The 43,589-nt window shown below is 70.0% G+C and carries 34 protein-coding genes; 14 read left to right on the top strand and 20 right to left on the bottom strand.

The genetic code is table 11. The features are described from left to right. The coding region (locus JCR33_RS23090) for a sterol desaturase family protein (RefSeq protein ID WP_198884509.1) at nt 1-678 on the bottom strand (678 nt) is incomplete at its 3' end. Nucleotides 679-943: 265 nt separating this feature from the next. Here JCR33_RS23090 and JCR33_RS23085 point away from each other — a divergent pair. The 6 genes from JCR33_RS23085 to JCR33_RS23060 all read left to right on the top strand — a co-directional run bounded on the left by JCR33_RS23085 (nt 944) and on the right by JCR33_RS23060 (nt 11,973). Next, nucleotides 944-2,812 carry an autotransporter assembly complex protein TamA gene (locus tag JCR33_RS23085; protein WP_198884508.1) on the top strand — a complete coding sequence of 623 codons (1,869 nt, stop codon included), beginning with the start codon at nt 944-946 and terminating at the stop codon, nt 2,810-2,812. Nucleotides 2,813-2,825: 13 nt separating this feature from the next. Further along, complete coding sequence (locus JCR33_RS23080) at nt 2,826-8,030, top strand: translocation/assembly module TamB domain-containing protein (protein WP_198884507.1); 5,205 nt, start codon at nt 2,826-2,828, stop codon at nt 8,028-8,030. A 144-nt stretch (nt 8,031-8,174) separates the two neighbouring features. Beyond that, entirely contained in the window at nt 8,175-9,185 is a 1,011-nt protein-coding gene (locus JCR33_RS23075; RefSeq protein WP_198884506.1) for an extracellular solute-binding protein, read from the top strand. Between the two features lie 172 nt (nt 9,186-9,357). Next, nucleotides 9,358-9,963, top strand: coding sequence for a GbsR/MarR family transcriptional regulator (locus JCR33_RS23070; protein ID WP_332461255.1), 606 nt, complete (start codon nt 9,358-9,360; stop codon nt 9,961-9,963). Nucleotides 9,964-10,033: 70 nt separating this feature from the next. Further along, nucleotides 10,034-11,032: an MDR family oxidoreductase gene (locus JCR33_RS23065; protein ID WP_198884505.1), complete on the top strand. Its 999-nt coding sequence runs from the start codon at nt 10,034-10,036 to the stop codon at nt 11,030-11,032. A 143-nt stretch (nt 11,033-11,175) separates the two neighbouring features. Continuing rightward, nucleotides 11,176-11,973 (top strand): ion transporter, encoded by a 798-nt coding sequence (locus tag JCR33_RS23060; RefSeq protein WP_198884504.1) that lies wholly within the window; start codon nt 11,176-11,178, stop codon nt 11,971-11,973. A 36-nt stretch (nt 11,974-12,009) separates the two neighbouring features. Here JCR33_RS23060 and purD read toward each other — a convergent pair whose 3' ends face one another. Further along, nucleotides 12,010-13,269, bottom strand: a complete 1,260-nt coding sequence (purD, locus tag JCR33_RS23055) for a phosphoribosylamine--glycine ligase (protein ID WP_198884503.1) — start codon at nt 13,267-13,269, stop codon at nt 12,010-12,012. Between the two features lie 222 nt (nt 13,270-13,491). Here purD and ubiA point away from each other — a divergent pair, with 222 nt between their 5' ends. Continuing rightward, the gene (gene ubiA / locus JCR33_RS23050; RefSeq protein WP_198884502.1) at nt 13,492-14,430 is read left to right on the top strand and encodes a 4-hydroxybenzoate octaprenyltransferase; all 939 of its coding nucleotides are present in this window, start codon (nt 13,492-13,494) and stop codon (nt 14,428-14,430) included. Between the two features lie 7 nt (nt 14,431-14,437). Here ubiA and JCR33_RS23045 read toward each other — a convergent pair whose 3' ends face one another. From JCR33_RS23045 to JCR33_RS23025, 5 genes are read right to left on the bottom strand one after another with little or no spacing between them, the layout of a single operon-like run. After that, on the bottom strand, nt 14,438-15,394 hold the full coding sequence (locus JCR33_RS23045) for a dienelactone hydrolase family protein (protein WP_198884501.1): 957 nt from the start codon (nt 15,392-15,394) through the stop codon (nt 14,438-14,440). A 44-nt stretch (nt 15,395-15,438) separates the two neighbouring features. Next, complete coding sequence (locus JCR33_RS23040) at nt 15,439-16,965, bottom strand: GH3 family domain-containing protein (RefSeq protein WP_198884500.1); 1,527 nt, start codon at nt 16,963-16,965, stop codon at nt 15,439-15,441. Then, a complete protein-coding gene (locus tag JCR33_RS23035) occupies nt 16,962-19,208 on the bottom strand; it encodes a penicillin acylase family protein (RefSeq protein ID WP_198884499.1) in 2,247 nt (748 codons plus the stop codon). The genes JCR33_RS23040 and JCR33_RS23035 overlap by 4 nt, the downstream gene beginning before the upstream one ends. 55 nt (nt 19,209-19,263) lie before the next feature. After that, a complete protein-coding gene (locus JCR33_RS23030; protein ID WP_198884498.1) occupies nt 19,264-21,309 on the bottom strand; it encodes a GumC family protein in 2,046 nt (681 codons plus the stop codon). 13 nt (nt 21,310-21,322) lie between these two features. Next, nucleotides 21,323-22,567, bottom strand: coding sequence for a polysaccharide biosynthesis protein (locus JCR33_RS23025; RefSeq protein WP_198884497.1), 1,245 nt, complete (start codon nt 22,565-22,567; stop codon nt 21,323-21,325). Nucleotides 22,568-22,957: 390 nt separating this feature from the next. Here JCR33_RS23025 and JCR33_RS23020 point away from each other — a divergent pair, with 390 nt between their 5' ends. The 4 genes from JCR33_RS23020 (at nt 22,958) to JCR33_RS23005 (ending at nt 28,262) form a co-directional block, all read left to right on the top strand. Next, entirely contained in the window at nt 22,958-24,574 is a 1,617-nt protein-coding gene (locus JCR33_RS23020) for an undecaprenyl-phosphate glucose phosphotransferase (protein ID WP_198884496.1), read from the top strand. 140 nt (nt 24,575-24,714) lie between these two features. After that, complete coding sequence (locus JCR33_RS23015) at nt 24,715-25,524, top strand: polysaccharide biosynthesis/export family protein (protein WP_198884495.1); 810 nt, start codon at nt 24,715-24,717, stop codon at nt 25,522-25,524. Nucleotides 25,525-25,572: 48 nt separating this feature from the next. Then, on the top strand, nt 25,573-26,499 hold the full coding sequence (locus JCR33_RS23010) for a glycosyltransferase (RefSeq protein ID WP_198884494.1): 927 nt from the start codon (nt 25,573-25,575) through the stop codon (nt 26,497-26,499). A 68-nt stretch (nt 26,500-26,567) separates the two neighbouring features. Next, nucleotides 26,568-28,262, top strand: a complete 1,695-nt coding sequence (locus JCR33_RS23005) for a PilZ domain-containing protein (protein WP_198884493.1) — start codon at nt 26,568-26,570, stop codon at nt 28,260-28,262. Nucleotides 28,263-28,265: 3 nt separating this feature from the next. On the opposite strand, the gene JCR33_RS23000 is transcribed toward JCR33_RS23005, so the two are convergent. Both JCR33_RS23000 and JCR33_RS22995 read right to left on the bottom strand, forming a co-directional pair. Further along, nucleotides 28,266-29,348 carry a GSCFA domain-containing protein gene (locus JCR33_RS23000; protein WP_198884492.1) on the bottom strand — a complete coding sequence of 361 codons (1,083 nt, stop codon included), beginning with the start codon at nt 29,346-29,348 and terminating at the stop codon, nt 28,266-28,268. After that, entirely contained in the window at nt 29,345-30,457 is a 1,113-nt protein-coding gene (locus JCR33_RS22995; protein WP_232372788.1) for a hypothetical protein, read from the bottom strand. The genes JCR33_RS23000 and JCR33_RS22995 overlap by 4 nt, the downstream gene beginning before the upstream one ends. Between JCR33_RS22995 and JCR33_RS22990 the strand changes: the two genes are divergently transcribed. Continuing rightward, complete coding sequence (locus JCR33_RS22990; protein WP_332461256.1) at nt 30,357-31,013, top strand: sulfite exporter TauE/SafE family protein; 657 nt, start codon at nt 30,357-30,359, stop codon at nt 31,011-31,013. The genes JCR33_RS22995 and JCR33_RS22990 overlap by 101 nt on opposite strands. Before the next feature lie 93 nt (nt 31,014-31,106). Continuing rightward, nucleotides 31,107-32,069 (top strand): D-erythronate dehydrogenase, encoded by a 963-nt coding sequence (gene denD / locus JCR33_RS22985; protein WP_198884489.1) that lies wholly within the window; start codon nt 31,107-31,109, stop codon nt 32,067-32,069. Nucleotides 32,070-32,157: 88 nt separating this feature from the next. On the opposite strand, the gene JCR33_RS22980 is transcribed toward denD, so the two are convergent. The 11 genes from JCR33_RS22980 to JCR33_RS22930 all read right to left on the bottom strand — a co-directional run bounded on the left by JCR33_RS22980 (nt 32,158) and on the right by JCR33_RS22930 (nt 41,893). Then, nucleotides 32,158-32,559: a hypothetical protein gene (locus JCR33_RS22980; RefSeq protein ID WP_198884488.1), complete on the bottom strand. Its 402-nt coding sequence runs from the start codon at nt 32,557-32,559 to the stop codon at nt 32,158-32,160. 218 nt (nt 32,560-32,777) lie between these two features. After that, nucleotides 32,778-33,713, bottom strand: coding sequence for a 2-hydroxyacid dehydrogenase (locus JCR33_RS22975; protein ID WP_198884487.1), 936 nt, complete (start codon nt 33,711-33,713; stop codon nt 32,778-32,780). A gap of 29 nt (nt 33,714-33,742) precedes the next feature. After that, nucleotides 33,743-34,585, bottom strand: a complete 843-nt coding sequence (locus JCR33_RS22970; protein ID WP_198884486.1) for a fumarylacetoacetate hydrolase family protein — start codon at nt 34,583-34,585, stop codon at nt 33,743-33,745. Nucleotides 34,586-34,616: 31 nt separating this feature from the next. Then, nucleotides 34,617-35,345, bottom strand: coding sequence for an SDR family oxidoreductase (locus JCR33_RS22965; protein WP_198884485.1), 729 nt, complete (start codon nt 35,343-35,345; stop codon nt 34,617-34,619). After that, nucleotides 35,345-36,238, bottom strand: a complete 894-nt coding sequence (locus JCR33_RS22960) for an NAD(P)-dependent oxidoreductase (protein WP_198884484.1) — start codon at nt 36,236-36,238, stop codon at nt 35,345-35,347. The genes JCR33_RS22965 and JCR33_RS22960 overlap by 1 nt, the downstream gene beginning before the upstream one ends. A gap of 163 nt (nt 36,239-36,401) precedes the next feature. Then, entirely contained in the window at nt 36,402-36,725 is a 324-nt protein-coding gene (gene sorU / locus JCR33_RS22955) for a SorU family sulfite dehydrogenase c-type cytochrome subunit (protein WP_198884483.1), read from the bottom strand. Continuing rightward, nucleotides 36,722-37,912, bottom strand: coding sequence for a SorT family sulfite dehydrogenase catalytic subunit (gene sorT, locus JCR33_RS22950; protein WP_198884482.1), 1,191 nt, complete (start codon nt 37,910-37,912; stop codon nt 36,722-36,724). Before sorT ends, sorU begins: the two co-directional genes overlap by 4 nt. Before the next feature lie 103 nt (nt 37,913-38,015). Further along, nucleotides 38,016-38,657 carry a glutathione S-transferase family protein gene (locus tag JCR33_RS22945; protein WP_198884481.1) on the bottom strand — a complete coding sequence of 214 codons (642 nt, stop codon included), beginning with the start codon at nt 38,655-38,657 and terminating at the stop codon, nt 38,016-38,018. Between the two features lie 7 nt (nt 38,658-38,664). Beyond that, nucleotides 38,665-39,306, bottom strand: a complete 642-nt coding sequence (locus JCR33_RS22940) for a glutathione S-transferase family protein (RefSeq protein WP_198884480.1) — start codon at nt 39,304-39,306, stop codon at nt 38,665-38,667. 23 nt (nt 39,307-39,329) lie between these two features. Further along, entirely contained in the window at nt 39,330-40,241 is a 912-nt protein-coding gene (locus JCR33_RS22935) for a phytanoyl-CoA dioxygenase family protein (RefSeq protein ID WP_198884479.1), read from the bottom strand. A gap of 50 nt (nt 40,242-40,291) precedes the next feature. Then, nucleotides 40,292-41,893 carry an EAL domain-containing protein gene (locus JCR33_RS22930; protein ID WP_198884478.1) on the bottom strand — a complete coding sequence of 534 codons (1,602 nt, stop codon included), beginning with the start codon at nt 41,891-41,893 and terminating at the stop codon, nt 40,292-40,294. Nucleotides 41,894-42,137: 244 nt separating this feature from the next. Between JCR33_RS22930 and JCR33_RS22925 the strand changes: the two genes are divergently transcribed. Beyond that, the gene (locus tag JCR33_RS22925; protein ID WP_198884477.1) at nt 42,138-43,472 is read left to right on the top strand and encodes a DUF2254 domain-containing protein; all 1,335 of its coding nucleotides are present in this window, start codon (nt 42,138-42,140) and stop codon (nt 43,470-43,472) included. Nucleotides 43,473-43,589 lie beyond the last annotated feature (117 nt).

The raw sequence follows: 43,589 nt of genomic DNA, 5'->3' as shown, positions 1-43,589 counted from the left end.
GAACGAGAAGTGGTTGGCGTAATTGTAGTTGTAGGTGGAGTGATGCATGTCGTGGAAGGTCACGCACACCACCGGCGAGGGGTAGCGGGACGACTTGCCGGCGGCGAACTCGAAGCCCGAGTGGCCGATCATGCCGTTGAAGTGGTCGAAGATGCGGTGGGCGATGAAGATCATCGGCGGGAACGGCAGGATCAGCGGCGCCACCAGGAAATAGCTCTGCTGCGACAGGGCGTCGAACATCGTGTCGGAGTAGTTGCTCCAGACCGTGGGCGCCACCGACTGATGGTGCAGCACGTGCCACTTCTTGAACGGGCCCGAATGGTTGAGGCGGTGGGCCCAGTAGAACCAGGTGTCGAAGCCGAACACCGAAACGATGAACATCAGCGGCGCGGACCACCAGGTGAGCGCGAACGGGTCGAACAGCGTCACCCCGCAGAGCTGCAGATAGAGGCCGCCGGCGAAGCAGCCGCAGGTGGCGATCAGCGATCGCGCGCTGGCGCGGATTTCCTTGTTGCGGCGCTTCTGGCCGTCCCGTCCCGGCTGGATCTTGCGTTCCGGATAGCGGGACGCCCAGGCGGTGAAGCCCCAACCGAACAGGAGATAAGACCCGAACACCGCCACATAGGTCGCCGCGAAGACCCCGAGGAATCCTAGGATGTGGCCGATCACAACACTCATGAGACGCTCTCCGTCAGCCGCTTTCGAGGTCAAGCCATCTCATATCGCAACGCAACATGCAAACTAGACCGAATGGGTCATGTTGTCACGACATCGCCGGGGCGACTGTTGCGCGATTGCCTCAACCCGCTTCGCGAATGCCCATAACGCTTTCTGCCGGCTTGTGAATTGATCTGTATCTGGGCCTAGTGGGAACAGTGTTGTGAGTTCCGAAAATATGCTCTTGCGTCGTTCGAATCGAATCTTGTCGGTCGTGAGCGCTGCGATGATCGCTGCGCTCGTCCCGCTCGATTCGGCGAGCGCTTTCGAGATCTTTGGATTTCACCTGTTCGGCGGAGGCGACAAGACCCCGCCGCCGCCCGATGCCGTGACCTATAGTGTCGACCTCGAGGTGATCGGCGACGATTCGATCCGCAAGACGCTGCTGAACGCCTCCACCCTCGAGGAGGAGAAGGGCGAGCCGAGCCCCGGCTCCGCCGCTCTCCTCTCCCGCGCCCGGGCCGACTATCAGCACCTTCTCGCCGCCCTCTACACGACCGGGCACTATGGCGGCACCATCTCGATCACCGTCGACGGGCGCGAGGCTGCCAACACCCCCATCGACGCGGAGCTCGGCGACAGCGCCGAGGTGAAGATCACCGTCGCGTCCGGCCCGCAATATCATTTCGACGACGTGACCATCGTGAACCGGCCCGGCCCGATTCCCGACGACCACACGGTGCCGCAGACGCCGGAGGAGCTCGGCCTCGTGGACGGCGCGCCGGCGCTCTCCGGGGTGATCCTCGCGAGCGAATCCTCCCTCGTCGGGCGCTGGCGGGAGAAGGGCCACCCGAAGGCCGCCATCGAGCAGCGCACGGTGACGGCCTACAACGATCGCGACCGGGTGGGCGTCGATATCGTCGTCGCGCCGGGACGGTCGGCGGTGTTTGGCGGCACCACGGTCACCGGCACGAGCCGCATGGATCCGGGCTTCGTCGCCTGGTACGCCGGCATCGTTCCCGGCGAGCCGTTCGATCCCGACGATCTGGAGCGCGCCCGCGACCAGTTGCGCCGGCTCGACGTGTTCCAGGCCTCGCGCATCATCGAGGGCGAGGAGATCCTGCCCGACGGCTCGCTGCCCATCGAGATCAGCGTCGCCGAGCGCAAGCGCCGAGTGTTCGGCTTCGGCGCCAAATATTCGACCATCGACGGCGTCGGCCTCGAGGGCTACTGGCGCCATCGCAACCTGTTCGGCCGGGCCGAGAAGCTCGGCGTCGAGGCCCGTGTCGGCGGCATCGATGCGGAGGATCCGGACCAGTACAACTATCGCCTCGCGGTCAACTTCCTGAAGCCGGGCGTATTCACGCCCTATACCGACTTCGCCTCGACCCTCTACGCCGAGCAGGAGCGGCCCGACACCTACCGCTCGCGCGCCGTGGGTCTCAAGGCGGGCTTATCCCACCGCATCGGCCGGCGGCTGACGCTCGAGGGCTACGGCCTCATCGAGGCCTCGACCATCGACGAGACGACGGTGGGCGACGGCGACTTCCTGTGGTTCGGCCTGCCCGCGGCGGTGCGCTATGACGGGTCCGACAACGCGCTCAACCCGACGCGCGGCTTCCGCGTCAACTGGCAGGAGCAGCCCTTCTACGAGGCCGGGCACGGCAACTTCGGCTTCGTCAGCGAGGTGGAAGGCACCGTCTATCGCGGCTTCGGCGGCGTGCGGAACGATCGCGTAGTGCTCGCCGGCCGCGTCGCCCTCGGCTCCATCTACGGCCCGCCCCTCGACGACGTGCCGGCCAATCGGCTGTTCTTCGCCGGCGGCGGCGGCTCGATCCGCGGCTATCCCTATCGGGGCGTCGGCCCCATCAACAAGAAGGGCGACGTCATCGGCGGCCGCAGCTACTTCGTCGGCTCCGTCGAGGCGCGCGTCAACGTGACCCAGTCCATCGGCGTCGTGCCCTTCATGGACTTCGGCAACGCCTTCCGCAGCGAGTTCCCGGACTTCTCCGAGCGCCTGCGCTTCGCCGTCGGCGCGGGGCTGCGCTACAACACGGGTCTCGGACCGCTGCGCTTCGACGTCGCCGTGCCGCTCGATCCGATCGATGGCGACCCCAGCGTCGCCTTCTATATCGGCATCGGCCAGGCCTTCTGAGGGGAGACGCTCGATGCGCAAGCTCTTGATCGGCCTCGTTCTCGCCATCGTCGCCTCCGCCACCTTCGCCGTGGCGCAGGACGACGAGCGCTCCCGCTTCGTCCGCTTCGTCGAGCGGCAGATCTCGACGCCCGACCGTCAGATCCGGCTCGGCCGCATCCAGGGCGCCCTGTCGTCGGACGTGCGCATCTCGTCCATCTCCATCGCCGACAGCGAGGGGACGTGGCTGACCATCGAGGACGTCCACCTCGTGTGGTCGCGCTGGGCGCTGCTGCGCGGCCGGCTCGACGTCGACCTGCTCGAGGCCTCGGCGATCCGCATCGACCGCACGCCGGTGCCCGGCGAGAACGACGAGCCGCTCGAAGAGGGCGCCGAGTTCTCCGTGCCCGAGCTGCCGGTGTCGATCCTCATCGACAGCCTCAAGGTGCCCGAAGTCGCCATCGCGGAGGGTGTCATCGGCCCCGCCGCCTCGATCGGCGTCGACGGCTCGATCACGCTCGACGGCGGCACGCTCGACGCCAAGCTCGACATCGAGCGCAAGGACCGCCCCGGCCAGCTCACCATCGCCGCCAACTTCTCCAACTCCAGCCGCCAGCTCGGCATCGACGTGGTGCTTGAGGAGCCGGAAGACGGCGTGATCGCCAACGCGCTCAACATCGACGGCAAGCCGCCGATCCGCTTCGCGATCAAGGGGGAGGGACCGCTCGCCAACTTCGAGGCCGATCTCGACCTCACCGCGAGCGGCGACACGCTCCTCTCCGGCACCACGCGCCTCGCCGAGGCCAACGGCGGCATGCGCATCCTCGCCAATCTCGACGGCAACCTCACCTCGCTGGTGGCCGACCTCTACGACCCCTTCGTCGCCGGCGGCACGCGTCTCGACGTCGATGCCACGCGACGCGCCGACGGCAGCATCCTCTTGCAGAAGGTGGACATGGAGAGCGGCGCGGCGAGGCTGCAGATCGCCGGCGAGATGGCCGCCGACGGCGTGCCGACGCGGCTCTCGGTGAACGGCGATCTCGGCCGCTCCGACGGCGAGGCGCTGGTGCTGCCGGGCGGCGGTGGCGACGCGACTATCGGCTCGGCGACCATCGACGTCTCGCTCGGCAGCGCCGCCGACGGCAGCTTCACCGCCGACATCGTGATGAAGGACCTCGACACCCCCTTCATCAGCTCCCCCAACGCCTCGCTGAAGGCGGCGGGCACCGCGCGCAATCTGGCCGACGCCGCCACCCGCAGCATCGACTTCACGGTGACCGGCCGGGCCGACGGCGTGGTCTCCGACGACGGCGGCGTCGCCGATGCGGTGGGCTCCGCCCTCGCCCTCGACATCGCCGGCGACTGGAAAGCGGGCTCGCCGGTGAACGTCGCCAACGCCTCGCTCGCGACGGACGTGCTGAACGCCTCGTTCCAGGGCACCATTCTCGACGCTCTCGACGGCACCTATCGACTGTCGGCCGACAGCCTCGCCGCCTTCTCCGCCCTCGCCGGGCGCGAGCTCGGCGGCTCGATCGATCTCGGCGCCCGCGGCCACGTCGGCTTCGACGGTCTCTTCGACCTCACCGTGGACGCCTCGTCCAACAACCTCGCGGTCGGGGTGCCGGCGGCCGACGGCCTCCTCGATGGCGAGACCACCATCGCCGGCCGTGCGGCGCGCAGCGCCGAGGGCGTCACCTTCGACACCTTCAAGATCGACAACCCGCAGCTCTCCGTCGCGGTCGACGGCACCGTCGACGCCGACGAGGCGAACCTTCTCGCCGAAGCCGACCTCCACAGCCTCGCCGCCGTCGACAAGCGGCTCGGCGGTGCGCTCTCCGCCCGCCTCAGCGTGAGCGGTCAACCGGCGAAGCCCACCCTGTCGGCCCGCCTCACGAGCGACGCCGTCCGCCTCGACAAGCAGAATCTCACCGGCCTCACCGTCGCCTTCGACGGCACCCTGGCGCAGAACACCGAGATCCCCTTCGATCTCGACGGCACCCTCAGCGTCGACGGGCGGCTCGAGAGCGAGACCATCCGCCTCTCCACCCGCATCGACACCGGCGACGGCCTGCGCGAGCTGCGCGCCCTCACCGCGGAGATCGCCGGGGCGCGGCTCAACGGCGATCTGGAGCTGCGCGACACCGGGCTGATGGTCGGCGATCTCGCCTTCGACGTGCCCTCGCTCGCCCGTCTCGCCCCGCTCGCCCTCACCGAGGCGTCGGGTAGCCTCTCCGGCAAGGTCACCCTCGGGGTGCGCGAGGTGGACGAGGATGTGAGCGTCCAGACCGCGACCATCGATGCCGAAGCGCGGCAGGTGGCGGCCGCCGGGCTGGAGCTCGGCTACGCCAACATCGCGATGGCCGTCGACGACGTGTTCAACATCCCCGCCCTCGACGGCACGGCGGACGTGCGCACGCTCAAGGTGGCGGGCTTCGACGTGCGCACCGCGAGCCTGCGCGCCCGGCGCGACAACGACACCACCAATCTCACCGTCAGCGCCGATCTCGGCAGCGGCACGCTCGATGCCGCCGGCAGCCTCGCCCGCGCCGAGAATGGCTTCACCGCCCGCCTCGACACGTTCAACCTCGCCCGCGACGGCTTCGCCGCCCGCCTCACCGCGCCCACCACGGTGGCGGTGGAGGGCGTGCGCGTGACGATCGGCGACACCACCCTTCGCGTCGCCGACGGCACGGTGAAGGTCGCCGGCAGCGTCGGCGACTCGCTGGATCTCAAGGCCACCATCGACCGTCTGCCGCTCTCGATCGCCAACCTCGTGCGGCCCGACCTCGGCCTCGGCGGCACCGTGTCGGCCGACCTCACCCTGTCGGGCACGCGGGACGAGCCGGCGGTGGACGCCCGCCTCTCGGCCGAGGGCGTGACGGCGGCGATGCTCGCAAGGAGCGGCATCCGCCCCCTGAGCCTCACCGCGGCCGGCCAGTATGCGGACGGCTCCGGCACGCTGCAGCGCTTCGAAACCAACCTTTCCGGCGGCCGCATCACCGCCGCGGGCACCATCGGCGAGACGCTCGACGTCAACATCACCGTGGACGGGCTGCCGCTCGCCCTCGCGAACGTCGCCGACCCCTCGCTGGGCCTCGGCGGCGCGGCGTCGGGCCGGGCCACCGTGACCGGCTCGTTCGACGATCCCGCGGCCGACTTCTCGCTCAATGTCGACGGCGCCACCGCGGCGATGCTGCGGCAGGCGAACATCGCCCCGCTGCGCGCCAACGTCTCCGGCCGCTACGCCGACGAGGAGGCGACGATCGCGACCGCTCAGGTGGTGATCGGCGAGGGCACGGTGACGGCCTCCGGCACCGTCGGCCGCCGCCTCGACGTGCGCGCCCGGCTCGACCGTCTGCCGCTCGCCGTCGCCAACGCCTTCGTGCCCGATCTCGGCGTGACGGGCACGCTGTCGGGCGACGTGACGGCGACCGGGCCGCTCGCCCGCCCCAGCGTGACCTTCCGTCTCGACGCGCCGGCGGTGTCGGCCAACGCCATCCGCGACGCGGGCTTCGCGCCGGCCTCCCTCACCGCCTCCGGCACCTTCGACCGCGGCACCGTCGATCTCACCGAGGCCGTGGTGCGGCTCGGCGGCGGCTCGGTGCGTGCGGCCGGCCGGGTCGGCCAGCGGATGCGGGTGACGGTGGACATCACCTCCTTCCCCCTCGCCGTCGCCAACGGCTTCAGCCCCGGCCTCGGCCTCTCGGGCACGCTGGCGGGGCGCGCGGCGGCCCAGGGATCGATCGACAACCCGGCGGCGACCTTCGAGCTCGACGTTGCCGGCCTCTCCGCCAGCGCGCTGTCGGACGCCGGCATCAGCGGCCTCAGGGCGAACGCGTCGGGCCGGCTCGCCAACAACACGGTGCGGCTCGAGGCCGCCTCCGTCACCGGCGCCGGGCTCGACGTGGCGGCGAGCGGCGTGGTGCCGCTCTCCGGCGGCGGCATCAACGTGACGGCGCGGGCGCGGGCCCCGCTGTCGCTCGCCGACCACTTCCTGCGCGAGCGGGGCGGCCGCGTGACGGGCGACGTCGTCGTCAACGCGCGGGTCACGGGGTCGCTCGCTAACCCGCTCGTCAACGGCGAGGTGCAGGCCGACGGGGTGGGCTTCCGCGACCCGGGAAGCAACCTTACCCTCTCCAACGGCACCGTGCGGATCAGCCTCGACGGCGATCACGTCAACATCCGCACCTTGAGCGCGACGCTCGGGGAGGGGACGGTGTCGATCACCGGCGGGGTCGGCCTGTCGAACGGCTTCCCGGCGGACCTTGCGGTGCGCATCCGCAATGCGCGCTACGCCGACGGCGAGCTCTTCGCCGTCACTCTCAGCGGCGACCTCACGGTCAGCGGCCCGCTCCTCGCCGGTCCCCTGGTGCGCGGGACGGTCGACGTGGACCGGGCCGAAATCAACGTGCCGACCCGCCTGTCGGGAAGCGCCGCGCTCATCGACGTTCATTATGTGAACCCCTCGCCGAAGGTCCTCGAAACGCTGTGGCGCGCCAAGGCCGGCCCCTATCGGGATCGGGATTCGAACGACGCCAGCTTCTCCGGCCTCACCCTCGACGTGAAGATCTCGGCCCCCCGGCGCGTCTTCGTGCGTGGCCGCGGCATCGACGCCGAGCTCGGCGGCGAGATGACGCTGACCGGTCCGATCTCCGACATCAGCCCGGTGGGCCGCTTCGACCTCGTGCGCGGACGGCTGCTGATCCTCGGTCAGCGTGTCACCTTCACCGAGGGTTCGGCGACGCTGCTCGGCGACCTCAACCCGACGATCCACCTCGTCGCCGAGACCACCGCCAACTCGGTGACCGTCCGCGTGATCGTGGACGGATCGGCCAACAATCCGGACATCACCTTCGAGTCCGATCCCGTGCTCCCGCAGGACGAGGTGCTGGCCCAGCTCCTGTTCGGCCGCAGCATCGAAGACCTGTCGGTGTTCCAGGTGGCCCAGCTCGCCGCCGCCGTGGCCGAGCTCGCCGGCAGCGGCAGCGGACCGTCGATCATGGAGCAGGTCCGTGTGTTCTCCGGTCTCGACAATCTCGAGATCATCACCGGCGAGGACGGCAGCACGTCGGTGGCCGCCGGACGCTACATCGCCGACAACGTCTATCTCGGCGTGCAGGCCGGCGCGGAGTCCTCCGGCGTGACCCTCAACATCGATATCGCCCGCGGGCTGAAGTTCCGCGGTGCGGCGTTGACCAACGAAACGACGGTCGGGCTCTACTACGAGCGGGAGTATTAATCAGGACCTGGCGTTTGAGTTTTTGTAATTCTATCTAAAGCGCCTGCGTCAATTCATCATTTCTCTTTCGCCGATCGGCGATTGACCCTGAGGGGATCGAGACGGTAGGGGCTCCGAAACCATAATAGAGGGGGAGCAAACCCGATGATCCGAAGCGTGGTTTCCACCGTTGCTCTACTGGCGCTGGCCACACCGGCGTTCGCTGCGGGCGAGGTCAACATCTATTCGTCCCGCCACTACGACACCGACGATGCGCTCTATTCGAACTTCGAGGATGCCACCGGCATCACGGTCAACCGGATCGAGGACAACGCCGACGTTCTGATCGAGCGGATGCGCTCCGAAGGCGAGCTCGGCGCGGCGGACGTGTTCATTACCGTCGATGCCAGCCGGATCGGCCGGGCCGATGCCGCCGACCTCCTCCAGCCCATCGGCTCCGACAAGGTCGACGCGACGGTGCCCGCCAACCTCCATGCCGACAACGACCACTGGATCGGCATCAGCACCCGCGCCCGCCTGATCTTCTTCGACAAGAACGACGTCACCGAGCCGCCCCAAACCTACGAGGATCTCGCCGACCCGAAGTACAAGGGCATGATCTGCACCCGCTCCGGCTCCAACCCCTACATGCTGTCGCTGCTCGGCTCGATCATCGCCCACGACGGCGAGGAGGCCGCCCGCGCCTGGGTCGCCGGGGTGAAGGACAACTTCGCCCGTGAGCCGCAGGGCGGCGACACCGACCAGCTCCGCGGCCTGATCTCCGGCGAGTGCGACATCGCCGTCGCCAACCACTACTACTACGCTCGCGGCCTCCAGTCGGAGGTGTCGGGGCTGACCGACGGGATCGAGACGATCGGCGTGGTGTTCCCCAACCAGGAGACGACGGGCACCCACATCAACATCTCCGCCGCCGGCCTCGCCAAGTATTCGCCCAACCCGGACAACGCGCGCGCCTTCATCGAATATCTCCTGACGCCGGAAGCGCAGCAGATGATCGCCAACGGCAACAACGAGTTTCCGGTGGTCGAGGGCGTCGAGCCGTCGGAGGTGGTGATCGGCCTCGGTGACTTCCGCCGCGACGAGCTGCCCGTCGACGCGTTCTCGACCCGCACGGACCTCGCGCAGAAGATCTACAACGAGGTCGGCTACAAGTAGGACGCGCTGCGCTCGGCAGGCCGATCCGCCCCCCGGGGCGGCCGGCCCGCCGGTGTGCGGCCGCGCATGGCACCCATCGCCAATTCTTGGGCACATTTGCGCGTAGCATGCGCTAGCATGACGGAGTCGTGCCGGGCCTCCCGCGCCTGGCGCCCCACTTTCGGGAGCGCGCGTGAACCTTCCCCCCCTCCAAGAAGAGTTCGTTCTGCATTTCGGCGAGATGGGCTCGCGCTGGGGCATCAACCGCACCGTCGGCCAGATCTACGCGCTGCTGTTCGTCACCGAACGTCCGCTCAATGCGGAGGAGATCACCGACCACCTCGGCTTTTCCCGCTCCAACGTGTCGATGGGGCTCAAGGAGCTGCAGGCGTGGAAGCTCGTCCGCCTCAAGCATTTCCCGGGGGACCGGCGAGAATATTTCACCACGCCCGGCGACCTCTGGGACATCGTGCGTACGCTGGTGGAGGAGCGTAAGCGGCGGGAGATCGACCCGACCCTGTCGAAGCTGCGCGAATTGCAGATGACGAGTCCCACCGGCGAGGAGGACGCCTATGCGCGTCAGCGCATCGAGGAGCTGACCCAGCTCATCGAGCTCCTCACCGGCTGGTACGACGACATGACCCGGCTCGAGACCGAGCGTCTCGTTCAGCTCCTGTCGCTGGGCGCCAAGGTGCAGGAGATCGTCGGCAAGGCCGGCAACATCCTGCCCCTGTCGCGGCGGCGCAAGCGCGGCGGCGCGACGGCGGACGAGGAGGACGACGCGGGCGACGAGATTTGATATCCGCACTACGGGGCGAACGCACTCCGGGGCGACGCCGCTCCGTGACCGGGTACGAGGGAGATCCACCATGAAAGCACTTGTCGTCGACAAGACCGACGCGGGCGTGACCGCGGCCGTCGAGACGATCGACCCCGACCGCCTGCCGAAGGGCGAGCCGGGCGACCAGATGGTGGAGGTCGCGGTCTCGCACACCACGCTGAACTACAAGGACGGCCTCTGCCTCACCGGCGGTGGCGGGCTGGTGCGCACCTATCCGCACGTGCCGGGCATCGACTTCGCCGGCACCGTCACCGCCTCGGACGATCCCCGCTACGAGGTGGGCGATGCGGTGCTGCTCACCGGCTGGCGCGTCGGCGAGGTCTGGTGGGGCGGCTATGCGGAGCGGGCGCGCGTCAAGGGCGAGTGGCTGGTGCCGCTGCCCGAGGGCCTCACCGCTCGGCAGGCGATGGCGGTCGGCACCGCCGGCCTCACCGCCATGCTGGCGGTGGTCGCGCTCGAAAAGCACGGCCTCGCCCCCGGCGGCCGGCCGGTGCTCGTCACCGGCGCTTCGGGCGGCGTCGGCTCGGTCGCCACCGCGATCCTCGGCAAGCTCGGCTACGAGGTCGCCGCGGTCACCGGCCGGCCGGAACAGGCCGACTATCTGAAGGCGCTCGGGGCCACCGCCATCGTGCCGCGCGCCGATCTCGCCGACGCGCCGACTCGCCCGCTCGGCCGCGAGACCTATGCCGGCGCCGTCGACGCGGTGGGCGGAGCGATGCTCTCCCACGTCCTGACGCTGATCGGCTACGGCGGCTCGGTGGCCGCCGTCGGGCTCGCCGGCGGGGCGGTGATGGAGGGAGCGACCGTGGTGCCCTTCCTGCTGCGCGGGGTGAACCTCCTCGGCATCGATTCGGTGATGCAGCCGCGCGAGGCGCGCCTCACCGCATGGCAGCGGGTGGCGACCGACCTGCCCCTCGACCTCCTCGAGACGATGATCGTGCCCGCGAGCCTCGAGGATCTGCCCGCCCTCGGCAAGGACATCCTCGCCGGCAAGGTGCGCGGCCGCGTGGTGGTGGACCTCGCCTAGATCCTCGTCTTTGCGGGCATTGCGGGCGGAGAGCCGCCAGCGCTTTCCCGGAATGGATCCCGCAACGGTGTCGGCGTGCCGCGTTGCGCGCCGGCGACTGGGACCCATATGGCCTCCGGTTCGTCCTGCCAGAGGGAGAGAAGATGCGTGAGCGTCTCGCCGGGTTGATCGCGTCGCGCGGGTGGGAGACGGCGATCACCGCGATCATCGTGCTCAACGCCGCCACGCTGGGGCTCGAGACGAGCGAGGCGGTGATGGGGCGGGTCGGTCCGCTCCTCCTCGCTCTCGACCGCATCGTGCTCATGGTGTTCGTGGTCGAGATCGGCGTGCGCCTCTACGTCCACCGGCTGCGCTTCTTCCGCGATGCGTGGAGCCTCTTCGATTTCGCCATCGTGGCCATCGCTCTGGTGCCGGCGAGCGGGCCGTTCCAGGTCCTGCGGGCGCTGCGCATCCTGCGCGTGCTGCGGCTGGTGTCGATGGTGCCCTCGCTGCGCCGCGTGGTGGTGGGGCTCATCGCGGCGCTGCCGGGGATGGGGTCGATCGTCGCCCTGCTCGGCCTCGTCTTCTACATCTCGGCGGTGATGGCGACGGAGCTGTTCGGGCCCGCCTTTCCCGAATGGTTCGGCACCCTCGGGCGCTCGGCCTATACGCTGTTCCAGGTGATGACGCTGGAATCCTGGTCGATGGGCATCGCCCGGCCGGTGATGGAGGTGGTGCCCTACGCCTTCGTGTTCTTCGTGCCCTTCATTCTCCTCACCGCCTTCGTGGTGCTCAACCTCTTCATCGGCGTGGTGGTGTCGGCGATGCAGGAGACCGTGGCCGAGGAGGTCGAGGCGCCCGACGTCGCGGAGGAGAGCCACGCGATCGTCGCCGCGCTCGCCGAGCTGAAGGTGGAGGTCGAGGAGCTGCGCCGTACCGTGGAGCGGCAGCGCGCGGCCTGAGCCGCGTGCGCCCGTCCCGCCGCGCCTCGCCCTGCCTCAGGCGCCGATGTCGTGCCGCATGCGGCCGCCCGGCCAGTCGAGATGGGTGAGGGCGGCGTAGACGCTGTCGCGGGCGGTGGCGGGGTCCTCGCCCGTCGCGACCACCGTCAGCACGCGACCACCGTTGGAGAGCACGCGGGCGCCGTCGGGTCGGGTGCCGGCGTGGTAGACGCGGGCGCCGGCGGCCTCCACCGCGTCGAGACCCGCGATCACCTCGCCCTTTTCGACCGGTCCCGGATAGCCGGCGGCGGCCACCACGACGCCGAGGGCGGTCTGCGCGCTCATCGTGAGCGGGGCGTCGGCGAGGCGGCCGGCGGCGGTGGCGTGGAGCAGCGTATAGGCGTCGCTGGTGAGGCGGGGGAAGATCACCTGACACTCCGGATCGCCGAAGCGGACGTTGTACTCGATGAGCTTGGGTCCCTCGCGCGTCAGCATCAGCCCGGCATAGAGCACGCCCACGAACGGGGCGCCGCGGCGGGTGAGGGCGGCAAGGCTCGGGCGCACGATCTGCGCCATCGCCGCCGCCTCCTCGTCGGGCCGGAAGCCGGGGGCGGGCGACACGGCACCCATCCCGCCGGTGTTGGGGCCCGCGTTGCCGTCGAAGGCGCGCTTGTAGTCGCGGGCGCTCGCGAGCGGGCGCACGGTCTCTCCGTCGCTCAGCACGAAGAGGCTCACCTCGGGACCCTCGAGCCGCTCTTCCAGCACCACGAGGCTGCCCGCCTCGCCGAAGGCGCCCTCGAAGCACTCGGCGACGGCGCGCTCGGCGGCGTCCATCGTCTCGGCGACGACGACGCCCTTGCCGGCGGCGAGACCGTCGGCCTTGACGACCACCGGGGCGCCCATGCGGTGCAGCGCGGCGAGCGCTTCCGCTTTGGAGCTGCAGATGGCGGCCTTGGCGGTGGGAGCGCCCACCTCGGCGCAGATCTCCTTGGTGAAGGCCTTGGAGGCTTCGAGGCGCGCCGCCGCGGCGCCGGGGCCGAACACGGTGCGCCCCGCCGCCCGCAGGCGGTCGGCGAGCCCGTCGGCGAGCGGCGCTTCGGGACCGATCACCACGAGGTCGAACCCCTCGGCCGTGCCGACGGCGGCGGGGTCGATCGCCTCGCAGAAGCGGGTCATCCCCGCGTTGGGACCGCCGGCGAAGGCGACGTGCCCCACCGAGGGCGAGGCGTGCAGCGCCGCCGCGAGCGCGTGCTCGCGCCCTCCCGATCCCACCACCAGGGCGCGGGCGCCCCCTCTGTCGTTCGAGGTTGCCGCCATTGCCGCCGCTCTCACCTTCCCATGTCAGCACGCTCCGCGCCCCGGCCGCCGAGACGGCCGGTGCGGTTGCAACGCATCGCGAAGCCGTGCACGTAGATCAGGCGCCGCTTGGCTCTGCGACGCCCGCCCCATTCACCGCACGCTCATAGACCAAAGCGTCGGGGGATGGCCATCGCACGTCGGCGGGTTTCACAACGTGTGCCGCGGCCGATGGAGACCACGATGACGAGAGCTGACACACTCGACCTCTCCGGCCGCGTCGCCGATGCCCCGGCCGACAACTGGGTCGACCGCCTGCTGCCGGCGAAGACGCGGCCCTATGCCCGCCTCGCCCGGCTCGACCGGCCCATCGGCTGGTGGCTCCTCTTGTGGCCGTGCTGGTGGAGCGTCGGGCTTGCGGCGGTGGCGGCGGGTCATGTGCCCAACGTCTGGCATCTCGCCCTCTTCCTCGTCGGTGCCGTGGCGATGCGCGGCGCCGGCTGCACCTACAACGACATTCTCGACCGCAACATCGACGCTCACGTGGAGCGCACCCGATCGCGCCCGATCCCTTCCGGCCAGGTGTCGACGGACGCGGCCTTCCTCTTCCTCCTCGCCGAGGCCTTCGTCGGGCTCGCCGTGGTGCTCCAGTTCAACGCCTTCACGGTGATGGTGGCGTTCGGCTCGCTCGCCATCGTGGCGCTCTATCCGCTGGCGAAGCGGGTGACGGACTGGCCGCAGATCGTGCTGGGCTTCGCCTTCTCCTGGGGCGCCTTTCTCGGCTGGTCGGCGACGTTCGGCTCGCTCGCCGTCGCCCCGTTCTTCCTCTATGCGGGCTCGATCGCCTGGACCGTCGGCTACGACACCATCTACGCCCATCAGGACCGGCGGGACGACGCCATCATCGGCGTGCGCTCCACCGCGCGCCTCTTCGGCGAGAACACCAAGCTCGCCGTCGGCCTCTGCTACGCGGCGACGGTCACGGCCTTCGCGGTAGCCCTGGCGCTCGCGGGTGCCGGAGTGTGGGGCTTTCTCGGCCTCGCCCTCTTCGCCGCCCACCTCGCCCGGCAGGTGACGAAGGTGACGACGGAGGATCCCGCCTCCTGCCTCGCCGCGTTTCGCTCCAACCGCACCGCGGGCTTCCTGCTGTTCGCCGGCCTCGTCGCCGAAGCGCTCTTCTGAGGCGCCTTCAGCCGGTGCGCTGAGCTGCCGCGGCGTCGGTGCTCCGCGCCGGTGCGGCGAGGTGGCGCAGCAGGATCTCGTCGCTTCGGCGCATCACGTCAGGGTCGCGCAGAAGGTGGAAGCCTTTGAGGCTCACCGAGCGGGCGATCATCAGGAGGCGCGTCGCGAAGTTGCGCACCACGCTGCCCGAGCGCTCGTCGATGATCGCGTAGAGCGGGTCGATGCGGGTGCCGAGAGCGCGGATGTTGAAGCGGTCGAAGCGGCGCACGAGATCATCCGAATCCCACTGATGGTAGGTGTCGGGGAACACCACGTTCTCCACCGCCGAGCCGCCCTCGCGCAGGTCGCCGGCGATGAGGTCGAGGCGGCGCGGATCGAAGTTGGCGTCGAGCTCGCCGTTCAGGATGGCGATGGGGGCGCGGGTGGTGGCGTAGTCCTCGAGGCGCGGCACGGTGGGGCCGTAGTAGGAGACGTGCGCGGCGAAGGCGAGGTCACCCGGCACGAAGTGGCGGCGGATCTGCTCGTAGGCGGTGAGCAGCGAGATCATCCCGCCGTAGGAGAAGCCGATGTGGCAGATGCGGCGCGGGTCGACGTCGTCGCGGGCGGCGAGCCAGCCGAGGGCGGCGAAGGCGTCGGCGAGCATCATCGATTCGGTGACGTTGATGGCGCGGATCGGATGGGCGGAGTTGGCGAAGCCGCGTGTCGCGAAGCTGTCGATGACCAGTGCCATGTAGCCGTGCTCGGCGAGGAAGCGGCCGTAGCGTCGCTCTCGCGCGGTCTTGATGCCGCCGAGCCCCTCGCTCACCACGACGGCGGGATAGGGCGGCGCGACGCCCACGGGGCGATAGAGCTCGGCCTGCAGGACGGCCGACGCCTTGCTCTCGCCGTTGCCGTTGCCGAAGTCGCTCAGCACGAACGGATTTTGCGTCGCGAGCCGCACCGGCTCGAACTGCACGTCGGTCATGACTGCGCCCATTCCCCGTGGTCGAACGTCTCCGCCGTCTCCGGTCAAACGTCGGAGGCGTCGGCGAGTTGCATCAGATCGCGCCGCACGTCGTCCGCCAAGACCACCCGGGGCACCTTGTTCTGGCCGCCGAGCTTGCCGCGGGCGCGCATCCATTCGGTAAAGTCGCCGGGCGGAGCGAGCACCACGCGCGGCGGCTGCAGCTGATAGTCGCCGCGCCGGTGCACCTCGTAGTCCTCGTTGCCGGCGGCGAGGGTCGCGTCGAGCGTCTCGGCGAAGCGGGCCGCGGCGCCCGGGTCGACGGGCGCGTCGAGCTCCACCACGAAGAGATGGCGGCCCGCGTGCCGCCCCGCCTCCGGATAGAGCGGGGTGACGGCATATTCGCTCACGCTGCGGCCGACGGCGCGGGCGGCGGCGAGCACGGCGGTCTCGATCTCGCGGCCGGACAGATGCTCGCCGAAGGCGGAGAGATAGTAAGAGGTGCGGCCCGTCACCCGCACCCGCGGCGGATGCCCCTCGATCAGCTCCACCACGTCGCCGAGCCGATAGGCCCAGAGGCCGGCGCAGGTGGACAGCACCAGCCCGTATTCGCCGGGCGGCGCGTCGCCGATCCAGTAGCGCGCGGGGGACTCGTCGTCCCACTCGGCGATGGGCACGAACTCGAAGAAGAGGCCGATGTCGAGGTTGAGGCGCAGGCCGTCGCCGACGCCGCGGTCGGCGCTCGCGACGAACCCTTCGCTGGCGGAATAGACCTCGCGCCAGTCGACCCCGCGGGAGGGAAACCACCGGGCGAACACCTCGCGATAGGGGGCGAAGCTCATGCCGCCGTACACCATCAGGTCGAGGTCGGGGTAGAAGGCGGTCACGTCGTGACCGCGGCCGGTGAGGGCGGCGAGCCGCTCGAAGAAGAGCAGCAGCCAGCTCGGTGTGCCGGCGATGCACTGGATCGGTTCGTCGAGGGAGAGGCGGGCGAGGCGGTCGATCTTCTTCTCCCAGTCCGCCTCCAGCGCCTCCTCGATGGAGGGGAACACGAAGGGCGTCGACCAGCGCGGGTTCTCGAGCCGCGCGATGCCCGAAAGGTCGCCGGAGTGGATGCCGTGGCCGAGGTCCGTCATCGCGACGGAGCCGCCCAGCATGAAGCTCTTGCCGGCGAGCACCTTGCTCTCGGGGTGAAGGAGAGCGTGGTGGCCGAGCATGTCGGTGCCGGCGCGGGCGTTGGAGCGCAGCATCTCCTTCGACACCGGGATGTGCTTGGTGCGCCCGCTCGCGGTGCCGGAGGAGACGGCGAAATAGGGGATGGTGCCGGGCCACGTCAGGTCGGTGAGCACGGGGAAGGCGGCGTCGAAATAGTCGCGCCGGAAATCCTCGAACGAGCGCAGCGGAACGCGCGCCTGGAAGTCGGCGACGCTGGCGATCGCGTCGAAGTCGTGGTCGCGGCCGAAGCGGGTGCCGGCGGCGCGGCGGACGAGGCGCAGAAGCTCGGCCTCCTGCAGCGCCGCCGGGGTGCGCCGCGCGAGGTGGCGGCGCCGCAGCCGGGCGTGGGCGCGCAGGAGCGGCGTGGCGTCGATCATGCCGGAAGGATCGTGGTGGTGTGGGGCAGCGCGTCGGCCCGCGCCGCATCGGTGAAGGGGAGGGGGAGCGCCTCGCCGCGGCGCCACGCGCCGACCTGGTCGAACATGGTGCGCGAGCCGGGCCAGCCGTCCTGTCCGCCGAGAAGCACGGCGCTGGTGGCGTCGGGGTCGGCGAGATCGGCCACGAAGCGGGCGTTGGCGCCGAAGTTGGTGGCGTGCGGCTTCTGCGTCATCGGGTGCATCGACTTCATCAGCGTGTCGTTGGAGCCGCCGGAGGGGAAGTCGATGGTGGGCAGGCGCGCGCCGACGAGCGGAAGGCGGGTCAGCGGATGGGCGAGGCGCACGTGGTGCAGCGCACCCCACGTCCCGTGTCGGGCGAACGGGGCTTCGGCGGCGGCGACGGCGGTGCGGAGGGCGTCGGCGAGGTCGGCCTCGCCCGCCGCGTCGACGAGGCCGGAAAGGCGCGAGAAGGGCCGCCAATGGGGGCTCACGTAGCGCTTGGGCGAGCGGGTCTCCAGCTGATCCACGAGGCTCGGCGCGACGAGCTCCAGCGCCAGCGCCCCGGCGGAATGGGTGCCGTAGTCGCCGTCCCATGCGGCGAGGGCGTCCACCACGGGGCCGCCGATCGCGTGGGCGCGGGCGACGGCGACGAGGCGCGCCGCGAGGCTCGCCGCCGGGGCGAGGTGCACGTCGCGCTGCAAGGCGGCGAGATCGGCGGCCGTGAGGTCGCGCCGCTCGCCGACTAGGGCGGCGATGCGCTCGGCCCGGTGGGGGGCGGCGAAGAACAGGCTGATCGTAACCGGCGGATCCACCGGCGGCTCGTTGGCCGAGACCACGAAGCCCACCGTGGGGTCGACGCTCTGCGGCAGGTCGCGGGTGGACAGGAGGGTGTGCCACTGGTCGTGGGCGACGGCGCGGTCGACCACGATGTCCGGCGGGATCGCGAGCGGGCGGCGCGGGATGTGGGCGGCGATGAGCTTGCCGATCTCGCCGCCCTCTCCAGCCCACAGCATGTTGAGGCCGGGAAGGGCGTAGCCGTCGAGAGCGACGGCGAAGTCGCGGTAGTCGCGGGCGCGCAGCATGGTGCGGAACGGGGTGAACTCGTCGCTCGGGCGGTGGCCGAGCCAGTGGAGGGCCACGGTCTCGCCGTCGAGGGCGAACGGGCCGTCGTCGCTGACGATGGGGCCGAGGGTGGACTGGCGCAGGAGCACCGTGTGGCGCGACCCGTCCCGCAGGCCGATCGTGTGCTCTTCGCTGGTGAGCGGCTCGCCGGCGACGTCGACGAGCTCCGACGACGTCGCGTGGAGGTTGGTGCCGCCCCAAGCGCCATGCCGGTTGCGTCCGACGCCGAAGATCGGAAGCGCCGGTATCATGAGGCCCCACACCATCGAGGCCGGCGTCTTGAAGCCCGCGATCAGCCACAGCCCGGGGGTGGTGATGAGGTGATGGGGGTCGGAGGCGAGGATGGGCTTGCCGGAGCGCGTGCGGCTGCCGGAGACGGCGACGGCGTTGGAGCCGGCGTGGTCGAACGCGTTGGGCAGCGCCTTGTCGAGCGTGTCGGCGCCGATCGGGATGTCCTCGTCGGCGATGGCGGCGACGCCCATGAGGTCGGCCCACATGCGCGCCCAGTCGTCCTCCTGCCGCAGCGGGCTCAGCGTGCGCCACACCCGCCAGGCATAGTCGGCCGAGCACAGGCGAGAGACGGCGAAGAGGTCCGCCGCCGTCCACGGCTCCGGCTCGAGCCCCAGCATGTCGAACTCGGGGGGGAGGGGGCGCACGGTGGCTGCGGCGTTGATGCCGTCGGCGAAGCCGTCGATCCATGCGCGCGTCTCGGCCGGCATCAGCGCCAGCGACGGCGCGCACGCGCGCGGAAAGTCGATGATGCGGAGCAGCCGGTCGACGGCGAGCGCGGCCTCGCCCGCCACCTCGGCGATGCGGCCGTAGGCGGCGCGGCGCATCACCTCCATCTGGGCGAGGCGCAGGTGGCCGTGGACGATGCCGAGGCCGACGGCCGCGTCGCGCTCGCAGGCGGCTTCGACGAAGGGGACGTGCTGGTCGCTCCAACGGATCGTGAGCGGCGCGGAGACGGGCGCGGCGGCCGGCAGCATCGCGAGCCGCTCCTGAAGCGACAGCGGAGGAAAGCGGCGGCCGACGGAACGGCGCAGCACGCTCGCGGCGAGCCCGGCGAGGGAGAAGGCCTGGCGACCGCGCCGCGTCAGCCCGGAGAACGAGGTGAACGACATGTCGAACACTCAACGAGGGGGGCGGCGGAGCCGTTCCACACCGCGGCTCCTCGCCTCAGCCGCGCATCAGCACGGTGGCGAGGCGGCGGCTCTGCCCGGCGAAGCGGAGCATGGCGACGAGCTCGGCGAGGCTTGATCGGTCGGTGAGGCCGGCACGCACGGCGATGGCGGTGACGTCGGCCTCCGACACCAGGACCTGGGCGTCGGGCAGATCCGGCAGCGGCGGCAGGCAGAGGATCGTGACGTTGAAGCGCTCGTAGAGAAGGTCGAGGACGCGGCCCATCCACTCGGAGCGGTAGAGCGAGGGGTCGGACCGGTTGCCGGCGGCGATGAACATCAGCTCGGAGGCCTCGTCCATCTGCAGCGTGCTGTCGAGGTCGCCGCGGTCGGCGACCACCTCGGAGAGGCCGTACTCGTTGCTGCCGCCGAGGAGGGTGTGGAGCGTCGGGTTCTCCACGTTGGCGTCGACGATCACGGCACGGTCGCCCGACACGGCGCACGCCTGGCCGAGGGCGGCGGCGAGGGCGGCGTGGCCGGTGGCGGTGTCGACGGCGGTCATCGCGAGCACGGTGGTGCCGTGGGTGCCGGCGCCGAGCACCAGCGCGGCGCGCAGGTGGGTGATCGCCTCGGCGAAGGCGGCGTTGCGGTGGCGCCCGCCCAACCGGCGCAGCAGGCCGCCGCGCCCCGGCACCGGCGGCATCACGGCGACGGGGGTGAGGCCCGTCGCGCGCGTCACGTCGGCGCGGGTGCGCATGCGCGAATCGATGAGGGCGAGGCCGATGACGAGCGCGAAGGCGAGGCCGCCCGACAGGATGCCGCCGCCCGCCACGATGAGCATGCGCTTGGGCCCGGACGGTTGGATGGGCGGCACCGCCGAGGCGATGATCCGCCCGTCCGGCCGCTCCAGGCCCGACGTGCCCTGCACCTCGTTGAAGCGGTCGAGGAAAGCCTCGTAGACCTTGCGGCTCGCCTCCACCTCGCGCTCCAGTCGGCGAAGCTCGATCTCGGCGTTGCGCTGCTCGTTGAGCCGGCCGCGCAGGGCGTCGACGTCCTTCTGGAGGGCGGCGACGCGGTCGGCCTCGACCGTCTCGGTGGTGCCGATCGCCGACACGATCTTCTGCGTCTCCTGGTCGATGGTGTCCTGCAGCGCGGCGAGGGCGCTCTTCGCCTGGATGAGGCGCGGGTGGCTCGGGCGGTAGAGCGAGGCGAGCTCGGAGACGGTGCGTTCCTGCACCGCCGCCTGGGCGCGGAGCTGCTGGATGAGCGGCGAGTTGACCACCTCCGGCAGGCTGTCGGCGACGGCGCCGCGCTGGCTCGAGGCGGCCGTCGCGGTGGCGAGCGAGGCCTGGGCGCGGACGAGCTCCTCGTTGAGCCGGGCGAGCTGCTCGGACAGGATGTTGGTGCCGGCCTCCTCGGCGATGCGGCTCGTGGCGCGGAAGTCCTGCACTGCCCGCTCGCGGGAATCGAGGTCGGTGCGCAGCTCGTCGAGCCGGTTGGACAGGAGGGTGATGGCGTCGCGCGCGAATGTGCGCTGCTGCGAGACCTCGACGCCGAGATAGGCGTTCATCACCGCGTTCACCACGTCGGCGACGTAGGATGGATCGGAGCCCTCGAAGCTCACCTCCACCACGAAAGAGCGGCCGGTGGGGCGGACGGTGAGGTTGCGCTGGAGCGAATCGATGATCGCGCTCTCGGCGCTGGCGCGGCTCTTGGGGCCGTCTTTCGCGGAGGCGCGCAGCGCAGGGTTCGCCTGCGAATATTCGAGGTCGAGCTGGTCCACCACGCGCGACAGCACGTTGGTCGACTGGATCACCTGCACTTCGGTCTCGGTGATCGTCTCGGGCGGGATGTAGCCGCTGGAGCTCTGCTGCCCGCGCAAGACGCCTTCGGACTGCGGGTCGATCTCGAGGAGGCCGCTCGCGGAATAGCTGTTGGGCAGCCGGCTCGCGAGCAGCGTCGCGGCGACGACGCCCGCGACCATGATGGTGACGATGAGCCACTTGTACTGCCACAGCGCCTCGATCAGCCACAGGATCGGGTTGAGCGGGTTGGGCGCGCGCGGCTCGGCGACCGCCGCGAGGGTGGCGTCGGGCGCGCTCATCGTCGCGACGGCCTCACGGGGCGACCATCGCGCGGCGCCGGCCGAGCTCCTGGGCGATGCGCCATCCCATGATGGCGCAGGTGATCACGTAGCCGGCGCCCATGCCGACGACCGCGGTCTGCGGCCCGAATGTGGCCGCGAGCACCGTCACCAGCGTCACGGTGACCGTCGAGCCGATCATGACCGCCGTGGAATCCTCCCGGTAGCGGCCGAGCGTGACGAGCACCATCGCGAGGGGCATCACGGGTGCCTGTAGGGCGTAGACGATCGTCCACAGAACAACCACCGACCACATGTCCGAGTACTTTGCACCATAGATGTACGTGTCAATCAGCGGCCAGGCCACGGCGAGGATGACGAGGTTCACAGCTAACATCGCCATGAGCACCGCGGCGGAGCCCAGCGAGAACTGCAACATGGCGGTGGTGGCGCCGCGGTCGCGCATGCCGACCAGGAAGGGTCGGGCGAAGGCCGTCCACGCGCCCATCACGAGGACGATGTGCCGCAGCACGATGGTTCCGGCGAACACGCCGGCGAGCGCGGCCGATCCGTAGAGGGCGGAGATGACGAAGATGAAGGCGCGGTTCTGCAGCTCGGACGCCGCGACGGCCGCCACCGTCCAACGCGTGTCGCGCCAGATCGTGGCGTAGCGCTGCAACATGCGGCGGCTGCGCGGCGCGGGCGGCCGCTCCAGGATCGCGTAGCCGATGACGGCCGCGGCCGCGGCCGGCAGCGACAGCGCGGCGAAGAGCGGCACGAGGGGAAGCGTGCCGAAGGTGACCGCCAGGAGGCCGACCGCGGTGAGGCTCATCAGCGAGTAGGCGCTGTCGATGACGAGCGCCTTGCCGAACTGGGCCCGCGACTGGGCGAGGAAGCGCACCGCGTAGTAGGCGAGGAAGCTCGCGGCGTAGAGCGCGACGGCCGGGCCGAGGAGCGGCGAGCGCAGCCCGTCGCCGACGACGAGGAGGGCGACGAGCAGGATCGCCGCGGCTCCCGCCACGAAGATCGCCGCGAACGCCGCCACCTGCCTCTCCAGAACGAATCGCCGCGCATTCGTCGGATCGAAGGCGATGCGGAGCGACAGGGGCACGCCGATCATGGCGTCCTGGAAGCCGACCATGATCATCACCATCGACTGCCACAGCACGAAGGTGCCGAAATCCTCCGACGAGGCGAGGCGGATCAGGAGCAGCTGGAGGGTGAGGTTGAACGCCGCAACCACGCCCTGGTTGATGAGAGGGAGGATATAGCGCTTCACTGTACCTCACCCGCGCGACCGACGGCGGTGGCGACGGATCGGGCCAGTCCGCCGGCGACGGACCGCGCGCAAACATGGTAAGATTGTGGCGTGAGGACGCGAAAGGTCAAGGCGATCCGGTGGGGATGATCAGGAGGGTGGAGTCGGCGTCGGGTCAGCATCGTTGCTCAATAGTCTAACACGCTGATTCATCGAGCCGAAGGCGGGGCGCATGGGCGCCGGAACGGATCGAGCTGCCAAGTGTATAAAAGTTAAACCTCTGCTGTATAACTTTGCAGAATCATGGGATGCCAATGTTGGTTGCGCTGAACCGCGCGATGGCCGCAAGAACATCGCCCGCTGGGATGGGAATGGGGTCAGGGTTCTGGAACAGGTGCGGTGAATGACTGGATGACAGCCAGGGACAATCTTCGGGACGCACCGCTCCCCAGCGGTGAGGGGGTCGTGGCGACGGTGACGCCGGCGCGCACGCCCGCGTCTGCGCGCGCCGATTCCGCCGAGCCTGGCGCGCCGGCCGCGGACCTCGCCGCCGATCCGACCGACGTGCACCTCAACCGCAAGGTCAGCCGGATGCGCCGCGTCCCGCAGGCTTTCGGCCGCCCCGAATATCTCGACCTGCGCAGCATCGACCGGGCGCTGACCGTCGGCGATCTCCTGAGCTTCTTCGGCGCCGGCTTCGTGGTATCGCGCGTGATGATCGGCGGCATCGACGTCATGCTGACCTATTCGGCGATGACCCTCGTCGCGACCATCGTGTTCTCCCGCGTCCTCGAGAGCAACAAGGTCTATCGGACCCCGGCGCACAAGATCACGCTGCGGCTCATCCGGCGACTGGTGCAGTCGCTGCTGTTCACCTTCGCGCTCATCACCGCCGTCACCTTCGGCGCGCAGTTCGGCGAGCCCTACACGCGCGAATGGCTGCTCGCCTGGCTCGTCGCCGCCACGGCGACGATCTTCGTCTACCGCGTCATCGTGGCGCTGCTGGTGCGCTTCGCGATGCGGCGCGGCCATCTGCGCCGACGCGTCGCGATCTATGGCGGCGATGCGCAGGGCGTCGCCGTCATCGAGCATCTCAACGCCAGCGACGACGCCCACTACGCCCTCGTCGGCTTCTACGACGACCGCTATCAGCGGGTGCCCGAGGCGATCGAAGGCTACGAGCGCCGCGGCGGCCTCGCCGAGCTCGAGGAGGCGGTCGCCCAGGGCATGGTCGACGAGGTCATCATCGCGCTGCCGCTCAACGCGGTGGAGCGGCTGACCCACATCATGAACCGCATGTCGCGCTTCTCGGTGACGGTGCTCTTCGCGCCCGACCTTGCCATGTGGCGCTTCTTCGACCGGCCGTTCGAGACCATCGGCGGCGCGCCGATGCTGCGCGCTCTCGACGCGCCCATCGAGGGATGGGCCGGCGTGGCGAAGTTCGTCGAGGATCGGCTCATCGCCGGCATTCTGGTTGTGCTGCTCAGCCCGCTCCTGGGGCTCACCGCCTTGGCGATCAAACTCGACAGCAAGGGGCCGGTGCTGTTCCGCCAGCCGCGCCGAGGCTGGAACGGCAGCATCTTCACCATCTACAAGTTCCGCACCATGCGGACCGATCTGACGGACCTTGCCGGCGCCGCCCAGGTCACGCGGGACGATCCGCGCGTGACGCGCGTCGGCCGCTTCCTGCGCCGCACGTCGATCGACGAGCTGCCGCAGCTCTTCAACGTGCTGAACGGCGATATGAGCCTCGTCGGCCCGCGCCCCCACGCGCTCGGCACAAAGGCGGAGGGCAAGCCCTTCGAGGAGGCGGTGGCCGACTACATGCGCCGCTATCGCGTCAAGCCGGGCATCACCGGCTGGGCTCAGGTGAACGGCTGGCGCGGCGAGACCGACACCAACCGCAAGCTCCTCGTGCGGGTGCGCTACGACATCGAATATATCGAGAACTGGACCTTCTGGTTCGACCTCTACATCCTCGCCATCACTCCGCTGTCGCTGCTGTTCCGCTCGCGCAACGCCTATTGATCGGGACGCGCCGCGGCACCGTCGGGCGCCGCAAGACGGGCACCGCGGGTGTTAACAACTCCTTTCAGAAACCGGCCGCGTTAACCTTTTGCTAAGGTTAACGACCCAAGGCTCATGGACATCCGTCCTTGGGGATTCCGATGCATCGGCTGGCTGTCCTCATCCTCCTCCTCGCCCTGACCGCCTGCGCCACGCAGGGGGGCGACGCCCCGTGCGTGTCGGCGACGAGCGTTTCGGGCTGCCCGGTCTACAAGGCGCCCGAGGACGCGCTCGCGCCCTGCACACCCACGTGCCAGGCGCCGAGCGAGCCGATCGCGCCGCCGCTCCCCTCGGGCTTCCAGCCGTGGGCGGAAGGCTTCCAGGACGAGCTGCGCTTCGTCGTCGGCGACGAGCTCCAGGTGAAGCTTCCCTTCTACGAGGACGAGGACGTCGAGACCAAGGTCGCCCCCGACGGCAACATCTATATCGGCCTCATCGGCGAGGTGCAGGCGGTCGGGCGCACCCCGGCTTCGCTCGAAGCGGAGCTCGAGAAGCGCTACAGCCGCTATCTGCGCTTTCCCGACGTGGGCGTGGTGCCGACGGGCTTCGGCAGCCGCCAGGTGTTCGTCGGCGGCGAGGTGAAGGAGCCGGGCGCCTATGTGATCTCCGGCCCCACCGGCGTGCTGGAGGCGGTGTTCCAGGCCGGCGGCTTCCTCACCACGGCCAACACCGAGAATGTCGTCCTGATCCGCCGCGGGCCGAACGATCTGCCGATGCTGCGCTACCTCGACCTGAAGTCGTTCGCCAACGGCGGCACACCCACCGAGAACACGCTGCTGCGCCCGTTCGACATCGTGTTCGTGCCGAAGAGCGGCATTGCCAAACTAAATCTCTTCATCAAACAATACATCGAGGGCGTGGTTCCGTTTAACCACAACTTCAACTACACACTCTATGAAAAGACGAACTAAGGGGTGACGAGCCCGCCGGAGCCCGCAGGGGGGGCGGGCGAACGGATCATGACGACGATCACCATCCTCATTCCGACACGCAATCGGCCCGGGCCTCTCGCGCGGGCCCTCGCCAGCGTCTCGGAGCTGCGCGTGCCCGACGACTACGAGATCGAGGTCGTGGTGGTCGACAATTCCGACGACGGCAACGCCCGGGACGTGGTGGCGGGGGTGCCGATGCCCTTCGCCATCACCCGGATCCACGTGCGCGAGCCGGGGGTGGCGACGGCCCGTAACCGCGGCCTCGCCGAGGCGCAGGGCGAGGTCGTCGCCTTTCTCGACGACGACTGCGAGGCCCCCACCGAGTGGCTCGCCGCCCAGGTCGGCACCCTCCTCGCGACCGGCGCCGACGGCAGCTTCGGCCCGCGCATCGCCAAGATCGACGGTCCGGAGCCCGAGGGCGCCGCGTGGTTCACCGATACCTACTCGCGCGATCTCGCCGTGCCGGAGGGCACCGACGTCAGCGACCGCGACGCCTATCTGCCGCTGCCCGGCTCGGCCTTCCTACGCGAGCGCTGCTTCGTCGGCCCGACGCCGTTCGACCAGCGCCTCGACGACATCGGCGGCGAGGACGTGCTCCTCTTCCGCCAGCTCGTCATGGACGGGCGGCGCTTCGTGTGGTCACCGCGGGCGGCGATGGTGGAGTACATCCCCCTCTCGCGCCTCGACCGGGGGTTCGTGATGCGTCGGCGCTACCTATCGGGCCAGCACCGCTGCCTCATTCCGATGATGGTGCGCCCCCCTCAGCGGGGCGAGATGCTGATGCATATGGCGAAAGGGGCGGCGGCGACGCTGGTCGCCGGGCCGCTCGCTCTGCTCGGCCGTCTCGGCGGGCGCTGGCCGGCCGGTCCCACCGGTCTTCTGATGAGCGGCCTCGGCAAGTTGACGTGGTGGCGCAAGGATCGTCCGGCACTCTATGGCAAGGGCCACCGCTGAGCGCGCCTTCTCCCCTGACAAAGCCGTCAAAGGGCGCCATATTCGGCTCGTCTGAGCAAGGAACCACGATGACGGCGGACGACGACGCAGCGGCCGGGACCAATGGAGGCGGGGACACGCGCCAGAGGCCTCGGCCCTCGGACGAGGCCGCGTCGGAGTTCGCCTTCGGATATGGCGGCTGGAGCGTGACCTACGACAGCCTCGCCATGCTGCCCACCGAGCCTCCGGCGTCGGCCCGGGAGGTACCGGCGCCGAAGGAGGCCGCAGCCCCCGGCGGCGACGATGGCGTCGCGCCGGCACCCCCGCAGGTCGCCGCGAGCGAGGTCGTGGCTCCCGTGGACGCGGCGAAGGATCGAGTCGCGGCGCGACGCGAGGGCCGCGGCGGTCTGCGCTCTCGCCTGCGCGTCCGCTCGCGCACGCCGGAGCCGCTCGAAGACTTCGACGATCTCGGCGTCGAGGCCGCTCCGCAGGACGTGTCCCGTCTCGACATCGCACCGCGGACGGAGACGCCGCAGGCCCCACCGGTGGAGGACGAGGGGCCGGTGATCGCCGCGACCCGTCGGCCGGCGGCCAAGCCCGTGGAGGTGCCGCCCCTCACCGTCCCGCGGCCGCGCGGACGCACGCCCCGCCCCGGTGCGGCGGCCGCCACGATCACCACCGAGCCCGGCCAGCAGAACCGGCGGGCGCAGCGCATCGACGGCGGCGGCACCGTGATGATCGAGGATCAGCTCTATTCGCTGATCGACTGGTCGACCGGCGGCATCGCCATCCGCTCCGAGGGCCAGCTCTACCGTATCGGCGACGCCCGCAAGCTCGAGCTCGAGATCGACCTCGGCGACTATGCGGTGAACCTCGACATCGACGGCGAGGTGGTGAACCGCTCGTCGGACCGCACCGGCTGGCGCTTCGTGGCGCCGTCGGAGACGCAGCGGCAGGTGCTGCGCGCCCTGACTCATGCCGCCTTGCACGGCCGTCCCTTCAACGCCCCGCGGGCGGCGCGGGCCCGGCCGATGCCACCCGGGGCGACGGAGGAGGAGGCGGCCGCCACGGAGCGCGCCGTCGCACCGAAAAAGGCCAAGCGCCCGCGTCGCTTCAGCCCCATCGCGGCGCTGATGTCGCTGCCGTTCAACGCGGCGATCATCGGCCTCGTGGCGAGCGTGGTGATCCTCACCGAGGCGGCGGACCGGGTGCCGGGCGGTAGCGACGCCGCCCCCAAGGGCCCGCAGGCGGTGCGGGCCGAGCACGCCGCCGTGGCGGTGAAGCGCATAGCCGTCGACGCCGGCGACGGCGGCCTCGTTCTCGAATGGGCGAAGGCGCCGGGCGAGCTGGTGGCGGAGGGCGAGCCCATCGTCTCCCTCGTGGAGGACGCGCGCAACGGCGCGCGCAAGGCGATCGTCAGCCCGTGCGACTGCTATCTCGCCCGCATCCTCGTCGATCCCGGCGAGCGGGTCGCCGCAGGGGGCCAGGTCGCGCTTCTCTATCCGAGGGGCAGCGAGGGGCACGTGCAGGCGCTGTTCGCGTCCGGCAACGCCCCCAATCTCGGCGACGAGGTCAACGTGGACCTGCCCTATTCGGGCGACCGCTACACCGGCGTGGTGGAGAGCGTCGGCCGGGTCGACGATCCGCAGGGCTATATCGGCCTGCCGCCGGCGATCCTCGACGACCAGAACGCCGTGTTCGCCCGCATCCGCACCACGCCCGCGATGCCGGCGGCGCTCGCGGGCGATCCGGCCATCGTCACCGTCCCGCGGCCGGAGGCGTGAGGCTCAGCGCACGTCGCGCAAGGCGTCCTCGTCGCAGATCGCGTCGATGATGTGCTTCGCGCTCTCGACGGACCCCGGGCGCTTGCCGCCTTTCTTGCGCGCATGGCCCTTCGCCACCTTCGCGGCGAGCGTCTCCGCGGTCGTCTCGCCCACATAGTGCTTCAGGAACACGCGCATCACGTGGGCGACGCCGAGCGGGGTCACTTCGCGCGCGTCCTCGGCATAGTAGCTGCCGCGGGTGTGAGGGGCGGTGATGATCTCGTAGGACGGGAAATAGTCGATCAGCGGATCGGCGTCGGCGAGGGTCTGGGCGGCGACGCGCAGGATGGCCTTGGAGTGGGTGGTGGAGGTCAGCACGTGCCGGTCGAGCGCCGTCGCCATCAGCGGCACGGGCGACACGGTGAGGATCACCTTCGCCGCCGGATTGTGGGTGCGAATGGTGGCGATCGCGGCGCGCATGTCGTCCACCACCTCGTCCACGCCGAGGGTGAGGAGGTGGTGGCGCGTCGCGTCGAAGTCACCGCCGGCGACGCCCGGGGCGAGCGGAAACACGGCGCCGTCGCGGTCGGCCCACGTTTCGGTGAGGCCCAGGGTGAAGACGAAGATGTCGAGCGTCTCCACCATCGCGCGGACGGCGGCGAAGTGCCGCTCGCGGTCGGCGAGGAGCTCGCTCTCGGAGACGTAGCGGGACACGTTGGGGCGGAACGGGTCGACGAGCTCGTCGCCCGCCTCCCAGGCGACGGCCTCGGGCTCGAAGCGGCCGTAGGCGCGGTCGAACAGCTGGCGGAGCTGGCGCGCGGTGTAGACGTTGCCCGAGCGCGTGGTGAACACGCCGTATTGGAGTTGCTGGCGCAGGCGCGGAAACACGAAGTCCGGCGCTTTCTCGGTCACGAGCGAGTTGAGGCCGCAGCGGCGCAGGTGCTCGGAGACGTGCTGGGCGAAGCAGCTCCCCGCGCTCGCCACCGGCTCCTCCGGGGTGATGGCGAACTTGGTCGCGACCACCGGGTCGAGGTTGCCGGGGTCGGCCGCGCCCGGCGCCCGCCGCCAATGACGATAGTCGGGGATGTCGGCGTAGGGGTGGCTCATGGCGTAGCCTCGTTGGCGCTCGGCCCGAGCGCCGCGACGGTGACGGGATGCCTCAGGATATCCCGGATGACGAGCTGGCCGTAGGTCACGTTGCCGTGCACCGGGTCGAAGCTGCGATAGGGCTCGGCGAGGAAGCCGTCGTCGTCGAGCGCTTCGGCGGGCGGCTCGACGAAGGTGATGTCGTTGGCCGCGCAGTGCTCGCGCAGGATCTGGTTCTGCAGCAGGTACATCTTCATGCGGATCGGCGCCGGGGTGAGGGGCTGCCGGGCGACGGCGTCGCCGCGCGTCGGCGCCAGGGTCCGGCGGATGTGCGCTTCGTCGCTCGTCGGCGGCGGTGCCGAGATGTGCAGGACCGGCTTGCCGTAGTACCGGCGCAATAGTGCAATCGTGTCGAGCGAGTTATGGACGTGGAACTCGAACACCGCCCGCACCTCCGCATATGTCAAGCGACGCCGTCCCGGCAGGACGTCCGGCGCGCCCGGCATCTCGAAATCGAAAGGCTCCGCATGCTCGAACAGTCCGAGCATATGGTGGTTGGCGCCGCCGACCATCGAGACCACGACCGTCGGCGCGAAGCGGGCGAACAGCGGGATCGGCCGCCGACGGATGCGGAGGCTGGCCCGGGTCTCCTTCGCGGTCATCTCGGCGGTGTCTTCGGGGACCTTGACCTGGCGCAGGTTGATGATGCCGAAGCGCCGGTCGGGCGTGTGGTCGAGGGCATGCGCCACCGCGTTGGTGTGGCTCATGCCGACGATGAGGATCGGAACCTTGCGTGGCGGCACGAGGCCGCGCAGCACGAACCTCGGCAGATGGTGATAGCGCGCCGGCCACGGCAGCATCGCGGCGGAGAGCCGGTGCGGGGCGCGCGGGGGCTCGGCGTCGGGTTCCGGGTCTGCGTCCGCCGGCTCCTCGTGAGGCGTTGAGCGAATGCCTCTCGACCCCGTCGCCATAGTGGTCTTCCTTCTCGCCGTCAGCCTGCTCGGCCTGTCCAAGGGAGGGCTGGCGGGCATGGGCATGATGGCCATGCCGTTGATGTTGCTCGTGTTGCCGCCGGGACCGGCGGTCGGCCTGATGCTGCCGATCCTGATGACGCAGGACGCCTTCAGCATATGGATCTATCGTGGCCGATGGGATGTCGGCAACTTGAAGCTCCTGCTGCCGGCCGCCGGGGTAGGCGTCCTGATCGGCATGGCGCTGTTCGTGGTGATGCCGCAGCGCGCGATGCTCGGCGTTCTCGGAACGGTCACCCTCGGCTTCGCCATCCGCGGCCTGGTGGTGCGCCAGGCGCCGGCGCGCGTTCCCCATCGCGCGGTCGGCTGGGTGCTCGGCACTCTCTCCGGCTTCACGTCCACCGTCCTCCACCAAGGCGGGCCACCGTTTCAGATCTACCTCATTCCCCAGCGCCTGCCCCGCGACGTCTTCGCCGCCACGACGGCGGCCTTCTTCGCGATCGTCAACTTCGCCAAGCTGCCGGGCTTCATCGCGCTCGGCCAGATGACGCGGGAGGGGCTGATCGTCGCGGCGATCGCCGCCCCCTTCGCGCTGCTGATGACGTGGGTCGGCTCCCGCGTGGTCATGAAGATCTCGCCGGCGCACTTCTACCCGCTCATCAACCTGATCCTCGCGAGCGTCGGCATCAAGCTGATCACCGACGCCCTCTGGTGAGCCATCGCGTTTGGGGCGCACGGAAAATCCCTGCACGGGCGGACGAGCCGCGCTAAGGTCGGCGGATATAGAAACGTGAGGAGCGGAGCGCACATGCGGGTCTTGATTATCGGTGGCGGCGGCTTTCTGGGCCAGAAGATCGCCCGTTCGCTCGCCGCGAGCGGCACCTTGCGGGGCGAGCCCATCACGGCGATGGACCTTGCCGATCTCGCCGCGCCTCCGCCCATGGACGCGCCCTTCGAGGTGGCGTGCCACGCGGTGGACATCTCCGACGCCACCGCCGTCTCGGCGCTCTTCTCCTCCCGGCCGGACGTGATCTTCCACCTCGCCGCCATCGTGTCGGGCCAGGCGGAGGCCGAATTCGACCTCGGCATGAACGTGAATCTCTTCGGCTCGATACACGTGTTCGAGGCGGCGCGGGCGCTCGGCACCAATCCGGTCGTGGTGTTCACCTCCTCCTGCGCCGTCTACGGCGGCGAGATCCCGGAGAAGATCGAGGACTATACCCAGCTCAACCCGCAGACCTCCTACGGCGCCCAGAAGGCGGCGGCCGAGCTCCTCATCACCGACTATTCGCGCAAGGGATTTCTCGACGGGCGCGCGCCGCGCCTGCCGACGGTGACGATCCGCCCGGGCAAGGCGAACGCGGCGGCATCATCCTTCATGTCGTCGATCTTCCGCGAGCCGTTGCAGGGGGAGGAGGCGGTGTGCCCCGTCGATCCCGACTACGCGCTCTGGTACGCCTCGCCGCGGGTGACGGTGGCGAACCTCATCCGCTGCGCCGAGATCCCGGCCGCCTCGTTCGGCGAGAATCGCGGCTTCGCGCTGCCGGGCCGCGTCGGCACCATCGGCGAGATGATCGAGGCGATGCGCAAGGTGGCGGGCGACGAGCCGGTGTCGCGCATCCGCTGGGAGAAGGATCAGCGCATCCTCGACATCGTCACGGGCTGGCGTCCCCACATCAACCCGGTGAAGGCCCGCGCCCTCGGTCTCGCCGCCGACGCGAGCTTCGAGGACAACGTGCGCTACTTCCTCGAGGACGACATCCGCCGCTAGAGTTGGGAGCGCGGGCCCGCGGCCGGGGCAGCGAGGGGGCGTCGAGACCCCCTCGGCAGGTTTCGTGGGCGCGCGGCCGTGAGGCGCGTCAGCGCGGCGTCGTGACCGGGGCGGGCGCTTCCTCGGTGATGTCGCGGGTCTCCTCCACGAGGCTCTTGGGGTTCTTGCCCTCGCGCGGCGGATTGACCGCGAGGCCGCGATCGCGGAGCCAGTCGACGTAGTGCACCGTGCCCTCTCGGTTGTGGCAGTTGCCCGCCCGGATCACGCCTTTGGTCGACGCGCTGTGCTTGCCCATCCAGGCGAAGCCTTCGTCGAGGCTGAGGAAGCAGTCGTTGGCGACTTTGGCGGAGCTGCCGTCGTTGTAGGACAGGATGCACTCGTACACCGCGTCGTCGCCATGGGCGGCACGGAGGGCCTTGCAGTCCTCCGCGAGGGCGGCGGATGACGCCAGCAGGGCGCCGACGAGGAGGGTCGTTCGAAGCGTGGTCATGGTGGTCGTCCCGTTTTCCAATGCCGGCGATCGAGGGAGCCGGCCGATGGGTAGCCTCGGGCGGGACCTTGATGGGTCAGTCTGACGGCCGCGTGACGGTGGCGCGGCGTCGTCCGCTCGCAGCCGTCCCGCGGGGCGGCTCCCGCCGGGCGGGCGGCTAAAATGGCAAACGCGCCGCGGTGGCCCGGGGCGCGTTCGCTGTGCGGGTTCGACGTGTCTCAGGCGACGGGGGTCAGCACCGGCCGTCCGTCGAAGTGGGCGACGAGATTCTCGACCACGAGGTCGCCCATCATGAAGCGCGTCTTGTGGGTCGCCGACCCCTGGTGGGGGGAGAGGACCACGTTGGGCATCGCCTTCAGCGCCTCCGGCACGTTGGGCTCGTCGGCGAAGACGTCGAGCCCCGCGGCGCCGAGCCGGCCCTCCTTGAGGGCGGCGATCAAGGCGGCCTCGTCCACCGTCGAGCCGCGGCCGACATTGATGAACACGCCCTCCGGCCCCAGCGCGTCGAGGACCGCGGTGTTGACCATGCCGTCGGTCGCTGGCCCGCCCGGCACGATGCAGACGAGCCAGTCCGACGCCGCCGCCATGTCGGCGAGGTCGCCATAGTAGGTGTAGGGCTCGTGCGGCTGCTCGTTGCGGCCGTGGTAGATCACTTGCATCTTGAAGGCCTGGGCGCGCCGGGCGACCTCCTTGCCGATGCGGCCGAGGCCGAGAATGCCGAGCGTCTTGCCCGTCAGCTCGCGGGTGAGGTGATAGGGGCCGCTCGGCCACTTGCCCTGCAGCACATAGTTGTGCGCCTGGGGGATCTCGCGGCAGACCGCGAGCATCAGGCCGAGGGTGAGCTCGGCCATCGCGTCGTTGAGCACGTCGGGGGTGTTGGTGACGCGGATGCCGCGCGACCGGCAGGCCTCCACGTCGATCCCGTCGTAGCCGACGCCGAAGCTCGAGACGATCTCGAGGTTCGGCGTGCGGTTGAGCACCTCCGGCGGGCAGCCGATGTTGCCGTTGGTGGCGACACCGCGAATCTTGGTGCCCACCGCGGAGAGGAACGCATCCTGGTCGTCCGCCTCGTAGAGCTTGTGGACGGTGAAGGTCCTGTCGAGCCGCTCCATCGCGCTCTTCAGAAGCGGTCTCGTCACCAGAACATCGACCATCGTGCGCTCTCCTCTTTGCTATCGTGCCGTCAGGCGGCGACGACCGTCTGCTTCTGCTCGCCGAGACCCTCGATGCCGAGAGCCATGGTGTCGCCGACCTTCAGATAGACCGGCGGCTTCATACCCATGCCGACGCCCGGCGGAGTGCCGGTGGGGATCACGTCACCCGGCATCAGCGTCATGAAGCGCGACACGTAGGAGACGATGGTCGGCACGTTGAAGATCAGCGTGGAGGTGGAGCCGGTCTGGCGCCGCTCGCCGTTGACGTCGAGCCACATGGCGAGGTCGTGCGGGTCGCCCATCTCGTCCTTGGTGACGAGCCAGGGGCCGAGCGGGCCGAAGGTGTCGTGCGACTTCCCCTTGGTCCACTGACCTTCCATCTTGGTCTGGTAGTTGCGCTCCGACACGTCGTTGAAGAGGGCGAAGCCGGCGACGTAGTCCATCGCCTCGGCCTCGCCGACATATTTCGCCTTCTTGCCGATCACGATGGCGAGCTCGACCTCCCAGTCGAGCGCCTCGGAGCCGCGCGGCAGCTCCACGTCGTCGTAGGGACCGCAGATCGCCGTCGTCGCCTTGTGGAAGATGATCGGCTGGCCGGGCGGGGTGGCGCCGGTCTCGGCGGCATGGTCGGAGTAGTTGAGGCCGATGCACAGGACCTTGCCCGGCGCACCGACGCAGGGGCCGATGCGGCCGGGATCGGCCACCACCGGCAGCGCGTCGACGTCGGTCGCCGTCAGCGTGCTCAGCATCTGCGGCGACAGCGTGGCGGACGAGATGTCGGCGACCACACCGGAGAGGTCGCGAACGGTGCCGTCGGCATGCAGGCAGCCGGGCTTCTCGTGGCCCGCGGGGCCATAGCGCAAGAGTTTCAACGGAGTTCTCCCAAAGCGTTGATCGAGTTTCTTAGGCGACGCTCCACCCGCCATCGATGATGCAGGCCTGGCCGGTCACGAAGGCGGATTCGTCGGAGGCGAGATAGACCGCCATCATCGCGATCTCGTCGGGGGAGGCGATGCGGCCCATCGGCTGGCGGGCGATGAACGCCGTGAGGGCGGCGTCGTAGTCGCCGGTGGCGCGCAGCCGCTCGTGGAGCGAAGGCGAATCGACGGTGCCCGGGCAGATCGCGTTGCAGCGGATATTCTCCTTCACGAAGTCGACCGCGATCGACTTGGTGAGGCCGATGATCGCCGCCTTGGACGCGGAGTAGACGCAGCGGTTTGGCACGCCGATGATGGAGGAGGCCGCCGAGGCGATGTTGACGATGGTGCCGCCGCCCCGCTCGATCATGCCCGGAACCGCGGCCCGGGTCGCCCGAAACATGGATTTGACGTTGAGCGTGAAGGCGAGGTCGAAGTCCTCGTCCGACGCGTCGAGCAGGGTGCCGGCGTGGACGACGCCGGCGCAGTTGAAGAGGACGTCGGGCTTGACCCGGTCGATCGCCGCTTCCACCGCGCCGCCGTCGAGCACGTCGAGGCCGAACGTCTCGACGCCGTCCGGCAGGCCGGCGAGGCCCGCCTCGTTCACATCGGTCGCGAACACCGTCGCCCCTTCGCGGGCGAAGGCGATGGCGGTGGCGCGTCCGATACCCTGTGCGCATGCCGTGAGCAGCGCACGCTTTCCCTTGAGCCGCATTAGCGTTCCTTGAATAGACTGGCGAAGTAATCGACCATTTCGGCGACCATACGCTCGCCCTGGCCGGTCGCCTTGGCAAGTCCCAGCGCCTGCTTGGTGCCGGTCGACATGAGTGTGGTCGCCCCCAGATCGTCGGCCATCGCCGAGTAGTAGCCGACGTCCTTGCGCGCGTTGGCGATGGAGAAGGCGAGGGCGTCGGCCTGGCCGTCGACGGCGTAGGCCTTGATGAAGTCCATCATCCCGGAGCGCAGCGGGCCCGCCGACATCACGGTGTAGAGCTGGTCGCGCGGGATGCCGGCGCGGTCGGCCATCGCGAAGGCCTCCGCCATCGCGATGGCCGTGGTCATGCCGTAGAAATTGTTGATCAGCTTCAGCGTGTGTCCGGCGCCGAGCGGGCCGACGTGGAAGACGTTCTCGCCGAGATCCTTCAGCACCGGCTCGACGCGGGCGAAGTCCTCCGCCGCGCCGGCGGCCATGATGTTGAGCTTGCCGTCGACGGCGTGCGCCGGGGTGCGGCCGAGGGGGGCGTCCATGTAGCGGCCGCCCGCGGCCTCCACCTGCGCAGCGAGGGCGAGGGTGGAGCCCGGCAGCGACGTGCCGAAGTCGATGACGAGGGTGCCGGGTTTCAGTCCCGCGATCACCCCGTCGGGGCCGAGCATGCGGCTCTCCACCGAGGCGGAGGTGTCCATGCAGAGCATGACGATGTCGCTGGCGGCGGCGAGGTCGGCGGTGCGTGTCGCCTCCGTGGCGCCGCGGGCGAGGGCCGCCTCCACCCGGTCGCGGCGACGGTTGGCGATCACCGTGACCGGATAGCCGAGCGACTGCAGGCGCTCGACCATCGCCGACCCCATCAAGCCGAGCCCGACGAAGCCGATCGCGGGTCTATTCGTCATGGCGTCCCTCGCTGCGCTGCCGTTGGTCGGCATTCTTGTTGCCGACATGGGTGGCACACACTGCAGCGGCGCACAATCACTGAGATCACAGTATCGGTGCCGATCGCGCGGCGACGCGTGGGAGCGGCGCCCGGATCGGGTGCCGCTCCCCGCCGGGTGGGCGCTATTGGGCGCCGGTCGCGCTGGAGACGTAGGCGGCGAGGGCGGCGATGTCGCTCGCCGGGAGGATCTCGGCGTAGGCCGGCATCACCCCGACCCCCTGGGTCACGGTGGCCGCCACCCGCGCCGCGTCGGGCTTCAGATCGTCGAGCACGGGGCCGATGGCGCCTTCCGTGCCGGCATCGGCGAGGGTGTGGCAGAGGCCGCAGGGCGGCGAGGCCTCGCCGGTGAAGAGCGCCTTGCCGCGGGCGATGTCGTCCGCGGCGGCGGATCCGGCGACGGCGAGGAGCATCGCCGCGCCGAGACCAAGACGGATGCGAGGCTTCACGAGACGGTGAGCTCGATCGCGTGCGCCTTCCAGCCGTTGTTGCCGTAGCCGCGGTGGTTGGGCGGGAAGTTCTCGGGTTGGCTGTCGCCGGCGGCGTTGGTGGCGCGGCTCGCGACCACGTGGGTGCCGACCGAAAGGTCGGTGACGAGCTCGAAGGGACGCCACGCGTAGGCGCCGAGATCGGGGCCGGTGAACTCGGCCGCCTTCCAGCTGCCGCCGCCGTCGAGGGAGACGTCCACCCCGCTGACCGCCGACACGCCGCCCATCGCGACGCCCTGGATCACCACGCGGCCGCTCGACACATCCATCAGCGGCGCCGTGACCCACGACTTCACGCTCATCTCGTACATCGAGGGTTGGCCCGGGGCGCCGCTCTCGCCCACCGGGCGCATGCGGTAGCCGCTCTGCTGGATCTTCGCCGGGCTCTCCTCCTCGGTAAAGGCGATCTTCTTGATATACTTGACGTTGTTGACGCCGTAGTAGCCCGGCACGACGAGGCGGGCGGGGCCGCCGTGGGCGACGGGAAGCGGCTCGCCGTTGAGCTCGAAGGCGATGAGGGCGACGTCGAGCGCCGACGTCGGCACCGAGCGCTCGACGATGATGGTGGTCGGGTCGAGCCCTTCGGGCAGCGTCTCGCCGCCGGTGCCGGTGAGGAAGCGGGCCGAGGCGGACGGACCGCCCATCGCCGCCACCACGCGGCGCAGCGGCACCCCGGTCCAGAACACGTTGCCGGCGGCGCCGACGCTCCACTGGGTGCCGCTCGTCTCGTGGTCGAAGAAGGCGCGCCCGTTGCCGGAGCACTGTAGCACGCAGGCGATGCTTTCCACGCCGTAGGTCTTGAGGTCGCCGAGCGACATCGTGCCGGGTTCGCCGACGCCCTCGAAGGCGATCTCCCAGGCATCGGGATCGGCGGTGATGTCGGCGGAGGGGGCGGGAAGGTTGTTGCGCACGTAGAGGATGTCCGCCGGGGTGATGGCGGGGGAGCCCATGCCGGCGCGGGTGGTCTCGAGCGTCTGGGCGGTGTGGACGATCATCGCGTCCGGCTTCTTCCAGTCGGCGTAGGCCGGCAGCGGCTTGGCCTGCGCCAAGGCGCGCGCGGGCATCAGTCCGACGGCGGCCGCCCCGGCGGCGGTGCCCCCGGTCGTCAGCAGAAATTTTCGGCGATTGATGGGGTGTTGGCCGATCATCGTGCCCTCCCTCAGGCTATTATTATGATTATTTCCTGAGAATAAGACGAATTGGGAGAATTCGCAAAACCCATGCGGCCGACGCGGCGCCGCGTCGCGGCCGTCAGGGCGTCGGAACGAGGCTCGAATAGTCGACCATCACGTGGGCGCGATAGGCGGGCCGGCGGGTAAGGCCTTCGTAATATTGGGCGAGTGCGGGCAGAGGTGGCCGCTCGATGGCCATCGTGTGGTAGCGAAAGAGGAGGTGCCCGAAGTTGATGTCGGCAATGGTGAAGCGATCGCCGGCGAGGAAGGGGCGCGCCGCGAGGATCGGCTCGGCGGCGCGAAGGGCGGCGACGGTCTCTCGGTGCAGCGCGGCGATAAGCGCCGCGTCCCGCTCCGCCGGCCGGGTGCGCACGAACGCCCAGAACAGCGCGATGAGCGGCCGCTGGAGCGCGTGGTGCGCCCACTCGGCCCACATGTCGGCGGCGGCACCGGCGGCGGCGTCGGCGGGCCAGAGGCGACGGTCGGGATCGAGGAGGGCGAGGCGGCGGACGATGGCGTTCGATTCCCACATCACCGTGCCGTCGGGCCACTCGACCACCGGCACGAGCCGGTGCGGGGTGCGGGCGGCGAAGTCCGGCGCGTCGAGGCCGCCGTGGACGCCGCCGACGTCGTGGCGGCGATGGGGGAGACCGAGCTCGCCCACCGCCCACATCACCTTTTGCACGTTGGAGGAGGTCGCCCGCCCCCACACCGTCAGCACGGCCGGGTCAGTCCTTCACGTACATCCCGGAGATGTCGACCATCACGTGCTCGGCGTAGGCCGGCCGCGAGCAGAGCTTGCCGTAGTAGGCGGACAGCGCCGGCAGTGCCGGGCGGGCGATGTCGAGCTCGTGATAGCGGTAGAGCGCGGAGCCGAAGACGATATCGGCGATGGTGAGGCTTTCGCCGGCGAGGAAGGAGCGGTCCGCGAGCTGCGCCTCGGCCGTCTGCAGGGCGGCTACGAGCTCGCGCCGGTGCCCCTCGATCACCGCCGGCTGCTGTTTGGAGGGCGGCACGCGCACGATGTTCACGAATACGCCGAGCAGCGTTCGCTGCACGACGGTCTGGGCCCATTCGGCCCACATGTCGGCGGTAGGGCCAGCCGGCGAAGCGGCGGGCCACAGGTGGCGGCCGGGATCGGCCATGGCGAGGTGGCGGACGATGGCGTTCGATTCCCACATCACGAGCCCGTCGTCGGTCTTGATGACGGGGACGAGGCCGTGCGGGTTCATGGCGAGAAACTCCGGCGTGTCGAGCCCGCCGAAGGGGCCGCCGGCGTTGATGCGGGTGTGGGGAAGGCCGAGCTCGCCCACCACCCACATCACCTTCTGCACGTTGACCGATGTCGCCCGGCCCCAGATCGTCAGCATCGTCTCTCCTTGTCTGCCGCCCTCTATTCGGCGGCGGCGCGGAAGCCGTGCTTGGCAGCGGCTTTCTGCACTTCGTAGATCGAACCCCGCTTCACGGGCTGCGGCTGCGGCACCCGTACCGGGATCGCTTCGAGGCGCGGCGCCTTCGTCGGCGAGCCGCACAGCATGCGCGTGTCGTACTCCTCGAACGAGAGGGCACCCGTCATCGAGCCCATGATGGGGAAGGCGTCGGCCGCCATCATCTCATAGAAGATCACGCCCCGGTCGCGCGCGGACCGGTTGGTGTCGGAGCCGTGGACGATACGGCCGTGGTGGATCGAGATCGACCCCGCCGGGGCCATCAGCTTCACCGCGTCCTTCATGTCGAAGCCGGAGGCCTCGAGATCCATGGTGCCGGCGAACACGCCGCTCGCGTGGTGATCGTAGATCGGCCCCTTGTGGCTGCCGGGGAACACCATCAGCGGGCCGTTCTCCTCGTCGACGTCGTCGAGCATCACGCCGACAGCGAGGAGATCGTCGTTGGTGTGCGGGTAGAAGGCGAAGTCCTGGTGCCAGTCGACCGGCGCGCCGTAGTGGGCGGACTTCACGTTGAGCTTGCTTGTGTGGAGGCGAACGTCGGGACCCACGAGGTCACGCACCGGGGCGAGGATGAGGTCGGAGCGCATCAGCTCGGCGACGATGTCGCTCTGAGTGTGCGGCAGCTTCACCCGGCGGACGCGCGGGTCGTCGGGGCTGTGGCTGTCCTCGAGGTCGAGGCGCTCGTCGCTCTCGCGCAGGCCGCGGGCCATCTCGCGGAAGCGGGCGAGCTCGGCCTTCAGCGCGGCCACCGTCTCGGCCGGAAGGCGACGCTCCAAGACGACATATCCGTTGTCGTCGTAGAAGGCGACGTCGTCGGCGCTCAGCACTTCTCGCTCTGTTGGGCGGGGTGTTGCCATCTGATCCTCCCTTGCGGCCGTGTTCCCCGGCCGTCGGCATCAAGACTAGACTATGGTCCGATCGACAGGAAGGACGTTTCCGGCTGGGTCGCCTCGGGTGCCACGGCCCCGCGCGGCCGGTTGAGATAGGCGACGAAGTCGCCCGGATCGAGCGGCCGGGCGAAGAGATAGCCTTGGCCGCCCTGCACGCCGGCCGCGCGCAGATAGGCGAGCTGCTCGGCGTTCTCGATGCCCTCGGCGACCATCACGAGGTTCAGCGTTTTCGCCATCTCGATGATGTGCGGGATGACGATGCTCGTCGCCGCGTCCGTGCCGATGGTGTCGACGAAGGTCTTGTCGATCTTGATCGCGTCGACCGGCAGCTGCTGCAGATACTGGAGGCTCGAATAGCCGGTCCCGAAGTCGTCGATCGCGACGGAATGGCCGCGCTCGTGGGCGGCAATGATGGTGGCGCGGGCACGGTCCACGTGCATTAGGCTACGCTCGGTCGCCTCGAGCCAGATCTGCTGGGGTTGGATGCCCGTGCCCTTGAGCGCGTTCTCGAGCTTGGTGATGATCCGCCCGCTGTCCATATCGTCGGCGGAAAAGTTGATGGCGACGTGGATGTCGGGCCGCTTCGCCAGGGTGTCGGCCATGTCGACGAGCACCCGGTCGATCACCTGGTCGGTGAGCTCGCGGATCTGGCCGCTTCGCTCCGCGATGGGCACGAACTGGTCCGCTGGCACCTCGGTGCCGTCGCGCCGGCGCCACCGCACCAGAGCCTCGGCGCCGAGGCAAACCTCGTCCTCCAGCCGGATGATGGGCTGATAGCGCACGAAGAACTCGCGGCGGTGGAGGCCGCTCGCGATCTCGCCGGTCGGCGACAGGCGGCGGCGCGAGGTCGCGATCACCGCCAGGATGATCACCGTGACGATGACGGCGGCCGGCGGCAGCAGCAGCAGGAACTCGCGGCGCAGGGTGGAGGAGACGTCGCTGCGCGGAGCGGCGGCGAGCGCGGTGAACGCGCCGCGCGTCAGCACCGCGTAGACGTCGGGCGGCTGGGGGGCGGTCGTGCGGTCGCTCGTCAGCAGCGCCAGCAGGTCGGGGCCGGGGGCGTTGTTGGTCGCGAGAACGCCGCCCTCGTTGTGGGCGAGCGCCACGCGGATCGTCGGCGCGGCCAGCACGTCGGTGAAGTGGCCGGGGTCGATCAGCGCGTAGTAGCGCTGGAGGCGCAGCGCCATCATCGGCGTGCCGAGCGCGTCGTTCGGCTCGACGCGGATGCTGACGCTCATGTCGTTGCTGATTCGGAAGTCGCTCGCGACGGTGCCGTACTCGCTCCCCGTGCTGCCCCAGGAGGTGCAGGCGAGCACGCCCTCCTCGATGTAGCCGATCTCCTCGATGGCGCGCGAGCGGATGGTGAGGCGCCGCATCTCCTCGATATTGTCGGCCGAGCACGGATCGGCGGTTCGCTGCGCCATGGCGCTGAGGGCACCCTCGGCCTGCGCCATGGCGATCTCGGCGCGCTCCAGGACGCGAGCCGCGAGCACCGCCAGCTCGTCCTCCTTGTGGCGCACCGCGAGGTTCCAGGCGAGCAGCGCGGTGATGGCGAGCGGAATCACGGCACCGGCGATGGACAGGACGACGGTGAGCTGAATGATGTGGTGGCGCTTCATGCGGCGCCCAGGTCGACAGTCGTGTGCCGCAGCGACGGCGCAATCGCCACGATCGCTCTCCCATGCAAAGTCTATGCTCGGACCACTATGCCCCCGTGCCCTGGTGCAGCGGAGGGTCCGCCCACGCCCGGCGCAGATGACGAATAAACGGCATGGTCAGCGAACGGTGAGCCTTCCGAGCGCCTTTGTCCAGCAGGGCAAGGGACCTACCATCCACGCCCCATCGCGGAGGGTACCCACCACCATGCGTCAGCTTATTGTCCGCAGTCTGCTCGAATTGCGTCAGAACTACTGGTTCATTCCCTCGCTTCTGACGCTTCTCGCCATTCTCCTCGGGCTGGCCTCGACGGCGGTCGACGCGCGGCTCGGCTCCGGCGTTCTCGCCGAGATCGGGCTGATGCAGCCCATTCAGGTGGAGGGGGCGCGGGCGATCCTCACCACGGTGGCGGGCGCGGTGCTCGGCGTTGCCGGCGTCGCCTTCTCGATCACCATCGTGGCGGTGTCGTTCGCGAGCGGCAATTACGGGCCGCGCCTCATCGGCAACTTCATGCGGGACCGGACGAATCAGGTGGTATTGGGCGTCTTCCTCGCCACCTTCGTCTACTGCATCACGGTGCTGAGCACGGTGCACGGGGCGGGCGAGGAGGAGGTCGCCTTCGTGCCGCAGATCTCCGTCGTGGTGGCGCTCGCCCTCACCCTCGCCTCGATCGTGGCGATGATCGCCTACATCCACCACGTCCCCGAATCGATCGACATCATGAACCTTGCCGCCCGCATCGGGCTGGAGCTGGGCGACACGATCGACCAGATGCTCGACGCCGAGGCGGTGGCCGACCGGGAGGCCGGGGCCGATCTGGTGCCCTTCCGCCGCGACGCGCCGGGCCCCAACGAGGCCGCGATCCGTGCCGAACGGCCGGGCTACGTGCTGCAATACGACCTGTCCCAACTCCATGCCCTCGCCGAGGAGAAGGACGTGCAAGTGGTGGTGATCTGCGCGCCCGGCCGGTTCGTGGTGGCGGGCGAGGTGCTACTGCGGGTGCGCCCGGCGACCCGGCTCGACGCCGCCGGGACTGCCGCCTTCGGGCGCTGCCACACCCTCGGGGCCAACCGCACCGGGGTCCAGGACGTGTTCTTCGAGGTCGATCAGCTCGTGGAGGTGCTGGGGCGGGCGCTGTCGCCGGGCGTGAACGACCCGCACACGGCGATCCTCTGCCTCGACTGGCTGCGGGCGGGCCTGACGCCGTTCGCCGCCCGTCCGCCGAGCCCGCCACTCGCCGGCACCGCGCGCGTTCTCTACGACCGCGTGACGTTCGAGGCGATGCTCTCCCACGCCTACTCGAAGATGCGTCAGTACGTCGCGGCCGATCGGAACGTCACGCTGCACGCGCTCGCCGGTCTCGCCGAAATCGCCAAGGCGGCCTCGCGCGAGAGCCGGGCCGACGCGGTGCGCCACGAGATGACACGGCTTGCCGCCTCCGCCGGCGAGCTGCTCGCCGAAAGCGCGGCCCGGGCGGAGGTTGAGGAGGCGCTAGCGAGCGCCCTCGCCGCCATGGACGAGGGGCGCGCGACCCCAGCCTAACCCGCTGCGGGCGAACGATCTTCCAGAGACTTCGCGCGCCTACCGCTCAGGTTGGATCAACCGGAGCGCAGAGCAGTCGCGCCAGATCTGGAGAGCGAGCACGTCCCACTCAACCTG

Origin of the sequence: Acuticoccus mangrovi (assembly GCF_016411865.1) — a bacterium.
Lineage (GTDB): Bacteria > Pseudomonadota > Alphaproteobacteria > Rhizobiales > Amorphaceae > Acuticoccus > Acuticoccus mangrovi.
The sequence above is the reverse complement of the archived record's forward strand: the minus strand, read 5'-3'. Positions and strand labels throughout refer to the sequence as shown.

Excerpts from the sequence above, each read along its gene's own strand:
- JCR33_RS23085 (WP_198884508.1), top strand. The coding sequence starts at position 944 with ATGATCGCTGCGCTCGTCCCGCTCGATTCGGCGAGCGCTTTCGAGATC.
- JCR33_RS23080 (WP_198884507.1), top strand. The coding sequence starts at position 2,826 with ATGCGCAAGCTCTTGATCGGCCTCGTTCTCGCCATCGTCGCCTCCGCC.
- JCR33_RS23075 (WP_198884506.1), top strand. The coding sequence starts at position 8,175 with ATGATCCGAAGCGTGGTTTCCACCGTTGCTCTACTGGCGCTGGCCACA.
- JCR33_RS23065 (WP_198884505.1), top strand. The coding sequence starts at position 10,034 with ATGAAAGCACTTGTCGTCGACAAGACCGACGCGGGCGTGACCGCGGCC.
- JCR33_RS23060 (WP_198884504.1), top strand. The coding sequence starts at position 11,176 with ATGCGTGAGCGTCTCGCCGGGTTGATCGCGTCGCGCGGGTGGGAGACG.
- purD (WP_198884503.1), bottom strand. The coding sequence starts at position 13,269 with ATGGCGGCAACCTCGAACGACAGAGGGGGCGCCCGCGCCCTGGTGGTG.
- ubiA (WP_198884502.1), top strand. The coding sequence starts at position 13,492 with ATGACGAGAGCTGACACACTCGACCTCTCCGGCCGCGTCGCCGATGCC.
- JCR33_RS23045 (WP_198884501.1), bottom strand. The coding sequence starts at position 15,394 with ATGACCGACGTGCAGTTCGAGCCGGTGCGGCTCGCGACGCAAAATCCG.
- JCR33_RS23040 (WP_198884500.1), bottom strand. The coding sequence starts at position 16,965 with ATGATCGACGCCACGCCGCTCCTGCGCGCCCACGCCCGGCTGCGGCGC.
- JCR33_RS23035 (WP_198884499.1), bottom strand. The coding sequence starts at position 19,208 with ATGTCGTTCACCTCGTTCTCCGGGCTGACGCGGCGCGGTCGCCAGGCC.
- JCR33_RS23030 (WP_198884498.1), bottom strand. The coding sequence starts at position 21,309 with ATGAGCGCGCCCGACGCCACCCTCGCGGCGGTCGCCGAGCCGCGCGCG.
- JCR33_RS23020 (WP_198884496.1), top strand. The coding sequence starts at position 22,958 with ATGACAGCCAGGGACAATCTTCGGGACGCACCGCTCCCCAGCGGTGAG.
- JCR33_RS23015 (WP_198884495.1), top strand. The coding sequence starts at position 24,715 with ATGCATCGGCTGGCTGTCCTCATCCTCCTCCTCGCCCTGACCGCCTGC.
- JCR33_RS23010 (WP_198884494.1), top strand. The coding sequence starts at position 25,573 with ATGACGACGATCACCATCCTCATTCCGACACGCAATCGGCCCGGGCCT.
- JCR33_RS23005 (WP_198884493.1), top strand. The coding sequence starts at position 26,568 with ATGACGGCGGACGACGACGCAGCGGCCGGGACCAATGGAGGCGGGGAC.
- JCR33_RS23000 (WP_198884492.1), bottom strand. The coding sequence starts at position 29,348 with ATGAGCCACCCCTACGCCGACATCCCCGACTATCGTCATTGGCGGCGG.
- JCR33_RS22990 (WP_332461256.1), top strand. The coding sequence starts at position 30,357 with ATGGGCATGATGGCCATGCCGTTGATGTTGCTCGTGTTGCCGCCGGGA.
- JCR33_RS22995 (WP_232372788.1), bottom strand. The coding sequence starts at position 30,457 with ATGCTGAAGGCGTCCTGCGTCATCAGGATCGGCAGCATCAGGCCGACC.
- denD (WP_198884489.1), top strand. The coding sequence starts at position 31,107 with ATGCGGGTCTTGATTATCGGTGGCGGCGGCTTTCTGGGCCAGAAGATC.
- JCR33_RS22980 (WP_198884488.1), bottom strand. The coding sequence starts at position 32,559 with ATGACCACGCTTCGAACGACCCTCCTCGTCGGCGCCCTGCTGGCGTCA.
- JCR33_RS22975 (WP_198884487.1), bottom strand. The coding sequence starts at position 33,713 with ATGGTCGATGTTCTGGTGACGAGACCGCTTCTGAAGAGCGCGATGGAG.
- JCR33_RS22965 (WP_198884485.1), bottom strand. The coding sequence starts at position 35,345 with ATGCGGCTCAAGGGAAAGCGTGCGCTGCTCACGGCATGCGCACAGGGT.
- JCR33_RS22960 (WP_198884484.1), bottom strand. The coding sequence starts at position 36,238 with ATGACGAATAGACCCGCGATCGGCTTCGTCGGGCTCGGCTTGATGGGG.
- sorT (WP_198884482.1), bottom strand. The coding sequence starts at position 37,912 with ATGATCGGCCAACACCCCATCAATCGCCGAAAATTTCTGCTGACGACC.
- JCR33_RS22940 (WP_198884480.1), bottom strand. The coding sequence starts at position 39,306 with ATGCTGACGATCTGGGGCCGGGCGACATCGGTCAACGTGCAGAAGGTG.
- JCR33_RS22935 (WP_198884479.1), bottom strand. The coding sequence starts at position 40,241 with ATGGCAACACCCCGCCCAACAGAGCGAGAAGTGCTGAGCGCCGACGAC.
- JCR33_RS22930 (WP_198884478.1), bottom strand. The coding sequence starts at position 41,893 with ATGAAGCGCCACCACATCATTCAGCTCACCGTCGTCCTGTCCATCGCC.
- JCR33_RS22925 (WP_198884477.1), top strand. The coding sequence starts at position 42,138 with ATGCGTCAGCTTATTGTCCGCAGTCTGCTCGAATTGCGTCAGAACTAC.